At 71.7% G+C, this 55303-nt stretch carries 43 protein-coding genes (1 of these 43 running past the window's edge); 22 read left to right on the forward strand and 21 right to left on the reverse strand.

The genetic code is table 11. The features are described from left to right. Positions 1-241: the start of a TetR family transcriptional regulator gene (locus ACWFR3_RS18615; RefSeq protein WP_453735666.1), read on the reverse strand. Its footprint begins 362 nt before the window's first position; only the first 241 of its 603 coding nucleotides appear in the window; the start codon lies at positions 239-241; its stop codon lies off the left edge, out of view. Between the two features lie 85 nt (positions 242-326). On the opposite strand from ACWFR3_RS18615, the gene ACWFR3_RS18620 reads away from it, so the two are divergent. Then, positions 327-1214 carry an SDR family NAD(P)-dependent oxidoreductase gene (locus ACWFR3_RS18620; RefSeq protein WP_453735667.1) on the forward strand — a complete coding sequence of 296 codons (888 nt, stop codon included), beginning with the start codon at positions 327-329 and terminating at the stop codon, positions 1212-1214. Positions 1215-1267: 53 nt separating this feature from the next. Here the strand turns inward: ACWFR3_RS18620 and ACWFR3_RS18625 are convergent, their stop codons facing one another. Together ACWFR3_RS18625 and ACWFR3_RS18630 are read right to left on the reverse strand one after the other, a co-directional pair. Next, the gene (locus ACWFR3_RS18625; RefSeq protein WP_453735668.1) at positions 1268-2104 is read right to left on the reverse strand and encodes an alpha/beta hydrolase; all 837 of its coding nucleotides are present in this window, start codon (positions 2102-2104) and stop codon (positions 1268-1270) included. A gap of 155 nt (positions 2105-2259) precedes the next feature. After that, positions 2260-3453, reverse strand: a complete 1194-nt coding sequence (locus tag ACWFR3_RS18630; protein ID WP_453735669.1) for an ROK family protein — start codon at positions 3451-3453, stop codon at positions 2260-2262. A 191-nt stretch (positions 3454-3644) separates the two neighbouring features. On the opposite strand from ACWFR3_RS18630, the gene ACWFR3_RS18635 reads away from it, so the two are divergent. The 6 genes from ACWFR3_RS18635 to ACWFR3_RS18660 all read left to right on the forward strand — a co-directional run bounded on the left by ACWFR3_RS18635 (position 3645) and on the right by ACWFR3_RS18660 (position 12565). Then, entirely contained in the window at positions 3645-5195 is a 1551-nt protein-coding gene (locus ACWFR3_RS18635; RefSeq protein WP_453735709.1) for a sugar ABC transporter ATP-binding protein, read from the forward strand. A 32-nt stretch (positions 5196-5227) separates the two neighbouring features. Further along, the gene (locus tag ACWFR3_RS18640) at positions 5228-6196 is read left to right on the forward strand and encodes an ABC transporter permease (protein ID WP_453735710.1); all 969 of its coding nucleotides are present in this window, start codon (positions 5228-5230) and stop codon (positions 6194-6196) included. Next, positions 6193-7239 (forward strand): ABC transporter permease, encoded by a 1047-nt coding sequence (locus ACWFR3_RS18645; protein WP_453735670.1) that lies wholly within the window; start codon positions 6193-6195, stop codon positions 7237-7239. Before ACWFR3_RS18640 ends, ACWFR3_RS18645 begins: the two co-directional genes overlap by 4 nt. Positions 7240-7286: 47 nt before the next feature. Continuing rightward, on the forward strand, positions 7287-8483 hold the full coding sequence (locus tag ACWFR3_RS18650; protein WP_453735711.1) for a substrate-binding domain-containing protein: 1197 nt from the start codon (positions 7287-7289) through the stop codon (positions 8481-8483). Continuing rightward, positions 8480-9352, forward strand: a complete 873-nt coding sequence (locus ACWFR3_RS18655) for a sugar phosphate isomerase/epimerase family protein (RefSeq protein ID WP_453735671.1) — start codon at positions 8480-8482, stop codon at positions 9350-9352. Before ACWFR3_RS18650 ends, ACWFR3_RS18655 begins: the two co-directional genes overlap by 4 nt. An 81-nt stretch (positions 9353-9433) precedes the next feature. Beyond that, positions 9434-12565: a ThuA domain-containing protein gene (locus ACWFR3_RS18660; protein ID WP_453735672.1), complete on the forward strand. Its 3132-nt coding sequence runs from the start codon at positions 9434-9436 to the stop codon at positions 12563-12565. 85 nt (positions 12566-12650) lie between these two features. Here the strand turns inward: ACWFR3_RS18660 and ACWFR3_RS18665 are convergent, their stop codons facing one another. Continuing rightward, positions 12651-13790, reverse strand: coding sequence for an aminoglycoside phosphotransferase family protein (locus tag ACWFR3_RS18665; protein WP_453735673.1), 1140 nt, complete (start codon positions 13788-13790; stop codon positions 12651-12653). A gap of 237 nt (positions 13791-14027) precedes the next feature. On the opposite strand from ACWFR3_RS18665, the gene ACWFR3_RS18670 reads away from it, so the two are divergent. After that, positions 14028-15527, forward strand: coding sequence for a DNA-binding protein NsdB (locus ACWFR3_RS18670; RefSeq protein WP_453735674.1), 1500 nt, complete (start codon positions 14028-14030; stop codon positions 15525-15527). 46 nt (positions 15528-15573) lie between these two features. On the opposite strand, the gene ACWFR3_RS18675 is transcribed toward ACWFR3_RS18670, so the two are convergent. The 3 genes from ACWFR3_RS18675 to ACWFR3_RS18685 all read right to left on the reverse strand — a co-directional run bounded on the left by ACWFR3_RS18675 (position 15574) and on the right by ACWFR3_RS18685 (position 19267). Next, complete coding sequence (locus tag ACWFR3_RS18675; RefSeq protein ID WP_453735675.1) at positions 15574-16998, reverse strand: PP2C family protein-serine/threonine phosphatase; 1425 nt, start codon at positions 16996-16998, stop codon at positions 15574-15576. A gap of 169 nt (positions 16999-17167) precedes the next feature. Then, positions 17168-17812 carry a response regulator gene (locus tag ACWFR3_RS18680; protein ID WP_453735676.1) on the reverse strand — a complete coding sequence of 215 codons (645 nt, stop codon included), beginning with the start codon at positions 17810-17812 and terminating at the stop codon, positions 17168-17170. Between the two features lie 12 nt (positions 17813-17824). After that, entirely contained in the window at positions 17825-19267 is a 1443-nt protein-coding gene (locus ACWFR3_RS18685) for a sensor histidine kinase (RefSeq protein WP_453735677.1), read from the reverse strand. Between the two features lie 249 nt (positions 19268-19516). On the opposite strand from ACWFR3_RS18685, the gene ACWFR3_RS18690 reads away from it, so the two are divergent. The 3 genes from ACWFR3_RS18690 (at position 19517) to ACWFR3_RS18700 (ending at position 23495) form a co-directional block, all read left to right on the forward strand. Further along, positions 19517-20941, forward strand: a complete 1425-nt coding sequence (locus ACWFR3_RS18690) for an SMI1/KNR4 family protein (protein WP_453735678.1) — start codon at positions 19517-19519, stop codon at positions 20939-20941. A 273-nt stretch (positions 20942-21214) separates the two neighbouring features. Next, a complete protein-coding gene (locus ACWFR3_RS18695; protein WP_453735679.1) occupies positions 21215-22726 on the forward strand; it encodes a hypothetical protein in 1512 nt (503 codons plus the stop codon). A gap of 28 nt (positions 22727-22754) precedes the next feature. Further along, positions 22755-23495, forward strand: coding sequence for a bestrophin-like domain (locus ACWFR3_RS18700; RefSeq protein ID WP_453735680.1), 741 nt, complete (start codon positions 22755-22757; stop codon positions 23493-23495). Between the two features lie 36 nt (positions 23496-23531). On the opposite strand, the gene ACWFR3_RS18705 is transcribed toward ACWFR3_RS18700, so the two are convergent. Next, a complete protein-coding gene (locus ACWFR3_RS18705) occupies positions 23532-24002 on the reverse strand; it encodes an MSMEG_6728 family protein (RefSeq protein ID WP_453735681.1) in 471 nt (156 codons plus the stop codon). Positions 24003-24331: 329 nt separating this feature from the next. Between ACWFR3_RS18705 and ACWFR3_RS18710 the strand changes: the two genes are divergently transcribed. The 3 genes from ACWFR3_RS18710 to ACWFR3_RS18720 are packed head-to-tail and all read left to right on the forward strand — an operon-like array spanning position 24332 to position 31740. Further along, positions 24332-26947, forward strand: coding sequence for a hypothetical protein (locus ACWFR3_RS18710; protein WP_453735682.1), 2616 nt, complete (start codon positions 24332-24334; stop codon positions 26945-26947). Between the two features lie 15 nt (positions 26948-26962). Then, a complete protein-coding gene (locus tag ACWFR3_RS18715) occupies positions 26963-30532 on the forward strand; it encodes an Hsp70 family protein (RefSeq protein ID WP_453735683.1) in 3570 nt (1189 codons plus the stop codon). A gap of 5 nt (positions 30533-30537) precedes the next feature. Next, a complete protein-coding gene (locus ACWFR3_RS18720) occupies positions 30538-31740 on the forward strand; it encodes a hypothetical protein (RefSeq protein WP_453735684.1) in 1203 nt (400 codons plus the stop codon). 79 nt (positions 31741-31819) lie between these two features. On the opposite strand, the gene ACWFR3_RS18725 is transcribed toward ACWFR3_RS18720, so the two are convergent. The 9 genes from ACWFR3_RS18725 to ACWFR3_RS18765 form a co-directional block, all read right to left on the reverse strand. Then, positions 31820-32434, reverse strand: coding sequence for a hypothetical protein (locus tag ACWFR3_RS18725; protein ID WP_453735685.1), 615 nt, complete (start codon positions 32432-32434; stop codon positions 31820-31822). Between the two features lie 162 nt (positions 32435-32596). Continuing rightward, the gene (locus ACWFR3_RS18730) at positions 32597-33181 is read right to left on the reverse strand and encodes a hypothetical protein (protein WP_453735686.1); all 585 of its coding nucleotides are present in this window, start codon (positions 33179-33181) and stop codon (positions 32597-32599) included. A gap of 176 nt (positions 33182-33357) precedes the next feature. After that, the gene (locus ACWFR3_RS18735) at positions 33358-34215 is read right to left on the reverse strand and encodes an endo alpha-1,4 polygalactosaminidase (RefSeq protein ID WP_453735687.1); all 858 of its coding nucleotides are present in this window, start codon (positions 34213-34215) and stop codon (positions 33358-33360) included. A gap of 360 nt (positions 34216-34575) precedes the next feature. Further along, complete coding sequence (gene melA / locus ACWFR3_RS18740; protein WP_453735688.1) at positions 34576-35886, reverse strand: alpha-galactosidase; 1311 nt, start codon at positions 35884-35886, stop codon at positions 34576-34578. Then, positions 35883-36839, reverse strand: coding sequence for a carbohydrate kinase family protein (locus ACWFR3_RS18745; protein ID WP_453735689.1), 957 nt, complete (start codon positions 36837-36839; stop codon positions 35883-35885). Before ACWFR3_RS18745 ends, melA begins: the two co-directional genes overlap by 4 nt. A gap of 42 nt (positions 36840-36881) precedes the next feature. Further along, positions 36882-37772 carry a carbohydrate ABC transporter permease gene (locus ACWFR3_RS18750; RefSeq protein ID WP_453735690.1) on the reverse strand — a complete coding sequence of 297 codons (891 nt, stop codon included), beginning with the start codon at positions 37770-37772 and terminating at the stop codon, positions 36882-36884. Beyond that, complete coding sequence (locus ACWFR3_RS18755; RefSeq protein ID WP_453735691.1) at positions 37772-38722, reverse strand: carbohydrate ABC transporter permease; 951 nt, start codon at positions 38720-38722, stop codon at positions 37772-37774. Before ACWFR3_RS18755 ends, ACWFR3_RS18750 begins: the two co-directional genes overlap by 1 nt. Before the next feature lie 29 nt (positions 38723-38751). Next, on the reverse strand, positions 38752-40083 hold the full coding sequence (locus ACWFR3_RS18760) for an ABC transporter substrate-binding protein (RefSeq protein WP_453735692.1): 1332 nt from the start codon (positions 40081-40083) through the stop codon (positions 38752-38754). Positions 40084-40233: 150 nt separating this feature from the next. Beyond that, positions 40234-41055 (reverse strand): endo alpha-1,4 polygalactosaminidase, encoded by an 822-nt coding sequence (locus ACWFR3_RS18765; RefSeq protein ID WP_453735693.1) that lies wholly within the window; start codon positions 41053-41055, stop codon positions 40234-40236. A 270-nt stretch (positions 41056-41325) separates the two neighbouring features. Here ACWFR3_RS18765 and ACWFR3_RS18770 point away from each other — a divergent pair, with 270 nt between their 5' ends. After that, positions 41326-42084 carry a DeoR/GlpR family DNA-binding transcription regulator gene (locus ACWFR3_RS18770; RefSeq protein WP_453735694.1) on the forward strand — a complete coding sequence of 253 codons (759 nt, stop codon included), beginning with the start codon at positions 41326-41328 and terminating at the stop codon, positions 42082-42084. Positions 42085-42123: 39 nt separating this feature from the next. Here ACWFR3_RS18770 and hemC read toward each other — a convergent pair whose 3' ends face one another. Then, positions 42124-43059, reverse strand: a complete 936-nt coding sequence (gene hemC, locus ACWFR3_RS18775; protein ID WP_453735695.1) for a hydroxymethylbilane synthase — start codon at positions 43057-43059, stop codon at positions 42124-42126. Positions 43060-43237: 178 nt separating this feature from the next. On the opposite strand from hemC, the gene ACWFR3_RS18780 reads away from it, so the two are divergent. Further along, positions 43238-43717: a GNAT family N-acetyltransferase gene (locus tag ACWFR3_RS18780; RefSeq protein ID WP_453735696.1), complete on the forward strand. Its 480-nt coding sequence runs from the start codon at positions 43238-43240 to the stop codon at positions 43715-43717. On the opposite strand, the gene ACWFR3_RS18785 is transcribed toward ACWFR3_RS18780, so the two are convergent. The 3 genes from ACWFR3_RS18785 to ACWFR3_RS18795 form a co-directional block, all read right to left on the reverse strand. Beyond that, complete coding sequence (locus ACWFR3_RS18785; protein ID WP_453735697.1) at positions 43677-45251, reverse strand: MFS transporter; 1575 nt, start codon at positions 45249-45251, stop codon at positions 43677-43679. The two genes, ACWFR3_RS18780 and ACWFR3_RS18785, sit on opposite strands and share 41 nt — an antisense overlap. 33 nt (positions 45252-45284) lie before the next feature. Further along, positions 45285-46817, reverse strand: a complete 1533-nt coding sequence (locus tag ACWFR3_RS18790) for a DHA2 family efflux MFS transporter permease subunit (protein ID WP_453735698.1) — start codon at positions 46815-46817, stop codon at positions 45285-45287. An 89-nt stretch (positions 46818-46906) separates the two neighbouring features. After that, positions 46907-47320, reverse strand: coding sequence for a VOC family protein (locus ACWFR3_RS18795; protein ID WP_453735699.1), 414 nt, complete (start codon positions 47318-47320; stop codon positions 46907-46909). Positions 47321-47647: 327 nt separating this feature from the next. Here ACWFR3_RS18795 and ACWFR3_RS18800 point away from each other — a divergent pair, with 327 nt between their 5' ends. The 6 genes from ACWFR3_RS18800 (at position 47648) to ACWFR3_RS18825 (ending at position 55175) form a co-directional block, all read left to right on the forward strand. Beyond that, entirely contained in the window at positions 47648-49258 is a 1611-nt protein-coding gene (locus tag ACWFR3_RS18800; RefSeq protein WP_453735700.1) for an ABC transporter substrate-binding protein, read from the forward strand. A gap of 71 nt (positions 49259-49329) precedes the next feature. After that, positions 49330-50283 (forward strand): ABC transporter permease, encoded by a 954-nt coding sequence (locus tag ACWFR3_RS18805; protein WP_453735712.1) that lies wholly within the window; start codon positions 49330-49332, stop codon positions 50281-50283. A gap of 20 nt (positions 50284-50303) precedes the next feature. Further along, on the forward strand, positions 50304-51164 hold the full coding sequence (locus ACWFR3_RS18810; RefSeq protein ID WP_453735713.1) for an ABC transporter permease: 861 nt from the start codon (positions 50304-50306) through the stop codon (positions 51162-51164). Continuing rightward, entirely contained in the window at positions 51161-52231 is a 1071-nt protein-coding gene (locus ACWFR3_RS18815; protein ID WP_453735701.1) for an ABC transporter ATP-binding protein, read from the forward strand. The genes ACWFR3_RS18810 and ACWFR3_RS18815 overlap by 4 nt, the downstream gene beginning before the upstream one ends. Then, complete coding sequence (locus tag ACWFR3_RS18820; protein WP_453735702.1) at positions 52228-53307, forward strand: ABC transporter ATP-binding protein; 1080 nt, start codon at positions 52228-52230, stop codon at positions 53305-53307. The genes ACWFR3_RS18815 and ACWFR3_RS18820 overlap by 4 nt, the downstream gene beginning before the upstream one ends. An 11-nt stretch (positions 53308-53318) precedes the next feature. After that, positions 53319-55175 carry a gamma-glutamyltransferase family protein gene (locus ACWFR3_RS18825; protein WP_453735703.1) on the forward strand — a complete coding sequence of 619 codons (1857 nt, stop codon included), beginning with the start codon at positions 53319-53321 and terminating at the stop codon, positions 55173-55175. Positions 55176-55303 lie beyond the last annotated feature (128 nt).

Consider the following 55303-nt stretch of genomic DNA (forward strand, 5'->3'; position numbering starts at 1 on the left):
CTTCGTCCGCCATCGACTCCACGGTGCCGAAGACGACGTCCTCCTTGGACGGGAAGTACCGGAAGAAGCTCCGCTTCGACAGGCCCGCCGCGTGCGCGATGTCCTCCACGGTCGTCTCGTCGAACCCTCGCTCGGCAAACAACTCCAATGCCAGCGTGGCCAGTTCGGCCCGCATGGCGCGCCGGGCCCGCGCGCGGAGCCCACCGCTCTCCGGTCGCTCTGCACTCTCACGGCTTCCCATGCACCGGAGTTTACTTTGCTTCATCGAGTGCCTAACGTGTCACCGGGTGACACATTTGTGGGGTCACCTCATCCAGGAGGCGGGCATGACGTCCTTACGCGGCAAGACGGCACTGGTCACCGGAAGTACGGGAGGGATCGGCAAGGAGACGGCCCGCGGCCTCGCCCGGCGCGGTGCCCGCGTGATCCTCGTCGGGCGTGACCCCGGGCGGGCAGCCGAGGCGGCCTGCGAGCTCGGCAGCGAGGCCGGATGCGGTCCCGTGGACGCGGTGGCGGCGGACCTGACGCTGCGCGAAGGGCTGCACCGGGTCGCGGATGCGGTGGGCGAGGGCTGCGACCGACTCGACGTGCTCATCAACAACTTCGGCATGAACCCGCCCGATCGTCGCCTGACCGCCGACGGCGTGGAGACCGCCTTCGCCGCGAACGTCCTGGCGCCCTTCGCTCTCACCCGACTCCTCATGCCCCGCCTCGAGAAGTCACCCGCCGCGCGGGTCGTCAACCTCACGGGCGGCATCCCGCGCGGCCCCGTCGACCCCGACAACCTCCAGGCGCAGAAAGCCTTCATCGGCTGGACCTTCGGCCAGTACAACCACACCAAGGCCGCGCTCATGGCGATGAGTTACGAGTACGCCCAGCGGATCGGGGACGGAACGGTCACGATCAACGTGGCCTATCCCGGACATGCCTACACGCCCGGCAACAAGGCCACCCCGATGCGCGCGTTCCCCCGGGCGTACCGCCCTGCCGCGCCCCTCGTCCGGCTGCTAGGTCCGATCCTCCTCGCGGATCTCGCCAAGCCCGCGAGGTCCAGCATCCACCTGGCGGCCAGCCCGGAAGTCGCGCACGTCACCGGCGCCTACTTCGACGCCAAGTGCCGCCGGATCCCGTGGCCGGCCTTCGCGTCGGAGCCCCGTACCCGCGAAGCGGTCTGGTCGCTGTGCGAGGAGCTCGCCGGGGACGACAGGTCCTGACGGGTACGGCGGCGGAGGCGGGCGCGGCGCCGGTGACGGGCGGGCGGCGGCGCTCAGACGAAGCGGCGGACGAAGGCCAGGGCCGTGTCTGCGACCTCCTGCCAGCGGTTGTCGATCGTCAGGGCGTGGTCGCGGCCCGCCATTTCTGTGATCTCGGTGATGCCGGAGTTCTCCCGCTGCTTCTTGTACGCGCCGTTGGCCAGGGCCCAGGGCACGGCGTTGTCCTTCTCGCCGGAGATGATCAGGAGCGGGCCGCGGCGGGGGTTGCGGTAGTCGACCTTCATTTCCGTGCGGGGATTGAGGTTGGCCATGGCTGCCTGGAAGGGCGGTGCGCACGGGGCCGGGACCGCGTGCTTCTCGTAGAGTTCCCTGGCCTCCTTCTCGCTGACGGCGTTGGCGTACGCGTAGCGGAATTGTTCGAAGGTCAGGGGCAGGGCGCGCTTGCGGTTGGCGGGGTTGCCGATGATGGGGCGCAGCGAGCGCAGCGTCGACAGGGGGAGCGCCAGGACGCCGCGGAAGGGGACGGGGTCGATCGCCACCGAGGCGGCGGAGAGGCCGCGGCCCGCGAGGATCTGGGTGAGCAGCCCTCCGACGGAGTGCCCGATGATCGCCGGCTTGCGCTCCAGGCCGTCGATCAGGGCGGCGAGGTGATCGGCGATCCGCCCCACCGTCTTGCCCGCGAGGGCCTCGGGTCGCTGCCGCGCCTCGGTGACCGTCTCCGGGTCGCCGGGCCACGAAAGGGCGACAGGCACATATCCGGCGTCCTCGAAGTGGGCCGTCCACAGGTCCCAGCTGCTGGGCAGCATCCACAGACCATGAACGAACACGACCGGAACACGCTCGGTGGCGGCGTTGGCGCGGTCGATCTGCTGGGCGTCATTGAGGGACATAGCCTGAAGTTATGGGCGCAAGTGACCTGACGATAGCGGGTACTTGGCGGTATGGCCGGTGTTGCATGGAGCTTGTCCGGTCTCCGTGGACCGGGGTGGGGGAGCTGTGTGCGGCGTGGCTGGTGCGGCTTGGCGTCATGCCTCAAACCGGTCACTCAGCGCGCCGCGCCCGCCAGTGCCCGGTCCACCTGTTGCGGGGACAGGGCGTGCTCGACGGCCAGGATGCCGGCGCCGATCGCCGCCGCGTTCTCGCCGGTGCGGCTGGGCTCGATCCGGAGCACATGGGTGGCCAGGGGGTGCGAGCGGCGGTACACCGCTTCCCGTACGCCCGCCAGAAGTTGGTCGTGGACCGCGGCCAGCGCCCCGCCGACCACCACCGTGTCCGGGTTGAAGAAGTTCACCAGGCCCGCCAGCACCTCGCCCACCGCGCGGCCCGCCTCGCGCACCATCCGTACGGCATCGCGGTTGCCGGACTTCACCAGGCGTACGACATCGCTGCCCGAGGTCGCCTGCAGGCCGAGCCCGGACAGCTTCCGGGCGATCGCCGCGCCGCCCGCCACCGCCTCCAGGCAGCCGGAGTTGCCGCAGCGGCAGGGGTCTTCGATGTCGCCGACCCGGATGTGCCCGATGTCGCCCGCGCTGCCCTGCGCACCCCGGTGCAGCCTGCCGTCCGCGACGATGCCGCAGCCGATGCCCGTGCCCACCTTGATGTAGAGCAGATAGCGCGTGTCGGGGAAGGCGCGGCGCTGCTCGGCGAGCGCCATCACGTTCACGTCGTTGTCGACGAGGGCCCGCGGGCCGAACCGCTCGGCGAAGAACTCCGGGATGGGGAACTGATGCCAGCCCGGCATGATCGGCGGATCCACCGGGCGGCCCGTCGAGAACTCCACGGGCCCCGGCACCCCGACCCCGATCGACTGCAGTGACACGGGATCGCGCCCGGCCTCGTCGAGCAGCGTGTGCAGGGTGCGCTCGACGTGGCCGAGCACCTCCCGCGGGCCGTCCGCGATGGAGATCGGGTCCTCGCGCAGGGCGAGCACCTCGCCGCCGATGTCGAGCAGGGCTACCCGGCAGTGCGAGGCCCCCAAGTCGACTCCCGCGACGGCGTGTTCACGGGTCCGCAGCCGAAGCCGGCGCGGTGGCCGGCCGCCCGTCGACCCGCCGTCCGCCTCCTCGGTGACGAAGCCGTGCGCGATGAGCGCGTCCACCCGCTGCGACACCGTCGACCGCGCGAGCCCCGTCACGCGGGCTATGTCGGCGCGGGTTTCCACCGCCCCCGTGCGGAGCAGGGCGAGGACTTCGCCGGGTGACGTCGGCAGGGAAACGGGGTGATCCGGCGCTCCAGGCATGGCAGTCACCTTAGGGACGAGTTTCGCTGCTCACAAGGCCGATGGTGTTCGACGATCGACCTAAGTCACCGTCAACTCGCTTATGGACAAAGCTGCTTGGGCTCTTGACAGGTCAAAGCTCTCTCATCACATTGCTCTGCAGACCGCTGCCGAAGGAGCCGAGGGTGCAGGCGATGCAGGCGACGCAAATGATGTTGGCGATGCAGGGGGTGTCCAAGAGCTTTCTCGGAGTGCGCGTGCTGCACGGCGTATCGCTCGACCTCGCCGCGGGCGAGGTGCACGCGCTCGTCGGCGAGAACGGCGCCGGCAAGTCCACGTTGATGAAGGTCCTGGCGGGCGAACACGTCCCGGACGAGGGCAGCATCGTGCTCGACGGAACGGAGCATGCCTTCAGCCATCCCGCGCAGGCCCAGGCCGCCGGGATCGGCATCATCCACCAGGAGTTCGCGCTGCTCGCGCACCGCACGGTCGCCGAGAACGTCTTCCTCGGCCGCGAACCGACCCGCTACGGCCTCGTCGACCGCCGCGCCATGGAGGCCCGTACCGCCGAACTCCTCGCCGAAGTCGGTGTATCGGGCATCACGCCGCGCACGTACATCCGGGATCTGTCCGTCGCACGGCAGCAGACCGTCGAGATCGTCAAGGCGCTCGCGTCCGACGTCCGCGTCCTGGTCATGGACGAGCCGACCGCGCCGCTCGCCGACCACGAGGCGGGCCTCCTGCACGACCTCGTACGCCGCCTCGCGGCCCGCGGCCTCGGCGTCCTGTACATCTCGCACCGCCTGCGCGAGGTCTTCGAGCTCTCGCAGCGGATCACGGTCCTCAAGGACGGCCGCCACGTCACGACGGTGCGCACCGCCGACACCGACACCGACCAGGTCGTACGCGCCATGGTCGGCCGGGAACTGAGCGCCTACTATCCGCCGCGCGCCCGCCCCGAGGACATCGGCGAGGTACGCCTCACGGTCACCGGCGGCGGCAACGACCGGCTGAGCGGCATCGACCTGACCCTGCGCGCCGGCGAGATCACCGGCATCGCGGGCCTGGAGGGCTCCGGCCGTACGTCCCTGGCGCGGGCCCTGTTCGGAGCGGCGCCGTTCACCGGCGGGGCCATGACGGTCGGCGGCGACGCCCTGCGGCCCACCAGTCCGCGGCAGGCCATCCGCGCCGGGATCGCCCTGGTCACCGAGGACCGCAAGGCCGAAGGGCTCGCCCTGCGCCAGTCCGTGCGCGACAACGCCCTGCTCGTCACCCGCGCCGTCCCGGCCCGCGGGGAGCCGCCCGCCGCCCGCGAGCTCACCGCCCTCCTGGAGCGGGTGCGCCTCCAGGCGCGCGGCGAGGACCAGGAGGCCCGCTACCTCTCCGGCGGCAACCAGCAGAAGGTCGTCATCGCCAAGTGGCTGGCCGCCCGCCCCCGCGTCCTGCTCTTCGACGAGCCGACCCGGGGCGTCGACGTGGGCGCCAAGGCCGCCATCCACACCCTCGTCCGCGAACTGGCCCGCGAGGGCATCGCCGTCCTGATCGTCTCCTCCGAACTGCCCGAACTCATCGGCATGAGCGACCGGATCCTCGTCATGGCCGAAGGCCGCATCGCCGGTGAACTGCCGGCGGGGGCGGCCGAGGAGGACGTGATGCGGCTCGCCACGACCAACCCGTCCGGTGACCCGATCACCCCGTCCGGAGACCCGAGCGCCCCGTCCGGAGACCCGAGCGCCCCGTCCGGAAAGGATTCCTTCGCGTGAGCGGTACCACCGTCGCCCCACCGCCCGCTTCCCTGAAGACCCGCGCCCCCACCCGCAGCAGGCTCACCGACCCCGCCGTCGGCGTCTGGCTCGCGGCGGCTGCCGTCACCGCGCTCGGCTGGATCGTGGTCGCCGCACGAGGCGGCGACTTCCTGACGCTCTCGAACGTCGTCGGCATCCTGCAGAACTGCGTCGCCCTGGGCCTGGTCGCCGTGGGCCAGACCGCCGTCATCCTCACCGGCTCCCTCGACCTGTCGGTGGCCTACCTGATCAGCCTCGGCACGCTCGTCGCCGCCACCACCATGGAGGACGGCAGCGTCGTCACCGCGGTGCTCGCCGTCCTCGCCCTGTCGGCGGCCGTCGGACTCGCCAACGGCCTCATCGTCACCGGGCTCAAGGTCAACGCGTTCATCGCGACGCTCGGCACCGCGTTCATCCTGCGCGGCTGGATCGAGGACAACTACACGGGCCCGGCGGGCAAGGTCCCCGCCTCCTTCCAACACCTGGGCTACGACCGCATCGGCCCGATCCCCGTCTCGCTGTTCCTGCTCGCCGCCGTCGCCGCCGCGATGTGGCTGATCACCCGCCGCACCCGCTTCGGGCACCACCTGTACGCGACCGGCGGCGACGAACACGCCGCCAGGCTCTCCGGCGTCCGCACCCGGCGCACGATCATTGCCGCCCATGTCCTGTGCTCGCTCTGCGTGGGCGCAGCCGCCCTCTTCCTGGCCTCACGGCTCGGCGCGGGCGCGCCCTGGGCGGGCACCGAGGCGCGCTACGACCTGGAGTCGATCGCCGCCGTCGTCCTCGGCGGCACCGTCCTCGCGGGCGGGCGCGGAGGAGTGGCGGGCACCCTCGGCGGGGTCCTGGTGCTCGCCGTGCTCGACTCCGTCTTCAATCAGCTCAGCGTCGACCCGTTCTTCAAGAACGTCGTACGCGGCGTCGTCATCATCGCCGCCGTCGCCCTCTACGCCCGGCGCGGCAGCAGGAGGTCCGCATGAGCAGCCGGACGGCTCCCACGGCACCTACGACCCCTACGGACAAGGCGGCAACGGAACCCCCGTACAAGCGAGTTGTCCGCTCACTCGGCACCGGGGCGCCGGTCTACGCCCTCCTCGTGGTGCTGCTCGTGGCGCTCGCCGCCACCGACCCCGGCTTCTACGAACCCGACCGCTTCCTGGCCTTCGTCAAGCGCGCCGCGCCCCTGGTGATCCTGGCCGCCGGGCAGTACCTGGTCATCGTCTGCGGCGAGTTCGACCTGTCCGTCGGGGCGATCGTCACCGCGGGCGTCGTCGCGGCGGCCGAGGTGTACGGCTCGTTCCCGGACGCGCCCTGGCCGCTCATCACGGCAGGCCTGCTGCTCGCGGGAGCGGTCACCGGCCTCGTCAGCGGGCTGATCACCACACGCCTGAGAGTGCCCTCGTTCATCACCACGCTCGGCATGATGCTGATCCTGGAGGGCGCCGTCTTCTTCTGGACGGGCGGCTCCCCGCACGGACAACTCTCCGAAGGATTCCGCCAGATGGGGCGCGGCACCGCCATGGGCTGGCTGCCCTGGGCGGTCCTCGCCTGTCTCGTCGCGGGCATCGTCGCCGTCCTGCTCATGCGCTCCGACTTCGGCCGTACGTTGATCGCCACCGGGGACAGCGAACGCGCCGCCGCCCTGGCAGGAGTCCGCGTGCACCGCGCTCGCGTCATCGCCTTCGTCCTCTCCGGCGCGGCGGCGGCGCTCGCCGCGGTCCTCGTCGGCGGCTTCTCCGGAGTCTCCGCACAGGCCGGGCGTGGCTACGAGTTCGAGGCGATCACCGCCGTGGTCCTCGGCGGAGTGGTGCTCGGCGGCGGCCGGGGCGGCGTGGTCGCCGCCATGGCCGGCGCCTTCTCGCTGCAGGCCCTGTTCACGCTGCTCAACCTGCAGGGCGTATCGGGCGCCCTGGAGTCCACCGTCCAGGGCGTCATCGTCATCGCCGCGGTCGGGCTCGGGGCCGCCGACTGGTCCCGGCTGCGCCGCCGTCGTACCCACTCCTCGGGAGGCAGACCCACGTGATGCACATCAAGCCGAACCACGGACGCGCACCGCAGCGGCGCAGCCGCATGCTCGCGCCGGCTGCCGCCGCGCTCCTCGCGGGCGCGCTGCTCACCTCCTGTTCCAGTGACACCCCGCCCGACTCGCCCGCGGGCGCGTCGCAGTCCACCGGGTCCGACGAGGGCGGGGACAAGCCCTCCAAGTTCTTCGAACAGGCCGAGTACGACCGCCAGTTGAAGCTCGGAGAGGAGACCCCGCAGGGCCCGGAAGCCAAACCCTGGGAGCAGATGCTCGAACCGGAGATGACCGACACGGCCCGGTACAAGAAGAAGGGCTCGGGCGGCACCCACCTCTGCTTCTCCAACGCCGGAGTCTTCAACCCCTGGCGTCAGGTCGGCCTGAAGAACATGAAGGCCGAGGTGAAGCTCCACAAGGAGATCAGCGATTTCACCGTCCTGGACGCCCAGGGCAAGGACGACAAGCAGATCTCCGACATCCAGGAGCTCGCGGGCAACAAGGACTGCGACGCGCTCATCGTCTCGCCGAACACCACCGCCACCCTCACCCCCGCCGTGAAGGAGGCCTGCGGCAAGCTCCCCGTGATCGTCTTCGACCGGGGCGTGGAGAGCGACTGCGCGGTCACCTTCGTCAACCCCATCGGCGGCTACGGCTACGGCGCGGTCGCCGCCGACTTCCTCGTCGACAAGGTCAAGCCCAAGGGCAAGATCCTCGCCCTGCGCATCTCGCCCGGCGTGGACGTCCTGGAGACCCGCTGGTCCGCGGCGAAGCTGGCCTTCGACAAGAGTGAACTCGATGTCGTGGACGCCAAGTTCACCGACGGCGATCCCGCCAAGACCAAGTCGATCGTCTCCGATGCGATCTCCCGGCACGGCTCGATCGACGGCGTGTGGATGGACTCCGGCGCCACGGCCGTCGCCGCCGTCGAGGCCTTCGAGGACGCGGGCGTCGACGTCCCGCCGATCACCGGCGAGGACCAGCAGGACTTCCTCCAGGCGTGGAAGGACAAGAAGCTCACCGCGATCGCGCCGACCTACCCGACCTTCCAGTGGCGCACGCCGGTCATCGCCGCCCTGCGCATCCTGGACGGCAAGGAGGTGCCCAAGGAGTGGAAGCTTCCGCAGCCCACGGTCACGCAGGCCAACCTCGACCAGTACCTCCAGGAGGGCATGCCGCCGCTGCACTACGCGATGTGCGGCTGCCAGAAGATGCCGGGCTTCCCTGGGGACTGGGGAGGCAAGAAGTGACGTACAAAGCCTGGCAGTTGGGCGCGAACCCCTGGATCTGGCACTCGCCGGTCACCACCGAGGTGCTCGGCGAGACGCTGCCGCGCCTGGCGGGCTGGGGCTTCGACGGCGTGGAACTGCCCCTGGAGCAGCCCGACGACTGGGAGCCCGCGGCGGCGGTCAAACTCCTCGACGCCACGGGTCTGACACCCGCGGCCGTCGTCGCCGTCATGGCCGACGGGCGCGACCTGGTCCGCGCGGACCAGGGCACACTGCGCGCCACGCAGGACTACCTCCGCCGCTGCGTCGACGCGGCCCACGCGATCGGCGCCCCCGTGGTCGCGGGTCCCGTGTACGCGGCGGTCGGCCGGACCTGGCGGATGGACGCGGCCGCGCGGGCGGCGGCGTACGAGGAGTGGCGCGAGCACATCGCCCCGGTTGTCGCGTACGCCGCGCGCGCCGGCGTCCGCATCGCCGTCGAGCCGCTCAACCGCTACGAGACGAGCCTGTTCAACACCGTCGCCCAGACCCTCGACGGCCTCACGGGCCTGCCCGGGGAGTCGATCGGCATCGCCCTGGACACGTACCACCAGAACATCGAGGAACGCTCGCTGCCCGAGGCGGTCCGTACGGCGGCGGGCCGTATCGCCCACGTCCAGGTGTGCGCCAACGACCGCGGCGCCCCCGGCGCCGACCACCTGGACTGGCCCGGCTTCCTGCGCGCCCTGGGCGAATCCGGCTACCGGGGGCCGCTCTGCATCGAGTCGTTCACGGCCCACAACGACGCCATCGCCGTGGCCGCCTCGGTCTGGCGGTCCCTCGCGCCCACCCAGGACGCGCTCGCGACCGACGGGCTCGGCTTCCTGCGCCGGACCGTGGCCGCCCTCTGACATCCGGCAATCCCGCACGTCCGTCCGTCCTTCCCACCAAGAGAGGACCAGCCCATGGGCTGTCATGAACGTGACACCAGAGTGCGTGACGCGAGACTGCGCGACGCGAGAGGCGTACGAAGAGCCGCGCTCGCCCTGCTGACGGCGTTACTGCTCGCGGTCGGGTTCCTGCCCGCCACGTCCAGCGCCGCCGACAAGGCGCCCGCCTTCCGCGCGCTGCTCTTCACCAAGGCCGTCGGCTACGTCCACGACTCCATCCCGGCCGGCGTGCAGATGGTCAAGGAGCAGGCCGCGGCGAACAACTTCGAGGTCGTCGAGACCGCCGACGCGACGGTCTTCGACGACGCGAAGCTCAAGGATTTCGACGTCATCATCATGCTGCAGAACTCCGGCATGGTCTGGGACACCGAGGCCCAGCGCGACGCCATGAAGGCGTACGTGAAGAGCGGCAAGGGCGTCGTCGCCCTGCACAACACCATGGACATGGGCGTCGAGGACTCCTTCCCCTGGTGGGACGACCTCATCAACGCCGGTGCCCACATGCCCGCCCACTCACCGGGCGTCCTGAAGGGCACTGCCAAGGTCGCCGACCGCGTGCACCCCTCCACCAAGGGCCTTCCCGAGCGCTGGGAGCGCCCGGAGGAGTGGTACAACTTCGACAAGAACCCCCGCGGCGACGTGCACGTCCTGGTCACCGCCGACGAGACCACGTACGACCCGGGCGGCTCCAAGATGGGCGCCGACCACCCCATCTCCTGGTGCCGCAACGCCGAGGGCGGCAAGGTCTGGGCCACCGCCATGGGCCACGACAAGGCCTCCTACACCGAGCCCGCCTTCCGTGAGCACGTGCTCGGCGGCATCAAGTGGGCCGCGGGCAACCAGGCAGGCGACTGCGGCGGCACCGTCTGGTCCGGCTACGAGAAGACCGCCCTGGACGACAACACCGCCGACCCGATGGAACTGGACGTCGCCAAGGACGGCCAGGTCTTCTACGTCCAGCGCAGCGGCGAGGTGAAGATCTTCGACCCGAAGAGCCACTCCACCTCCACCGCCGGCAAGCTCGACGTCTACACCGGCGGCGAGGACGGCCTCATCGGCATGGAACTCGACCCGAAGTTCGCCACCAACCGCTGGATCTACCTCTACTACGCGCCCGCCAAGGCCACCGACGACGTCAACCGGCTCTCCCGCTTCACGGTCAAGAAGGACAACACCCTCGACCTCGCCAGCGAGAAGAAGCTCCTGGACGTCCCCGCGTACCGCGACCGCACCTTCCCCGAGCCCGGCCACACCGGCGGCGCCGTCGAGTTCGGCCCGAACGGCACCCTCTACCTCGGGGTCGGCGACGACGTCCCGCCCAACCTCGACCCGAACTGGCAGGGCTACGCCCCGCTCGACTGGCGCCCCGGCAAGCAGATGCTGGACGCCGCCCGCACCGCGGGCAACACCAACGACCTGCGCGGCAAGATCCTGCGCATCAAGCCCACGGACAAGGGCGGCTACACCATCCCCAAGGGCAACCTCTTCGCCAAGGGCACCGCGAAGACCCGCCCCGAGATCTACGCGATGGGCTTCCGCAACCCCTTCCGCTTCACCGTCGACCCCAAGACGGGCTTCGTCCACGCCTCCGACTACGGCCCCGACCGCGGCGCCCCCGAGACCAACCGCGGTCCCGAAGGTCTCGTCGAGTACAACGTCATCAAGAAGGCGGGCAACTTCGGCTGGCCCTTCTGCCACGGCAACAACCAGGCGTACGCCCCCTACAACCCCGACACCCAGGAAGTCGGCGCCAAGTTCGACTGCGCCAAGCCCACCAACCCCTCCCCGAACAACACCGGCCTCAAGGACCTGCCGACGCTCTCGCAGCCCGAGATCTGGTACGGCTACGGCGAGTCCAAGGAGTTCCCGGAGATGGGCGCGGGCGGCTCGGCGCCGATGAGCGGCCCCGTCTACCACTACGACGCCAAGAACCCCTCCAAGACGAAGTTCCCCGCCTACTTCGAGGGCGCCAGCTTCTTCTACGAGTGGGCCCGCAACTCGGTCAAGGAGATCCGCTTCGACAAGAGCGGAAAGCTCCTGAAGATCAACGACTTCCTGAAGTCGGCGAAGTTCGCCAAGCCGATGGACATGACGTTCGGGCCCGACGGCTCGCTGTACGTCCTGGAGTGGGGCAGCGAGTTCGGCGGCGGCAACAACGACTCCGGGCTCTACCGCATCGACTACGCCCAGGGCCAGCGGACCCCGCTCGCCAAGGCCAAGGCGTCCGCCACGAACGGCCCGACCCCGCTGAAGGTCGACTTCTCCAGCGAGGGCAGCAAGGACCCGGACGGCGACCCACTCACCTTCGCCTGGGACTTCGACGGCAACGGCACCTATGACTCCACCGAGGCCAGCCCCTCCCACACGTACGAGACCAAGGGAGACTTCAACGCCCAGCTGAAGGTCACCGACTCCACCGGCAAGTCCGGCTACGCCAACGTGCCCGTCACGGCGGGCAACACGGCACCCAAGGTGAAGGTCGAGACCCCCGTCGACGGCAAGCTCATCGAGTTCGGCGACAAGATCCCCTACAAGGTCACGGTCACCGACCCCGAGGACGGCACGATCGACTGCTCCAAGGTCACCGTCAACCCGGCCCTGGGCCACGACGACCACGAGCACCCCACCACCGACATCCCCGGCTGCGAAGGCACCGTGGACACCGGTGACCTGGGCGGCCACCCCGAGGGCGCGGACCTCACCTACGTCCTCAACGCGAAGTACACCGACAAGGGGGGCGACGGCGTCAGCGCCCTCACCGGCTACGGCCGATCCGTCATGCACCCCAAGCACAAGCAGGCCGAATACCACGACGACCAGTCAGGAACCCGCATCGTCTCCCAGGAGGGCGCCGAGAACGGCAAGCGCATCGGCGACATCAGCAACGGCGACTGGATCGCGTACAGCCCGATGAGCGTCGAGGGCGTCAGCAAGGTCAGCTACAAGCTGTCCTCGCCGTACGGCGTCGGCTCGGTCGAATTGCGCGCGGACGCGCCGGACGGCAAGCTGCTCGCCACGACACCCGTCCCCAACACCGGGGGCTGGGACACCTATCAGGCCACACCCGACGTGCCGGTCGAAGCCCTGGCCGGGACGCACAAGCTGTACGTGGTCTTCAAGTCGACGCAGGACAATTCCTTCGACCTGGACGCGGTGCAGTTCACCACGTCATAGTCACCCGGTAGTCGCCGGGGGCATACGAAGGTCCGCAGTGCGCCGCTGTCCAAAGCGCACTGCGGACCCTTCCCCCCGACCCCCGTCAGCGAGTGCCGACCGCCGCGCGCACGGCCCGGCGGGCCAGCTGGCAGTCGTCGTGCAGCCGCCGCAGTAGCAGCCGCTGTTCCTCACCGGACGGCGCGGCGCCGTGATGGGCCGGGCCGGGTGCCGCCGGGGCCGCGTCGTGCATCGAGCGCTGCACGGCCATCTCGTACGTCCGGATCTCCCGGGTGAGGACGAGCATCAGGTTGACCAGGAACGCGTCGCGCGCCGCCGGTCCCTGCTCCTGCGCGAGCTGGCTGATCTCGCGCCGCGCCACCGGTGCGTCACCGAGCACCGACCAGAGCGTCGCCAGGTCATAGCCCGGCAGATACCAGCCCGCGTGCTCCCAGTCCACGAACACCGGGCCCGGAGGGGAGAGCAGGATGTTCGAGAGGAGCGCGTCGCCGTGGCAGAACTGCCACGTGGCGTGCTGTCCCGCCGAGTGCGCGATGCCGTGCAGAAGCTTCTGCAGGTCGCCCATGTCCCGGTCGGTGAGCAGACCCAGTTCATGGAAGCGGGAGATCCGCTTGCCGTAGTCCATGGGCCTGCCGAACAGCTCCTGCGGCGGTCGCCACCGGTTGAGATGGCGGATCGCGTTCAGGGCCAGGCGCACGTCGGCGCGCGGGGGCGCCTCGACGGGATGGCGGGACAGCGCGGCGACGCGTCCCTGCATGCGCTCGATCACCAGCGTGCAGTCCTCGGGGTCCGCGGCGATCAGCCGCGGTGCCCGCACCGGAGGACGGTGCCGGACGAACGAGCGATAGGCCGCTATTTCGTGCTGGATCCGCTCGGTCCACACGGGCGAGTGGTCGAGTAAACACTTGGCGATCGCGGTGCTGCGTCCTGTCGTTCCCACGATCAGTACGGTGCGTCCGCTGCGGCGGAGCACCTGTACGGGATTGAACTCCGGGCAGATGCGGTGCACCGAGGCGATCGCTGTGCGCAGTTGCGCCCCCTGGGGGCCTGACAAGTCGAGTCTCCCGCTGAGCGGTTGCGTGCCGGGCCCCGGAACGCGTCGCGTTCGGCCGGCGCCGAGCGACCCGGCCGCGGGGCGCGCGGGCTCCAGATACGGGCCGCTGCCTGCCTGTCGGCTGTGCAGCGGCCGGGGCGGGGCGGACACGGAGGACGATGCTGTGTACATGGGCGATACAGATCCCTTCGTGTGCCAGCGAATTGCGGCGCCTCCCGCCCCGGCCCCCTTTTGGGAGCACCCTGGGGAATGTCCCGCGGTGGGGCCGGGTCGGGGTGGCGCTTTCCTACCTGACACCCGGCGTCCCGTGGCACACCACGTAGCGCACCCTGGCGAACCCTGGCGAATAGTCGCCCAGCAACTGACAGAGGGTTACTGTCAACTCAGCCGAGAACCTGGGGGCTTGACGTGAACGGACAACCCAACACCCGACTGTCGGACCTGTTCGGCCTGGCGGGCTGGTCCAAAGGGGAACTCGCGAGACTGGTGAACCGGCAGGCGGCGGCCATGGGCCACCCGCAGCTGGCCACCGATACTTCGCGGGTCCGGCGTTGGATCGACATGGGGGAAATCCCCAGAGATCCCGTGCCCCGGGTTCTGGCGGCTCTGTTCACCGAGCGTCTCGGCCGTGTCGTGACCATTGAGGATCTTGGTCTGGTCCGGCACGGGCGCGTGGGGAAACGGCGTGGCGACGGGAGTGCGGAGCACCCCGACGGCATTCCGTGGGCGCCCGAACGGACAGCCGCGGTCCTCACCGAATTCACGGGAATGGACCTCATGCTCAACCGACGCGGCTTGGTGGGCGCGGGTGCCGCGCTCGCCGCCGGCTCCGCACTGACCGGCGCCATGCACGACTGGCTGCACACCGATCCGGCCCTTGCTGCCGACGCTCCCCGTACCGACCATCCCCTGCACGCCGACCCCGCTGGGTTCGACCGCTATGAGGCCGCCCCCATCGGGTCGCAGGAGATCGAGGAACTGGAGACCTCCGTCGAGGTCTTCCGGGCCTGGGACGCGTCCCGCGGCGGCGGGCTGCAGCGCAAGGCTGTGGTGGGGCAGCTCAACGAAGTGGGCGGCATGCTCGCCTACCGACACCCCGACCATCTCCAGCGCCGCCTGTGGGGCGTCGCTGCCAATCTCGCCGTCCTCGCGGGCTGGATGTCGCACGACGTCGGCCTGGAGCCCACGGCACAGAAGTACTTCGTGATCGCCGCGCACGCTGCCCGCGAGGGCGGTGACCGGCCGCGCGCCGGTGAGGCCCTGTCGCGGGCGGCGCGCCAGATGGTGCATCTGGGACGGCCCGACGACGCCCTCGACCTGATGAAGCTCGCCAAGTCGGGCTCGGGCGAGGAGGTCCTGCCGCGCACGCAGGCCATGCTCTACACCATCGAGGCCTGGGCGCAGGCGTCGATGGGCAAGGGCCAGGCGATGCGCCGCACCCTCGGCATCGCCGAGGACCTGTTCGTCTCCGACAGCGGCGACGTGCCGCCGCCCAGTTGGATGCAGATGTTCGACGAGGCGGACATGCACGGCATGCAGGCCCTGGCCTACCGCACCCTCGCCGACCATGACGCGGCCGCGGCCAACACCGCCCAGCGCCATGCGAAGGAGGCGATCGACCTGCGGTCCAAGGGCCGCGACCGCTCGCAGATCTTCGACTACATCTCACTGGCCTCGGCCTGCTTCATCGGCGACGACCCCGAACAGGCCGATCGGTACGCACGGTTGGCGCTGGTCTCGATGGGGGCGAACTCTTCGCACCGCACCTGGGACCGGCTGCGCGAGATGTACCGCCTGACGGCGCAGTACTCGGGCTATCCGAAGATCGAGGACCTGCGTGAGGAGATCAAGCTGGCCCTGCCCAAGGCAGCGGCCAAGACCGGAGGTGGCAGCCGGGTCAAGGCGTAGGGCCGGCCAGGCCCGGAGCCACAGCCCGGCAGGGTCCGGGCGCGGATCAGAAGGTGATCCGCGCGATCAACAGGCAGGCGTCGTCCTCGCGCGGGGCCACGCCGAACTCTTCGACGACCGTACGCACACAGTCCTGCGCACCCCGCGTGTCCGTGAAGCGCGGCGCGAGCGCGAGCAGCCGGCTCGTGGCCGCGTCCCTGGCGCGCCGGGGGACAAGCCCGTCGGTGTGCAGCAGCAACAGGTCGCCTGGTTCGAGGTGCTCTTCGGCCTGCTCGTACGAGGCTCCGGAGGTTGCCCCGAGGATCACTCCACCCGGTGGCGTCAGCGCGCGCCCCGTCCCGTCGCGGAACAGCAGCGGGGCGGGGTGTCCCGCCTGCGCCCAGGTGAGGGTGCGGGTGGCGGGGGCGTACTGGCAGCAGACGGCGCTGCCGAGGGCCGGTTGGGTGGTGGTGTCCAGTAACTGGTTGAGCCAGCCCATCAGTTGAGCCGGGCGCACTCCGGCGACCGCCATGCCGCGCACCGCGCCCAGGAGCATCGCCATGCCCGACGTGACGGTGACGCCGTGGCCCGTCAGGTCGCCGACGCTGAGGAGGAACCGGCCGTCGGGCAGCTCCATGGCGTCGTACCAGTCGCCGCCGATCAGTGAGCTGTTCGAGGAAGGGAGGTAGTGCGCGGCGAGGTCGAGGGCCGCGGGTCCGCCGTGCGGGAACCGCAGGGAGCCGCGCCACGGCGGCAGCACGGCCTCCTGCAGTTCGACCGCGAGCCGGTGCTCTGTCTGCGCGATGTGCCGCTGGCGCTGCAGCGAGTCACGGGTCTCGCGCACCACTCGCTGGCTGCGGCGCAGCTCGCTGACGTCCCGCAAGACCGCCCACATCGAGGCGGTGCTGCCGTCAGCGGCGAGCACGGGCTCGCCCATCATGTGCACCTGTCGTACGACGCCGTCGGGGCGCACGATACGGAACTCGCCGTCGATCGGTTTACCGTCGATCAGACAGTCCGTGACCATGGCCGTCAGCATCGGCTGGTCGTCGACGTGCACCAGGGAGGGCAGTTCGTCGAGGGAGAGCGGGGGAGCGCCGGGGTCCCGCCCGAGGATCTGGTACAGCTCGCCCGACCAACTCGCCTCGTCGTTCAGGAGGTTCCACTCCGCGCTGCCGACCCGGCTGAGCAGTGAGCCGCGCTGCGGGTCGAGCGGTGCGGGCACGGCCGGAGCGGCGGGCTCCACGGCCGGTTGCACGGGTCCGTCCCGTAACTGCGCGAGGTGGTCGTCCAGGTCGTTGAGCTGGTGGACCGCCAGGTCGCACAGGGCGCGCTGCCAGCGCCCCTGCGGGTCGCCGCGGTCGGCGCCGGTATCCCGGCGCACGGCGTCGACCTGGCCGCGGAGCCGGCGCGTCTGCGTGATCAGCGCTTCGACCGAGCCGCGCTCGGGCGGCTGGGCGGAAGGGCGGTCCGCGAAGACATGGGACGGCATGAGGTGCTCCGTTGAGGATGCGGTGCGACCAAACGGGCGGGATGGACCGCTAATGACTTTCGCACAGCCGGGGGTGGCCCGTAAGGGATTTGGCAACACACGACAGGGTCTTGCTTCTGGCATATGTCTATGTCCTCCGGAGCAGTGCCTTCCGGAAGTACGGTCCCGATCATCCCCGCAAGTAGCGGATCACTGCCAGGACGCGGCGGTTGTGGTCATGTGACGCGGGCAGCCCGAGCTTGTCGAAGACGGCGGCGACATGCTTCTCGACGGTGCCCGCGGAGACGACCAGGCTCTGCGCGATCGCCGCGTTGGACCGGCCCTCGGCCATCAGCGAGAGCACCTCGCGCTCGCGGTGGGTGAGGGGCGCGAGCTCCTGTGCACGGCGGCCGGCCCCGGCCAGCTGGGTGACGACCTCGGGGTCGAGCGCGGTACCGCCCGCGGCGACCCGCTCCAGGGCGTCGGTGAACTCCGCGATGTTCGCGACCCGGTCCTTGAGGAGATAGCCCACACCCGCCGAACCCGCGGCCAGCAGCCGCGTGGCGTACTTCGTCTCCACGTACTGGGAGAAGAGCAGCACTCCCGTGCCGGGGTGGTCGCGGCGGATGTCGATGGCCGCGCGAAGCCCCTCGTCCGTGTGCGTCGGCGGCATCCGGATGTCGGTCACCGTGACGTCCGGACGGTGCTCGGCGACCGCGGTGCGCAAGGCGTCCGCGTCATTCACGGACGCACAGATTTCATGGCCGCGCTCCTCGAGCATCTGGCCCAGCAACTCCCGCAGTACGGCGGCATCCTCGGCGATCACGACGCGCATGGCGGCATGCTCTCACGCGTGCAGCGGCAGCTCGACGGTGACCGCCGTCGGCCCGCCTTCGGGACTCTCGACATTCATCCTCCCGTCCACCGTGCGTACGCGTTGCATCAGTCCCGTCAGTCCGCTTCCCGCACCGGCGTCCGCGCCACCGCGCCCGTCGTCACCGACCTGGAGGAGAAGCCGCCCGTCCAGCTGCGCCACCGTGATGGCGGCCCGCCCGGCATCGCTGTGCTTGATGACGTTCGCGAGCAGTTCCGCCGCGCAGAAGTACGCGATGGTCTCGATCGCCGGGGTCGGACGCTCGGTTATGTCCGTCACCAGGTCGACGGGGATGCTGCTGCGCGCGGTGAGCGTGGCGAGCGCGTCCGGCAGACCGTCGTCGAGGACCGGGGGATGGATGCCGCGGGCCAGATCGCGCAGCTCGGTGAGGGCCAGGGTGGCGTTGTGATGCGCCGCGTCGACGAGTTGACGGAGCCGGACGATGTCCAGTGGCTCGGCCCCCGGGCCGCCGTCGTTGCTCTCGCTGCTCTCGCTCTCGACGAGCCGCTGCCTGATCATTTCGAGGCTCATCGCCACCGCGACGAGGCGGACCTGGGCCCCGTCGTGCAGATCACGCTCGACGCGCCGCAGCAACGCCACCGAGTCATCCACGGCCAGCGCCCGCGTCTCCTCCAAGTCCCTTACCCGAACGGCCATTTGGCCGGGCCCGAGCAGGGTGCCGATCAGCCACCGGTCGGCCCCGGTCACCAGACGGGTCACCCAGGGCGCGCACAGCAGGGTGCAGAGACCGATGGCGACCGCGAGGAACGTACCGGCAAAGCTGTCCGCGTCCGGTCCGCCGAAGAAGAGCGGCGTGAGCACCGGCATGCCCTCCGGGGAACCGGGCTCGGGCTGCTGCCCGAACACCGCCCACCGCAGCGGCGCGGTGAGATTGATCAGCCCCGCGAGCCACCAGAGCACGGCATACGCCCCGAGACAGCCGACCGGCAACTTCGCCAGGACGTAGGCCGCCGAGCGCCAGCCGACCCCGTCCCGCAGCCGGGCATCGAGGCGGCCGACGAACCCTCCCTCCGGACGCAGCGGCGGCGGCGCGGGCGTCTCGTCCCCCAAGAGCCGGGCGGCGAGGCGACGATGGACGGCTCCCAGCGTGCGGGCCAGTTGGAGCCCCGTGATGAACAGGAGCGCGCCGAGCACGGCGAACACCACCGACACGGTGAAGCCCGCGCCCAGAGCCAGCACCACCGCAAGAAGCAGGCCACCCGCGAGCCCCAACGGGAACCCGGTCAAGCAGTACGCGACCTCGGCCCACGCCCACCGGGCGAACGGGGCGCGCCCCACGGCTCGTACGAGGGCGCGTGCCCCGCGCCGGCCGGTCGGTTTCCCGGCGTGCTCCGGCGCGATCGCGATGGTGGTGGGGGAGGCTGCGACGCCATCCTTCGGGCGTGTGACGTGCATGGCGTTCAGTGTCCTGTCTGTCCTGCCTGTCCTGTCAGGCGTCCCGGCGAGCCAGCGTGCGCCATCCCGCGCCGAGGTCGAGAACCGCGTACTCACGTTAGATCTCCGTCAGGGCACGCCGGAACGCGGATTTCCTCCGTCTGGTCTGGGGGTTTTCCCCCAGACGCCCGGAGCGTCGGTCCGGCCGGCCCGCGCCCGGCTGTAATCGGTATCAGTAATAACAAGCCCTTTGGCCTGTACGCTCCGCCCATGGCTGATCAGAATTTCTCGCCGCGCGCACTGTGCGACTTCGCGACGTGGAAGCCCGTTGTGCGGCTGCTGCGGGAAGGGCGGGCGGACGAGTTGGAGTCCGGGACCGTTCGTGTCGCGGGTCGGATCGGGCGGCGGAGTTGGAGTCTGCCCCTGCGGCGGCAGCCGGTGGAGGGTCGGGAAATCGGGGGCGGGGGACTCCGCGACGAGACGGAGACGGAGACGGAGGCAGTGGAGCGGGTGCGGCGGGCGCTCGTGGACGCCGGTGTCGACGGCGTCTCGTTCAACGTGAAGATAGCGCCCGACGGGAGGAGCACACTCCGTCTGCTCGGGCCGAGCCCTGCCGTGGACTCCGGTGCCGGTTCCGCGCACCCGGGGATGCTCCTTCTGGTCGAGGGCGCCGTTCCTGAGCCCTGGCGCCGTCTTCCCGATGCCGTGCCCGGTGCGGTTGCGGCGCCTTCGGCCGATCCGGCGTTGCTGGAGCGGACATTGCGGGAGCGGCTGCCCGATGCGGTCGGTGTGACGGACGCGGAGATCGCCGCTGCCGAAGCGCGGATCGGCGTCTGTCTGCCGGAGGAACTCAAGGTGCTCTATCGAGTGGCGGGGGCGCGGTGGGAGGAGTCGGACGAGGGCTCCGAGGGCTACGAGGCCGCGGAACGTGCGGCGATGGCGGTCGGCTGTGAGCTCTTCGCGCTGGACGAGGTGTACGTCGCCGACGCCGCGTCCCGCCCGTGTTCCTGGGAGTTCGCGGCGAAGGAGGCGGTCGTCACCCCGCCGGGCGCCGCGGTGCAGGGCCTGGTCGGCTCGCCCGGCTGGATCGCTTTCGGGGACAACGGCGGCGGCGACCGCCTTGCGGTCGATCTGACGCCCGGCCCGCGCGGACACGCAGGCCAGATCATCATCCTCGGTCACGAGGAGAACATTGGCGCCGGGCTGGTCGCCGACTCGCTCACCGCCCTGGTCACGGACCGGCTCAGCGAGCGGCGTGACAGCTCGTGCGGGGATCAGGCGCCGGCCGTCGCGCACGTCAACATGCGCAACTGGCCGAGTCTCGAGGCGGCCGCACACCCCGAGTTGGAGGTCCTGTCCATCGGCGTCCGGGAGGCGGAGCCGCTGAGCCTTGCCCCGGTCCTCGGTCTGCCCCGCCTTCGGACCCTCGCCGCCTACCCCGGCACGCTCGCCGATCCGCTGGAGATCGCCGGGCTCACCACGCTGGAGTTCCTGGAACTCGGCCCCGGGGAATGGCGCATCCTCCTTGACGCGGGAGCGGTTCCGCGTAGCCTCCTTGCCGCCGCGGTCGTCGTGCACGGCGACCGGGATCCGCGGCCCAGCGTGGCCATCGGCAACGAACTCCTGGCCCTCTGGGACCGGCCCCAGGTCATCCAGGCCGCACTCGAAGGCGATCTCGGCCCTCTGCCCCGGTAGAGCGGAGGGCTCAGGCCGGCGTGTTCGCGATGCGGTCGGCGGCCTGCGGTACGGCGATCATCGGGACGTCCGCCAGCAGTCCTTCGCCGCAGCTGCCCATGCCGGCGTGCCGCGCGGACCGTGTGGTGGCGCGCGGCGCCGGGCCTGTTGGTCTCGGCAGTGGAACCGCCGTGGTGCCGTTCGGCGGGGCGCTGCCACCGCTTGGGTGAAAGACCGGGCGTGTAGGCGTGCCGGGGTCGACTGCGGGCGCGTTCTCATGCGCAGCTTTCTGGTGTGATCATCGGGCGAAAGGGCGCGACACCCCCGCGGTCGGCGCGGTGGCTGCTGGTCGGTCTTCTCCTGGCCGCGGGCTGCTGGTCGGCCGCCGGGCCCTCCGTCGCCGATGGTGCCGGGCCGAACGGGCTCGCCCTCCAGGTCACGGTGAACACCCGGCCCGGCCTCGGCGCCTTGCGCCCCGGCATCCGTACCGGCGCCCCCGTCGTCAAGTCGTACCGCCTGATCAATCGCAGTGGCGCCGACCTGCACCAGGTACGGGTGCGGGACCCCGGTATGCCGGGGGCCGCGATCCGCTGCCCGGGTGGCCGGGACCGGGTGCCGATGCTGACCGGACTGCGCTCGGTGCGCTGCACGGCGACCGGGGCCGCGCGCCCCGGCGTCTGGATCAGTCAGGTCCGGGCGGTCGCGGAGCAGCCTTATCTGCGCGGCGGCGGCATGCGGGTGGCCGTGGCCGCCAGTTCCCTGGGTACGGGCGGCATGGCGGCGACCGCGCATTCTTTGCGTGCCGGTGGTGTACAGGCGACCGCGCGGTCCGGGTACGCCGGGGTCGGCGCCGCGTTGGCGCTGACGGAGACGGCGCGCGTCACCGGCCCGCGGCAGGCGCAGGTGCGCTATGTGGTGGCCAACCGGGGCAACCGGCCCGTCCACGGCGTGCGGATCACGGACCCGGTGCTCGCGCCGGACCGGATCGCCTGTGCGGGCGGGCAGCCGGTCGTCGCCCATCTCGCCGCAGGGGCACGGGCCGCGTGCACCGCCGTCGTGCGGCGCGGGCCCGGCACGTATGTGAGCAGGGGGCGCGCCGAAGGCAGCGACCTGCTCCGCACTCTCGGTCCACGCGGTCAGGCGGTGATACCCCCGCGACTGACGGCACGGGCGCTGGCACGCTTCACGCTCCGGGCTGCGGCGTCCCTCACTCCTGTGGCGCCGGGGCCCCGGACACCCGTGGTGGATCCCGGACAGCGGCCGCGCGCCGGCCCACCGGCCGGCGTGCCTCGCCTCGCTTCACAGCTTCCCGCAGTACCTCTTCCGCCGGGCATCGCGGCACCCGGCGCCGGGCTTCCTGGTGTCGGGCCTCCTGGTTTCGGACCGCCGGGGGCCGGACCTCTCCAGGCCGGGCCTCCTGGTGTCGGGCCACCCGGTGTCGGGCCACCCGGTGTCGGGCCACCGGGCCTCGGACTGGCGGGCGTCGGTCCACCGGGCGCCGCGCCACCCGGACCCGCTGCACCCGCCGTACCCGCCGTACCCGACGCGGCGGGACAAGCTCCGGCAGGGATTCAACCGGCGGTCCCGCCGGCAGTGCCACCGCCGGCAGTGCCACCGCCAGCGGTCCCGCCCCCGCAAGTACCACCGGTCGCGGTGCCGGAGGAGGAACGGCCGCAGCGCACGCTGCTCAGCCGTTTCGTCCGGCCGGATCACACCCCCACCGGTATGGGCATGCTGGCCGCTCTGTTCCTCGTCCTGCTGCCCGCAGCCATCGCGGCCGCCGTGTTCGGCTCCCGCAGACTCTGACCGCGCCGCCACGGAACGGGACCCACCGATGATCGAAAGCCTTGCCATCGTCCTGGGCGTCGCCCTGCTTGCCGGGGCGGTCGTCCTGATCAAGCACCGTTTCTGGCCCATGGGCCCGGAGGAGGAACCCCGCGAGGACGTCGCCGAGTACATCTCGATGATGGTCGGTGTGCTGTACGCCCTGGTCCTGGGGCTGGCCCTCGTGTCGGTCTGGGACACCAACTCCGGGGCCGAGGACCATGCCGCCACCGAGGCCAGCGCCGCGCACCAGATCCATCTGCTCGCCGCGGGGCTGCCCTCGGGGCAGGACGCGCAAATGCGCGGCGAGATCGAGACGTACATCCGGCATGTCACCGATACGGAGTGGCCCGCCATGGCCGAGGGCACCCCGCTGGGGCCGACCGGCTGGCGCCTGCTGAACGACGTGCGCGCCACCGGTCAGGTCCCCGCGGGTGCCACACCGGCCCAACAGGCCACGGGGCAGGAGATCTTGGCCCAGCTGAGCACGCTGGACGAGGCGCGCCGCGGCCGGGAGGCCGACTCCACGGAGCGGCTGTCACCGGTGATCTGGTTCGGCCTGATCGTCGGCGGCGGTCTCACCATCGCCTTCATGTTCATGTTCGGCGTCCAGCGCAGCTTCACCCATGTCGTGATGGTGATGGGTCTGTCCGCCCTGATCACCTTCACCGTGCTCCTGATCTACCAACTGGACAGCCCCTTCCAGGGCCTGTTCGCCGTGGACCCGACCCCGTTCACCCGCTATTTCTGAACCGGATGAAAGGGGGAGGGCGCCGGGGCGAGGGCGCTAGGAGGGGTCCCGGTCGGAGGCCGGCCAGAGGTAGGGCAGGTCGTCGGGTACGCCGGGGAAGAGTTCGCCGTAGAACTCCGGGGCCTTGCGCAGCAGTGCCGACTGGTGGCTGCGGTGGAAGGCCGGGTCGCCCAGCCAGGGGGGCAGTTCGCCGTCGGCGGCGAGCTGTTGTCCGGTGCGTACCGGGGTGTCGGGGCGGTGGCGGGTGAAGTCGGTGACGAGCGTGGTGGCGCAGGTGTCGGCGTGTCCCGCGGACGTCCATGTCGCGCAGACGTCGAGCCCGTAGCGGACCAGGGCCTCCTCGTAGCCGATCCACATACGGACCGCGGGATGGTTGCGCCATCCGTAGCCGGGCACGGTCAGGCCGCGCAGCACCTGCAGGGCCTCGACCCGCTGCTTGCCCAGGCGTGCCTGGTCGAGGACCGCGGCGGACCGCGTGAAGTCGGCGTAGGGGAGAAAGGTCTGCACGCAGCATCCTTACCGCGGTCTGATCGTTCTCAGACGCCCGGGTCACCCGGGGTTCGGGGGGCCTGCTCGGTCGGGGTTTGCGGGGGCATCGTCGGTCTCTTCGGTCGCGGGGCCGTGCAGGGGGCCGCGGGCCCGGCGCGGCCATGGGGTCGGGAGTGCCCGGGATGCGCACAGGTGCATACAAGTACGAGCGAATTCCGGCAATCTGGCACAGACGGTTGTCGCGTGGCCGTGGGGGCGGCACATTGCCCTCAGCGTCGTGTGCCAGGGATTGATGCGGTTCCTCTCGTGACCGGACGATCCTTGTCGGGGGTGGCGCGGGGGGAACGATGGGCAAGGCAGGCATGGGCGGCAGCGGTATGGACGGCTATGTCCAGTGGGCGGTCAAGATGCTGGAGGCCCTGGACAGGTCGCCGTCGAACGACACCGCACAGGATCCCGAACTGCACGCCGGGCGGGAGGAGTTCAGGTCGGCGGTGGCCGGGCTGCTGCGGGAGGCGCGCGGACCGCTCTCGATCGGTGTGGTGGGGGAGTTCAGCGCGGGGAAGTCGCTCCTGATCGAGGCGTTGCTCGGGTTGCCCGGGCTGCTGTCGGTGAGCGACGTGGCGACCACGGGGAACGTCACCGCCATCCACGTGGGCCAGGCCGCGGGCGGCGAGCGCGAGTCGAGTCTCAAGGGCCGGGCGGTCGTGTACTGCACGCGCGCCGAGGTCACCGAGCTGATGACTCACCTGCACCACAGGCTGGTGGAGTTGGCCACGCTGGAGGGGTCGCCCGATCAGCGGTCGGCCGCGCTCGGAGCCGCCCGGCCCGGCCCGGGTGACTGGGAGCCGCTGGTCGAGTGGTGCGGGAGGTATGGCTCCGGTCTCGGTACGAAGATGAGCGCGGTCGCCGCCGAAGTGGGCCTGCTGCACACGGCGTACGAGGCCGGGGCGCCGATGCTCGGGCGGCGTTATGACCTCTCGGAGGCCCAGGCCAAGCGCGCCATGTCGCTGCCGGACGTGAAACTGGAGGAGGGCGGCGAGAGCCTGGCCCGCCCGGCCGGGGAGGAGGGGCACGGCATCCCGGACGACATCCTGGCCGTCTGCGTACCGCTGATCAGGCGGGTCGAGCTGCGGGTGCAGGTGCCGCCCGGCATCTGGGACCTGGCGGGGGCCGGAGCGCTGACCCTGATGGACTTTCCCGGCCTCAACAGCCCCGAGTCCGGCGAGCGCGACAGGTTCCTGAGCCGTCGTGAGCTGCGGGACATCCACACGGTTCTGGTCCTCATGAACGGCCAGCGCGGACCGGTCGCCAACGAGCAGGACTTCTTCGACATGCTGCGCGAACCGACGGCCGACGGCCGGGAGCGCAAGTCGGACAAGGTGCTGCGGGAGAGCCTGCTCGTCGCGGGCGGCCGTTTCGACCAGATGCCCGTGGACCCTCCGGTCCTGAAGGCGGCGCTGCTCGATTCGCCCGAGCGTCTCAAGGAGCAGCGGCTGCGGGGGCGGCCGGACACGGCCGTCCTCGACAAGATCGTCAAAGGTGCGCACCGGCTGCTTCCCGCGGGCCAGAGCAAACAGCTCATGCTGGTCTCGGCCATGGTGGGGCTCGATCAGCTCTCCCGTACGTCGAGTGTGCGGCTGGACGAGTCGCTGCGGGCGCGGCTGCGAGCGGGTGCGGAGGCGCGTTCGCAGATCACCGAGCTGTGGGCGAAGGTGGCCGCCCGGCTGGAGGCGGACGATCCGGGATCGCCGCTGAGCAAGGCTCTGGGCGAGTTCGCCGATGACGGGGGCCTTGGCCTTCTGCGCCGGCAACTGACCGGGCACGCGGAGGAGTACGGCGGGCTCATCCGGTCGGAGGCCGTGCGGCGGCGGGCCGGGGCCGTGGACCGGATGCGCGTGGCGCTGGTCGCCAGGGAGAAGGAGGCCCACCCCGAGGAGAAGTACCCGCCCGAGTACCGCGAGATCCAGCGGACCCTGGACGAGACGCGCAGGTCGCTGGGGGATCTGCGGGACAGCCTGGTCGTGGGCATGGGGCCCGGCAATGTCTGGGCCGACGAGGAGTTCCGCCGTTACATCGACGGCGAGGCGGCGACGATGGTCGCGGGCTGGCCGCTGTGGAAGGAGCTGTTCGCCGCCGTCGACCGCGACAAGCAGTTGATCTCGGTGCGGCGTGCCGACCGGTCCGCGGCGGGCGAGGCGTTGCGGCGCCGGGTGCGCGAACGGGCGAAGGCGCAGAACTTCGTGATCGCCGACTCCTCTCGCACCGATGTGCGGGGCCCGGCGGCGGCATCCGAGCCAGAGGCGCTGCTGCCGTCGTTCCAGCAGTGCTACGGCCAGCTCCTGGCGCTGGTGGGGGACTGGGTCCGTGCCGCGCACGAGGACCGCCTCGAAGAGCACAGGGGCTCCCTGGACGAGCTGTCGGGCATGTGGGACAAGGTCAGCGAGCGGGAGAGGGAACGGGGAGCACTGCAACAGGAGCACGTCGACCTTCTGATGGCGCTGCAGGTGATGACCGACATCGAGGCGTGGCGCGACGTGCTGCGGGAGACGGCCTCACCCGATCCGGACCTGGCCGAAGCGGACGCCGCCTACCCGCTGCGCCTGGACCGCGGCTTTCCCTGGCATCCGGAGGCGCCCGAGGGCCGTGACCCGTGGGAACGGCACATCGTGCACGCGGTGCGCATCCGGCGCGAGCTGGTCACCGCACTCCTGAGTCTGGTCTACAAGCAACTGGCCACGGAACACATGACGTTGGCCTCCGCGGCCAAGAGCGTCATCGACGAGTACGACGAGGCTGTCGGCGCCCCGCACACCCTGGACCTTCTGGTGTCCGGCATGAGGGGGGAGGGCGACGCGCCCGAGGCCGCTGTCCTGGACCTGGCCGGCCGCCTGGACGTCCTGCCCGTGCCGGGCCCCGCCCACCGCGCCCCGCACGCCCACGACCCGCGCCCACAGCACTGACCGGGGGAGACCGCCATGGGACTGCACGCCTACTTCGTCGCGTCGGGGCCCTACTGTGTGGCCGATCCCGAGGGGGACGGCTTCACCCTGACCGGGGCGACGGACGCACTTCAACCGCCCGCACTGGAACCGCCCGCACTGCGGCTGGTGCCGTCACCGGGCAGCGCCGCCCTGATCCGGGTCCTGGACGTCGTCGCGCCCGCCGACCTGTCCGGGGAGCAGCTCACCGCCGTGCGGGAGTTGTGGAGCGAGGCCAGGGGCCAGGTCGTCGAGGAATCCGTCGTCGTGCGCGGCGCCGGCTCCGTCGCCCTGCACGCTCCGCCGGGCCCGGTCGACCTGTCCCTCGTGCTGCGCATCACCTACCACGAGGTGAACACGGTCACCGGACGCCCCGTGGGCGCCGACCACCGCACGGTCGAGCTTGCCACCACGCTTCATCTCACCCCGGCCGAGCCGCCCGCGGAACCCCGCCAGTGGTACGACCCCGGCCAGTGGTCCGAGCCGGTGACCGAACGCACCGCGGAGCCCGCCCCGGAGCGCACGGCGCCTGCCGCCTCCGAGAGCGCCGGAGCCCGGCGGGACACCGGCACCGCGCGTGTCCCGGCCGGCAGCGTGCGCCATCTCGGCTTCGCGGCCGTCGACTTCGGCACGACCAATTCCACGGTCACGATCCACGACATGCAGCAGCTCGCGGTGCGCGCCATGTCCCGCAACCAGGAGGCGCGGCTGCGCGCCGAACTCGTCGCACTGCTCTCGGACCCCGCCACCGCGGGTCCCGAGCAAGACCAGTGGCGGGAACTGCTCGACGACGTCGTGCGCCAGCTGCTGCAGGGCGCCGGCACGGCCCGCACGGCCGGGCCCGGCGCCGATCCGGTGCGCGCCCTGGTCGACGCCCTGGAGGGCGGACACGGCGGCGAGAGCTGGCTGCACGCCCTCTACACCGCGCTCGAAGTGCGGCTCGCGGCCCGCGACGCACGGTTGCGCCGTGCCGTCGCCCCCCGGCTCCACACCTGCTACGACCGGGCCTTTTGCGAGGTGCCGCTGGATGTCCTGCGCCTCTTCCCCGCCGATCTCGACCAGTCCGGCGGCACCGAGCTGGCCAGCCGGATCGAAGTGGTCGACACCTTCCCCGCACTGCGGGTGCGGATGGGCGAGGAGCGTGTCGCGGTGGGCACGCAGCCCGGCAGCGCGCCGCGTTCGTACCGGGGCCTGAAGCAGTATCTCGCCCGCAACCACGCACTGGCGGAACTGCCGGCGCGTGCGGACGGTTCCCCGACCACCGCCGACGACCTCATCCGGGAAGGGCTGCGCTACCTGCTCGACCAGGGGGACGAGTACATCGGCGCCAACCCCAGGGAGCTGCACCAAGGCAAGATCGACCACGTCGTCATGACCTATCCCACCGTCGCCCCGCCCGGCGTGCGCCGCAGGCTGCGTGAACTGGTCGGCGCGGGAGCCGAGGGAGTCGACGGTCTCGGTGTCACGGTCGTGGACACCCGGTTCGACGAGGCGGTCGCCGCGGCCCTCTTCTTCATCATGCGGGACTTCGGCGGGGACTTCGCGGCGGGCGTCGAGGCGTTCCGGGCCCGTTGCCGTCCGCTGCCCGGCACGGACCGCCTGGGGCAGAACATCCTGGTGGTCGACATCGGCGGCGGCACCACCGATCTCGCCGTGATCAACCTGCAGTTGCGCGACGGCACCCCGGACGCCCAGCCGGGCCAGGACACCCGCTTCACCGGCCGGCTCTACGTCCTGACCCCCACGCTGCTCGGCTCGACGGGGAATTTGCAGCTCGGCGGCGACCTCATGACGCTGCACCTCTTCCGCTGGTACAAGGCGGCCTTCGCGGACCATCTGCTGACCCGGTGGCCCGACCGCTACGAACTGATCCTGGCCACCACCCAGAAGGCGAAGGGCTACGTCGAGGAGGACGGGCGCTACGTGGCGGGATCGCTGCTGGGTGGCAGCTCCGACGAGGAGAAGTATCCGCACGACCTCGTGGAGCAGGTCGTGCCCACGCGCTGGGCGGGCGATCGCGTACTGGGCGGGCCGCGCGAGGCGTCCGAGCAGACGTTCTGGCTGCTGTGGCGGATCGCGGAGGAGGCCAAGATCCGGCTGGGCTCGGGAGACGCCGCGTATCTGCCGCTTCCCGAAACCCTCGACGCCGTCCTGGCCGGCATCGGCGCGGGCGAGGCGACGGGGGAGGGGGAGGACGGGCACAGGGAGTGGGCGCCGCGGATGGACACGGAGACCTTCGAGGATTTGATGCAGCCCCCCTTGGAGGACATCACGACTCTCGTCGCCTCGCTCGCGAAGAACGCCCTGAAGGGAAACCAGGAGCTCGACCGCATCTTCCTCACCGGCAAGAGCAGCCGGATGCCCCTGGTCCGCCGGTCCCTGGAACGCAGGCTGCGCCAGGAGACGGAGGTGCGCTGGAATCCCGCGGGCATCGAGGTGGAGGAGGAGTACGGGAAACTCGCCACGTCGATCGGGGCATGCTGGGGCTATCACATCCGCCGTTTCGCCCACGCCGAGCAGGCCGCGCACGGAGTACTGGGCCGGGGCCGCTACGTCCTGCGCATCGAGGTCGCCAACCTCAGCTACTACCTGCCGTGCGACTTCGGTCCCACCTTCCAGCTGGAGGCGGGCGATCCGACCGATTCCCTCCTGACGATGAGCACGGAGCTCAGTCCGATCGGCCCCGACGGCGCCTGGGCGGTGCGCAGCGAGTGGTGCAACCTGACCGAGAGTCTGCGCATCCACCGCAACACCGGTCCCCGGTGGGTGGGTTGGGGTTCCTTCGACCCCGATGTCTGGGTGTCCAGAGAGGAGCCGGGTTTTGTGCTGAACATGGAGGAGTGGGTCAACCAGGCCAAGTTCCAGCTGGAGGTCGACGCCGACCTGAACCTCTACGTCCATCTGGCGCGCGGCGGCCCTCAGTACGAGGTGGGCGGTGAGACGTCCGTGCGGGTGGACCTCGGCGCCGGGAAGGACGCGCCGTGGACGCCGCTGGAGATCGTCGCCGACAACCGGGTGGCCGGAGACCGGCCGGACGCGGGCACGGTCGTCTTCCGGCTCACCGAGAATCCCTGGCAGCAGGCGCCCGATCCCTCACCGGGCCCGGACGGCGCCCCGGCCGATGCCGATGCCCCTGACGGTGCCCCGCGGGGCGACCGGTTCGACAAGTGGTTCCGGGGGACGGGAGCTGCCCGGCAGAGTGTCGTACGGGGCATGGAGAGCAAGCCGCTGGAGCCGCCCGGGCACGACGGCTGGATCTTCTATCTGCGCCGGCCCGGCGAACCGGACCGGGAGATGGAACGCATCGACGCCGTCCCGGCCCCGCACCAGGGCCTGGCGCCGATGGAGGGAGGCAACGGGCCGGAGGCGGCGCAGGCAGGAGCCAAGTACGTGGCCACGCTCGACGAGTACGGCGCTCTGCGGGTGCACCGGATGCCGGTGCCGTACTGGCGGGCGGATTCCCTCGGCCAGATGTGGACCAACCCGGGGTCGGTGTTCCGCGTGGTCATGGACGACGCCACGACCGAGCACATCGCCGAGCGCGATCCGTTCAACGGCCGGCATTGAACGCCGTGGACGCGCTGCGTGCGCTGTGCGCGCTCCCCGGCTCGCGCCTTGGCACCGCGGCCCGGGCCCAGCTGGCCGGGGTGCACACCACCTTGAGCGAGCTGCTGCGGGCCTGGCCCGATGACCAGGGTGCCGAGCAGTGCCGGGCGGCCCTGCGGGAGGTGGAGCACCTGCTGGCGCCGGCCGCGGACGAACCGGCGCCGCCGCAGGAACGTGCCGGTGCCCGGCCGGCCCGAGGACCCGCTCCGGTGCCTGCCGCGGCGCGGGCGCCCGCCAGAGGCGCCGCTCCGGAGGCGGAACTGGCGGCCCTGGTAGAGGAGTTGGCCGCCAGCACGGAGGCCGCCGACTACCTCGGCCCGCTCCGGCTGCCCGACCCGGCCGACCCCGCCGGGACCCCCGGCCGCTGGCTCTGGTTGCACACCACCCTGCTGCGGCTGCCCGGCACCTCCGCGGCGAAGTGGCGGGAGCGGGCACGGTCGGCGGCGCCGGCCGCGAAGAGCCCGGCCGGCGAGCAGTGGATCGAGTGGTGGGCGCACGAGCGCGAACAGGTCCTTGTCCCCCCGCTGCCGCACCTCGGGGCCCCCGGCATCCGGCTGACCGCCGCGGGCGCCAGGCCCGACTGGGCGCTGGACGCCACCGATGCCGCGGCGGCGCACCTGGTGAGGGGCGCGGAGAACGGCACGCCGCTGGGCGTGTGGGTCCAGCTCGCCGGCTGGGTGAGCGGCCTTGCCCAACTCGACGGCCAGTTGCACCACTGCCTGGAAAGCCTCACCCACCGCGGCACGCTCGCCCTGCACAGCCCGGAACACCGTGACGCCTACCAGCACGAGATCTCCCAGCGCCTGACCCGCTTCGCCCGCGCCCCGGAGGACTCCCCGGCGGCGCTGCGGGCGGCGCTGGCCGTTGACGAGGCGCTGTGTTCCGTGATCCATCTGCCACCCGCCGCCGCCGGCAGCTGGTGGGCCGAGGTGGCGGAGACATCCCAGCGCACCGTACTGGCGCTGCGCCGCAGCGTGCAGGGCCGCGGCGCGGACGTCGACGTGAAGGCCCTGGCCCCGTCCGCCTATCGCGATGCCCGCCAGCGCACCGGCGGCAACGACATCCCCTTGGACGCCGGAGGGCGCAAGGGCCAGGTCCTGGCCGGACTGCGGCTGTGGGCGCGCATCGACGGCCGGGAGCTGCCGGGCAGGGTGGTCTACCGGGGGTGAGCGGGCCCTTGGCGGCACCCCGCGCACGCGACGCCCCGCCCTCTCCCGGCCCGTGGCCGGGAGAGGGCGGGATGCGGCCTCAGCCGCAGTGCTCGGACTTCTCCTGCTCCGTCATCGGGCGGGTGTGCTGCGTCTTGGTGCTCGGCGCGTCCGGCTTGGGGCCCGTGGCGTCGAAGGGGGCGTACCAGATGTAGTGGCCGTGGAACTTGTCCTCGAAGTGCAGCTCATAGGTGCCCTTGACGCGCTGCATCTGGGATTCGCGGGTGACCCAGCCGACCTCGCCGGGGCGGACGTCGACGTTGGTGGTGTCGGTCTCGGTGTGCGAGCTCTCCCAGGTGTGTCCGTAGGAGGTCTCGATGCTCACCTTGAAGACCTCGGCGAAGCCGTACTCCGCGCTGAGCGAGACGCCGACGCTATTGGACTCACCCGTCGTGTCGGCCCAGGAGATGCTGGAACGCTGCAGGTCCTGCGTGCAGTTGTAGGCGCTGTCGCCCACCTGGTGCGCCTCGCCCATCGAGTCGGTGCCGGGTCCGTCGGGGTGGAAGACGCAGGAGTCGGTGCCGTTGTCGCACTTGTCGAGCAACTCGCGGATGGTGGGGGGCTCTTCGTCGGCCTGCGCGGCGGGCGCGAGGGCCAGGCCGCCCGCGGTGGCCATGGCGGCCATCAGGACGGTCAGTCGGGTACGGGTGATCATGTGTGATCTCCAGTGGGGGGATGGTGGAGCCTGTGGGGGGTAGGGCGTGCGACGCGCGAGCGCGCCGGCCCCGGGGCTTGCGCCGCCGGACGCGGCAGCGTTCCAGCCGAAGCCGAAGCCGAAGCCGAAGCCGAAGCCGGAGCCGCTGTATGCGGCGGCGTTCTAGCTGAAGCCGATGGACTGGGTGCGGTCGTTCATCATCTGGCCGACGTCGGCGGTGTTCTCGTCGAACGGTCCGTCGCGGTCGCCGCCGAGACCGGGCTCGGGGTAGAGCCAGATCGCGCAGTTGCCCCAGGGCTGGACCGAGGAGATGCGGTTCTTCCAGTCGTCGCCGAGGTCGTACTGCCAGTTGACCCAGCCGTCCTTCTCGCACAGCGAGGGGCCGCTGATGGTGAGCGTGTCGCCCGAGAAGCCGGGGTCGCTGAAGAACGTTCCCTGGACGACGTCCCCGGCGGCCGAGGAGTCCTCCCGCACGGCCGCGCGGAACGCGGACGAGGTGACGGCGGCCCGTGGGGTGGCCGGGGCGTCGCTGACGCGTCCGTCGGTGGCGCGCTCGATGGCTTCGTCGAACGTGCCGAAGCAGCGCTGTTCTCCGGTGGACGCGTCCAGGGTGCAGTGGCGCGCGGCCGGTTCAGCGGCCGGTTCGTCCGCGCCGGCCGGCTGCGCGGACAGGGTGCAGATCAGTCCGGTGGTGACGGCGACCGCGGCCCCGGCCGACCGGGTGCGGTGCGTGGTCCGTATCGCCATACGGATCCCTCCATTTCTGGCGTGGGCACATCACCTCCCTGGATAGTGGCTCCGGTCCGTGCCGTGCGAGTGGAATCCCGAATTCCTTTGCCCGCGGCGGGGGTTGGGGCAACTCGGGCGCCGGAAAAACCCCCTTCGGGCACGGGGAAGGGGGAAACGGGCAGAATCGGCGCGCATCAGCACTGCGCGAAGACGTAGCCCTTCGTGCCCTCTGGGGTGACGTCGCGGTCGCGGAGTGTGATGGACAGACGGGAGCCGTAGGCGTCGCAGGCGGTGCGGTAGTCCTTGCGGGTGTACTCGACGGCGAAGACCTTGTCGTCATAGGCGTCGGCGAAGTCGCCGCACTCCTTGTACGCGGCGCACTCCTCGACGACGGCGAAGTCGAAGCCGATGCGGCCCCGGTCGGGCAGGAGGTCGGTGGTGTTCTTCTGCGCGATGGCCAGGCCCCGGTCGTGGGCGCGCTCGGCGAGCAACTCGGCGAAGGCCGCGGCGTGTTCGGTGGTCAGCAGGTCGTCGGAGCGCTCGTAGGAGTCCAGGTTGTCGGGCTCGACGGCGTCGTAGCCCGACGTGGCGCAGCCGTCGATCCACGGCCCGACGACGTTCATCAGCTTCTCGCGCTTGCCGGACGTGGAGATGTCCAGGAGCGGCTCGTCCCAGTCCTCGTCGACCACCAGGGAGCCGTCGTCGTCCTTCAGGAGCAGGTCGGGGTGGGTCTTCTTCCACCAGGCGATGGCGTCGCCCGGCTGGGTCTGGAAGGCGTTGACGTAGCAGACGTTGTACAGGCCCTTGGCCGGCTTTGCCGACCGGTCGCGGGAGAGGGCCTGTACGGCGTCGTCGGGCGCGTAGGGGCCGCCGAGTTGGTAGTCGAAGACGGCGTCGGCCTCGGGCTGGCGCACGGACTTGGCCCGGTCCGTGGATGTGTCCGGGGTGTCCTTGCCGTCGTCGGTGGAGCAGGCGGCGGCCAGGAGGAGGGCGGCGGCACAGGCGGCGAGGCGGCCGGGGCGCGAGCGGTGCGGGCGGTACGGGCGGGGCATGGAGGGCTTTCGTCCGGGGTGGCAGCGGCAGGGCTGCCGCCCTTGGGCACGGTGCGCGCGGCCCCGGAGGAGCAGACCGTGCGCAAATGTGTGGCGATGTCGATCTTACGTTGTATGTCGGGCACGCCGGAGGCCGGGCCCGCGACAGCCGGCCGGGGGAGACCGGCCGCCGCGGGTGGCCGCTCGCGCGGTCACGGGCCGAGGAGGTCGGGCCAGGACGACGGAGCGGGTCAGGTGGCCGGGGCGGTTCGCTCGCCCTTGGCGGGCAGCATCCGCGCGTAGGCGGGCCGTTGCCCCAGCGCGCACTCCCGGCACTGCGGGAGAGGCGTGGGGTGCCGGGTCGGTCGCCCGGCAGGGCGGTCAGTCGCCGAGGACCTGGCGCAGGGAGGGCTGGAGGCGGTCCGCGTGGGCGCGGACCATGTCGTCGCACAGCCGCCAGATCTGCTCCACGGTCAGGGCCGCGGCGGTGGCCGGGTCGGTCATGGCCGCGTGCCGGATGTGGCGGGGCTCGTCCTCGACGGCGGCGCGCACGACCAGGTCGTTCATGCTGAGGTAGGTGCGGTTGAGCGCGGCGAGCTGCGGGGGCAGGGAGCCCGCGCGGGTGGGCTGGATGCCGGAGGCGTCCACGAGGCAGGGGACTTCGACCACTCCGTGGTCCGGCAGGTTGTCGATCAGGCCGTGGTTGGGGACGTTGCCGTACACGGTGCGCGGGGTGCCGGTGACGATGCTGTGGATGATCTGCGGGGCGTACTCCATGGTGCCCTCGACGGTGAGCGGCTCGCCCGCGGCCAGGGCGTCGCGGGTCTGGTGGTAGGCGGCGACGTTCTCGTCGACGATGCCCAGGTAGGCGCCGACCGGCAGGCGCAGGCGCTCGATCTCGCTGTCGTGGTGCAGGTACCAGGGGACGTACTCGGAGGAGTGCTCGCTGGTCTCGGTGGGGTAGTAGCCCAGGCGCCGGTACATGTCCACGCGCACCCGGCGCCTCAGCTGCTCGTCCTTGGCGATGAGTTCGTCCAGGCGGGGGTAGAGGTCGGTGCCCTGGTGCTCGAAGCGCAGGACCCACGCCTGGTGGTTGACGCCCGCGGCCCGGTAGGTGACCTCCTCGTAGGGGACGCCGACCAGGTCGGCGAGGTCGCGCATGGTCCAGTACACGGAGTGGCACAGGCCCACCACTTTGGTCAGGCCGGTGGCCTCGGTGAGGTACTGGATGTTCATGGCCATGGGGTTGGTGTAGTTCAGGAGCCAGGCGTCGGGGCACAGTTCGGCGATGTCTTCGCCCAGGGCCTTCAGGAGCGGGAAGGTGCGCAGTGCGCGGAAGATGCCGCCGATGCCCAGGGTGTCGCCGATGGTCTGGCGCACCCCGTGGGCGGCGGGGACGTCGAAGTCGGTGCGGGTGGCCTCGCCCATGCCGACCTGCACGATGTTGATGACGAAGTCCGAGCCCGCCAGGGCCTCGCGGCGGTCGGCGTGGCTGGAGACGGTGGCGTGCGCGCCCAGGTGGTCGGCGATGTATTCGGCCGCGGCCTGCGCGGTGGCCAGGCGCTCGGAGTCGATGTCGTGCAGGGCGATGTGGGCGCCCTTGAGCTCGGGGAAGGCGAAGAGGTCGGCGAGCAGGCCCTGGGTGAAGACGACGCTGCCCGCGCCGATGAAGGTGATCTTGGGGTGGTTCATGAGGCGTGCGCTCCGCTCGGAGTGGTGTGGGCGAGGACTTCGTCCCGCGTGGGCTGGGCTCGGGTGCCGCCGTGGGCGCGGGTCGAAAGAGATCCGCAGGCGACGGCGAAGCGCAGGGCTTCATGCGGGGGAAGGCCGTCGAGGAGGGCGGTGACGAAGCCGGCGTCGAAGCTGTCTCCGGCGCCGACGGTGTCCTTGGGGGTCAGGGGCAGGCCCGGTGCGCTGTGCAGCGTGCGGCCGTCGTGGCACAGGGCGCCCGCGGCGCCGTTCTTGACGACGGCGAGGGGGACGCGGGCGGCCAGGAGTTCGGCCGCCTGTTCCGGGCTGCCGGAGGGCAGTCCGGCCAGCCGCAGGGCCTCTTGGGCGTTGGGCAGCAGGACGTCGGTGTGGGCCAGGACGGCGCCCGGGGCGGCCGGGTCCCACTGCCCCGAGGGGTCGTCCTGGGTGTCCAGGGAGGTCCGCGCGCCGTGTTCGCGGGCGGTGCGGAACAGCCGGGGAAGGTCGGCGGCGAGGCGGGGCTGCAGGAAGTAGGAGGCGGCGTGCACGTGCCGGGCGGCGGCCAGGAGTTCGCCGGGGACGTCGGCGCCGCTGACGGCGGTCAATGTGCCCGGCGAGGTGAGGACGGCCCGGTCCTCGCCGCGGGTGAGCACAACGGTCAGCGGGGTGGGCCGGGAGGCGTCCAGGTGCAGGGCCCGGGTGTCGACGCCGCGCTCGGTGAGCGTGTCGCGCATGTAGCGTCCGGCGTCGTCGTCGCCGACCCGTCCGGCGAAGGCCACCTTCAGGCCCAGGCGCGCGGCCCCGCACGCCATGATCGCGGCCGAGCCGCCGAGGGTGAGGGACCCCTCGTCGACGAGTTGTTCGTGCTGGCCGAAGGCGAGCGGCCCATCCAGCGGGCCCAGGATCACATCGGGGTTGGCGTCCCCGATGACGAGCAGGTCGTACGTGTGTGGCATCGCGTTCCTTCGGATCGTGCGGGGCGGTGGTGCGGGGGCGGGTCAGCCCTTGAGGCCGCTGGAGGTGACCGAGCGGATGAAGGCCTTCTGCGCGAAGAGGAACGCGATCAGGACCGGCAGGACGGTGAGCACGTTGCCCGCCATCACCGCGGACCAGCGGGTGTGGTGCTGGCCCTGGAAGGTGGTCAGGCCCAGCTGCAGCGTGTACTGGGTGTCGTGGTTGATGGCGATCAGCGGCCAGGTCAGGTCGTTCCACGTGGTCAGGAAGGTCAGCACGGCCACCGTGGCGAGCGCGGGCCGGGCAAGGGGCAGCACGATCGAGCACAGGACCCGCAGCCGGGAGCAGCCGTCGATCCAGGCGGCCTCCTCCAGCTCCCGGGGCAGGGAGAGGAAGAACTGGCGCAGCAGGAACACCGCGAACGGGGTGACCAGGGAGGGCACGATCAGTGCGCCCAGGGTGTCGATGAGGCCCAGCTTCTTCATCACCAGGAAGGTGGGGATCATCGTCAGCTGGAAGGGCACCGCCATCGTCGCCAGCATCAGCACGAGCAGCGCGCGGGAGCCGCGAAAGCGCATCCGCGCGAACGCGTAGCCGCCCAGGGCGCCGAAGACGAGGTTGGAGGTGACCGCGACGGCCGAGACGATCGCGGAGTTGAGCAGCCAGCGCGGGAACATGGCGTTGCCCAGGACATAGCGGTAGCCGCCCAGGTCGATGCCCGAGGGCCACAGCGCCGGCGGGAACCGGTTGATCTCCGCGTTGGTCATCACCGAGCTGAGCAGCAGCCAGATCAGCGGCACGGCGAAGAGCAGCGCCAGCGGGGCGAGCAGTGCGTGCCAGCCGCTGAAGGGCAGGCGCGGGCGGCGGCGGGGCAGCGCGGCGGGTTGGGTGGTCCGGCGTGCGGTGGCCTCGGGCGCGGTGGTGGTCGCGGTCATCAGGCGGCTGCTTTCGTACGAGGGGTACGGCCGCGGGCCAGGCGCAGCACGGCGCCCACGACGAACAGGGCCAGCGCCAGGACGTAGGCGGCCGCGGCTCCGTACCCGGCGGTGAAGTTCTTGAAGGCCTGCTCCCAGATGAAGTAGACGATCACCGTGGTCGAGCCGAGAGGTCCGCCCTTGGTGGTCACATAGACCAGGTCGAAGACCTGCAGGGACTGGATGGTCTGCCACAGGAGCAGAAAGACGCTGACCGGGGTGAGCGCGGGCAGGGTGACGTGCCGCAGCAGGTGCCGGCGCCCCGCGCCGTCCAGGCGGGCCGCCTCGATCAGCGACTGCTCGACGTCCTGGAGCGCGGCCAGGTAGATGACGGTGCACAGGCCGGTGCCGCTCCACAGCGTGATGGCGACGAGCACGAACAGGGCCTGCGAGGAGTCGGTGAGGAAGCCCTGGGGCGAGATCCCCAGGTGGTGCAGGACGGAGTTGGCCGCCCCGAAGTCGGGATCCAGGATGAAGGAGAACAGCACGCCCTGGGCGGTGGCCGAGATGACGAACGGCACGAAGAACAGGGTGCGGTACAGACCCACGAAGCGGATGCGCCGGTTCAGCGCCAGGGCGAGGGCGAGCCCGATGACGATGCTCAGCGGCACGTACAGGAGGGTGTAGAGCAGGGTGTTGCGCACGGCCTGGCTGAAGTTGGGGTCCTGGGACAGTGCCCGGTAGTTGTCGAGGCCCACCCAGCGGCTGGGTGTGACCAGGTCGTTGGCCTGGAAGGACAGCAGCAGCGACCAGATGACCGGCAGGACGCTCAGGCCCAGGATGACGAGCACCGCGGGGGAGACGAACGCCCAGGCGGTGGCGGTCTCGCTGCGGCGCCGGCGGCGCAGGGCGCGGCGGCCGGAGGAGGCGGGGTCCGGGGGCAGGGTCAGGGGGCGGGGAAGTGATGGCATGACGGGTGTCCTCGGTGTCCTTGGCGTCCTCAACGCGGTATCAGCAGGGCGGCGTTGGCCTCTTCGGCGCACGAGCGCACGGCGTCGGCGGGGCTCTTGCGGCCGAGCAGCACGGAGACGACCGCCTGCCCGAGCGACTGGGAGATGCGGGGGTAGGCCGGGTGCACGGGCCGCACCCGCGACGAGGTGAGGGCCTTGGTGAACACCGGGAGGCCGGGCATCTGCTCGCTGTGCTCGCGCCAGGCCGGGCGGTCCTGGCTGCGGCGGCTCAGCGGCAGGCTGCCCGCCTCGACGGCCCACCTGCTGTCCTGGACGGGCTGGTTGAGCCAGGTCACGAAGGTACGAGCGGCCTCGGCGCGGGCCGGGCCGTTGTCGAAGACCGTCCAGGTGTCGGGGCCCGAGATGGTCACCGGACGCCGGCTGAAGCTGGGCATGGGCACCACGTGGTAGTCGACCTTGGCCTGGGTGATGTCCGGCAGCTGCCAGGGACCGGTCGGCACCATGCCCATCCGGTTGGACAGGAAGACCTGGTACATCTGCTCGCTGCCCGGCTTGGGGTCGATGTAGACGCTCTTGTCGCGCGCCAGGTCCCGTACGACCTCAAGGGCGCGCACGCCCTCCTTGGCGAAGCCGATGCTGTGCCCGTCCTCGCCGATCACGTCGCCGCCCAGGTCCCACACCATCGGCCACATCCGCCACACGGTGTCCTCGTCGCCGGTGCCGGGCCACCCGGTGCCGAAGCGTCCCTTGGAGGCATCGGTCAGGCGCCGCGCGGTGTCGGTGAACTCCTGCCAGGTCCAGCCCGCCTCGGGCAGATCGACCCCGGCCTCGGCGAACAGCTTCTTGTTGCAGACCACGGCGAGACAGTCCAGGACCGCGGGCACCGCACGGACCTTGCCGTTGATGGTGACGGCCTCCCGGGCGGGCGCCCACAAATTGCGCCAGGGCGTCGGCGCGTCCCGCACGTGCGCGGTCAGGTCGACGACCTCGGGGCTGCGGGCCACGCTGGCCAGGTCGGAGCCGAAGACGTAGGCGATGTCGGGGTAGGAGCCCGCGGCGAGCGCCGCGGTGACCTTCTGGAGCATGGCGTCGGCCAGCACGCCGCCGCCCATGTCGACGCGGATGTCGGGATGGGCCCGGTGGAACCGCTCCACCAGGCCTTTGATGACCTTGGCCGCGGAGTCCGTCTGGCCGTGCCACAGCTGGATGGTCACCCGCCCGTCGGGGCCGACCCCGTCGGCGGGCCCCGTGCCGCAGCCCGCCAGGGCGCCCCCGCCCGCCACCATCGCCGCCGCGCCGCCCGCGCCGCGCAGCACACCGCGCCGCGAGGGACCTCCCGGTGCTCGGGGTCCTGCAGCCATCACTACCTCCAGGGGATCGGGGTGCGCCCGCGGCGCGTGAGGGCCATGGGACGGAAACGTCGCACGGCGGCGGGGAGGTGGAGCGGGGGGCCGCTGCGCGGGCGAGGCGCGTGGCGGACAGCGACGCGCCCGGCCCGCGACGGCCGGGGGTCAGCAGGTCTTGCGTACGTATCCGCTGCTGCCCGCGGGGGACACGTCGACGTCGCGGCGCACGATGCTCAACTCATCGCCCCAGCCCGCGCAGGACTTGCGCAGACCGTCGGCCGAGTACTCGATGACCACGACGTCGTCGCCGAACGCGGCGGTGTAGTCCCCGCACTCGTCGTACACGCCGCACTCCTCGGCGACGGCGAAGTCGAGCCCGGTCTCCTCGCGCGCCTCGGCCAGCTGCGGGGTGTTCTTCTGCGCGGCGGCCAGGCCCTGCTCGTGGGCGCGCGCGGAGAGCAGCTTGACGAACGACTTGGCCTGGGAGGCCGTCAGCAGGTCCGGGAAGCGGGTGAAGGTGTCGTAGTTGTCCGGCTCGATGGCCTGGAAGCCCTTGTCGGCGCAGCCGTCGATCCAGCCGCCGACCTTGGCGGCGATCCGCTTGCGCTTGTCGGCGGTGCGGATGTCCAGGACGGCCTCGCCCCAGTCGCCGTCGTAGACGACATCGCCGCCCGCGTCGCGCAGCAGCAGGTCGGCGTCCCAGTCCCCCTCGGCCCCCGGCTGGGCCTGGAAGGCGTTGAGGTAACAGATGTTGTAGAGGCCGGGCGCGGGGGCGGCCTCCCGGTCACGGCTGACGACCTTGACCCCGGCCGGCGGCGTGTACGCGCCGCCGATCTGGTAGTCGAACCCGGCATGAGCCGGTGGCAGCGCGACGTCGGACGGACCCGCGGACGCCGTGGAGGGGAGGGCGAGCAGGCAGGCGGCGGCGGTGGCAGTGAGGGCCGCCGACGCGGCGACACCCCTGCGCAGAACACGGTTGAGGCTCATCTCAGAGCTCCGAACAGCTGAGGGCACGTCCCCGCCTCGGACACGCGAAAGGGTCCTGGCGACTTAGTCCGGGCTCATGGCCGAAGCCAACTACCGGCTAGGCGTACCTCTGCGCCGAGTGCTCGACATCGGCGTGCCAGGGAGTTAATCGAGCAGCTTCAGTCATGTCAAGAGCAGGGGACTGCAGAGCACTTGGTGAAATCGCGCAGAAACGCGCAGTAATTCTGCGGGACTCTGCTCGGAACGGAGATTGCGGACTATGCTCGCCCAGTGCTGAGAAGCGACCGCCATGCGCGGATACTTGAGCACGTCTTAGCCCGGGGCAGCGCGGACGTGCGGCAGTTGGCCGGACTGCTCGGGGTCTCGCAGGCCACCGTGCGCCGCGACCTGGCCCGGCTGAGCGAGCAGCGGCTGCTCGAGCGCACGCACGGCGGCGCGGTCCTGGGCGGCCTGAGCATCGAGGTGCCGCTGAGGCACCGGGTCGACCAGCGCTCGCCACAGAAACAGGCCATCGCGCAGGCCGCCGCCGACCTGGTCCCCGCCGGTGCGGTGGTCGGTCTCACCGGCGGCAGTACCGCCACGGAGGTGGCCCGGCTGCTCGCCGACCGCGGCCCCGTCACGATCGTCACCAACGCCGTGAACATCGCCGCCGCCCTCGTGCTGCGCCCGGCCGTCACCCTGATCGTGGTCGGCGGCACCGCCCGCAGCGAGAGCTACGAACTGGTCGGCCCCATCGCCGAGAAGACCCTCGCCGACCACCACACGGACATCGCGTTCCTGGGCGTGGACGGCATCAGCGCCGTCCACGGGTGCACCACGCACGACCAGTTGGAGGCGGCCACCGACCGCGCCTTCGCCGGCCACAGCAGCCGCACCGTCGTGGTCGCCGACCACACGAAGATCGGCCGGGCGACGTTCGCCAGGATCTGCCCGGCGGCCGGGGTGCACACCCTGGTCACCGACGCCGGGGCGCGCGGCGGCGAACTCGACGCCATCGCCGCCCTCGGCGTGCAGGTCACCGTCGTATGAGCCCTTGTACGCATCGCTGCGGGAGCCCCGCGTGGGCCGTCAGTGCGCGATGGAGTCGATCAGTTCGCGGGCGCCCTGGCGCAGCAGCGTCACCGCCACCGACGTGCCCAGCGTCGCCGGGTCCAGCGGCCCGGCCCACTCGTGGGCGTTGAGGACCGTCTTGCCGTCCGGGGTGAAGACCCGGGCGCGCAGCGAGAGATCGCCGCCCCGCTCGCAGCGCGCGTACCCGGCGATGGGGGAGTTGCAGTGCCCCTGCAGGACGTGCAGGAACATCCGCTCGGCGGTGGCCTCCCGCCAGGCTTCCGGGTCCCCGAGCCCCGAGACGGCGTCGATGGTCCGCGTGTCGTCCTCGCGGCACTGCAGCGCCAGGATCCCGGCGCCGATCGGCGGGCACATCGCCTCCACCGACAGGACCTCGGTGACCACGTCCATGCGGTCGATGCGCTCCAGGCCCGACACCGCGAGCAGCAGCGCGTCCGCGTCGCCCGCGGCCAGCTTCTCCATCCGGCGCCCGGCATTGCCGCGCATCGGCACGCACTGAAGCTCCGGGTGGGAGGCGGCGAGTTGGGCGATGCGGCGCACCGAAGACGTGCCGATGCGGGTGCCCGCGGGCAGTTCGTCCAGGGTGCGGCCGCCGGGGTGGATGAGCGCGTCACGGATGTCGTCGCGCTTGAGGAACGCGGCGAAGGTGGTGCCCGCCGGCAGCGGCCGGTCCGCCGGTACGTCCTTGACGCAGTGCACCGCCAGGTCCGCCTCCCCGGCAAGCAGCGCCGCGTCGACCTCCTTGGTGAACGCACCCTTGCCGCCGAGCTTCGCGAGGTCCCCCATCCAGCGGTCCCCGGAGGTCGTGACCGGCACGACCTCGGTACGGATCCCCGGGTGCAGCACGGCGAGTTCGGCGCGGACGCGCTCCACCTGGGCCAGCGCCATGGGGGAGGAACGGGAGACGATGCGGATCAGCTCAGGAGCGGACATGCGCACCACGATATGGGCTTGCGGCAGAGGGCCGTTAAAGGACTCCTCGGTCCGGCCGGGACCCCGGCGGCGGCCGGTTCCGGGGTGCGCCGCGCGGCGAGCGCTCATAGCGTGAACAACAGTCGGTGCCCGTTGCCGCCTTCGTGCAGGTCCCGGCGTCAGTCCCCTGGGAGGTCCCATGTCCGCCCCCGCCGCTCACCGGCAGTCCCCGATCGTCCTCGAACGGATGGCTCCCACCCATCTGGCCGACGTCCTGGCCCTGGGCCACGAGCTGTACGACACCTCGGTCAAGCCCTACACGTCCTGGTCGCTCTCGGCGATCACCGGGCACATGGACGCCGACGCCTCCTCCTGCTGGGTGGCGCTGGACGGCGGCGTGCTCGCCGGGTTCGTCTGCGGCTCGATGGGCTTCGACCACCGTGCGGACTGGGGAAACCTGGAGTGGATCGCCAGCGCCCCCGCCTACCAGGGGCGGGGGGTCGCCAGCCATCTGGTGCAGGCCTGTTGCGCGACACTGACCGCCGCCGGTGCCGCCGCCGTGGTCACCGACGTCGAGTCGCGCAACACCGCCTCGGCCGCGCTGATGCGGCGCAACGGCTTCAAGGAGAGCGTCTCGGTCACTCTTTTCGTGCGCGACGCCCCCGACGCGATGGCCTGACGGGCCCCGGGCCGTCCCCCGCACAGCCCTTGCCCGGCTCCAACGGCGGTGCGGAAACGCCCAGATGGGACCGGCAGCGCGGTGTGTTGCCCGCGTCCTGGTGCCAGGCGGCCGGACGCGGGCGGATGAAGACCGCGGCCGTGGCCGCCGCCAGGACGAACAGGCCCGCGCAGCCCACGGCCGCCTTGCCGAACGCCGTGTTCAGCGCGTCCGGATTCGTGTACGCCGTCCCCGACAGGCCCACGGCCAGCGGCAGTGCGGCGACGACGAGCATCTGGGCGACCCGCGCCGCGGTGTTGTTGACGCCGCTGGCCAGGCCCGCGCGCCCCGCGTCGACCGAGGCGAGGACGGTGGCCGTCAGCGGCGCCACGAACACGCTCATCCCCAGGCCCAGGATCACCACCGCGGGCAGGACCTCGGTCACGTACGAGGCGCCGGGCTCGATCCGCAGCATCAGGAGCGCACCGGCGCCCGCGATCAGCGGCCCGGCGACCAGCGGCAGCGTGGGGCCCACCCGCCGCGACAGATCGCCCGCGGCGGCCGAGAGCAGCAGCATCAGGACCGTGATCGGCAGCGTCGCCGTGCCGGCCTGCAGCGCGTCGTAGCCCAGCGTCGTCTGCAACTGCACCGGCAGCATGAACAGGAGCCCGCCGATGGCCGCGTACAGGCACAGCGTCATGGCGTTGGCCGCGCTGAACAGGCGGGAGCGGAAGAGGGACAGCGGCAGCATCGGGTTGCGGCGGCGGTGCTCGACCACGACGAAGGCGACGCCCGCCGCGAGCCCGCCGAGCCCCGGCAGCAGGGCGGCGGCCTTCGACGCATCACCCGAGGCGCCGATCAGCGCGAAGCTGATGCCCGCCAGGAACAGCGCCGCCAGGCACGCACCCGTCACGTCGAACGGCTTGTCCGCGGCGCCCTCGGCCCGGCTCTCCGGCACATGACGGACCGCGAGGAGCACCAGCGCGGCCAGCGGCACATTGATCAGGAAGATCCACCGCCAGCCGGGCCCGTCGATCAGCCAGCCGCCCAGGAACGGCCCGATCGCGCCCGCGACGCCGCCGAGCCCCGACCAGGCGCCCACCGCGCGCGCCTGGTCCTGCGACCGGTACGACGTACGCACCAGGGCGAGCGAACCCGGCGTGAGCAGCGCACCGCCGATGCCCTGCAGCGCCCGCGCCGCGATGAGCATCCCCGCGTCCTGCGCGAGCCCGCACAGGGCGGAGGCCAGGGCGAACCACACGACGCCGATGACCAGGGTGCGCCGCCGCCCGATGCGGTCGCCCAGCGCCCCGCCGAGCAGCAGCAGCGCCGAGAGCGTGAGCATGTAGGCGCTGACGACCCACTGCAGGGCGCCGATCGAGGCGTCCAGGTCGCGGCCGAGCGTGGGCAGCGCGACGTTGACCACCGTGCCGTCCAGCATGGCCATGCCGGAGGCGAGCACGGCGCAGGCGAGCACCCAGCGGCCCCGCGCCGAGGCCAGCGCGACACCGCCGTCGGAGCTTTCCGTCGCCGAAGCCTCGGATGCGGTTGCCATCGGCCCTCCGTCCGTCCTGCAGGCGCTTGGTGCCTACATGTGCACCGCGCCGCCGCCCGCGTCCGAGTGGACCGGAGCTCCCCGGCGGTACAGCACGACCGTAACGAGCAGGCCGACCGCGAAGAAGACCGCCGACCACCAGTACGCGGTGGAGTAGCTCTCCATGGCCGACTGGGCCTGCACCTGCGGTGTGGGCTGCCTGCCCACGAGGTAGTTGGCCGCCGCGCTGGTGGCCAGGGAGTTGAGCAGGGCCGTGCCGATCGAACCGCCCACCTGCTGGCTGGTGTTGACCATCGCCGAGGCCACGCCCGCGTCGTGCGAGGCGACGCCCGCGGTGGCCATGCTCATCGCCGGGGCGAAGACCAGACCCAGGCCCAGACCGGCGACGAGCAGCGGCGGCAGGACGTGCGCCGCGTAGGTGCTGTGCACGTCGAGGGCGGTCAGCCAGGCCATCGCGGCCGCCGCAAGGCCCATGCCCAGGGGCACGATCGGCTTCGCGCCGAACCGCGGGACGAGCGAGTTGGTCGTGACGACGGAGATCACCACCATCACGGCGACCATCGGCAGGAACGCGAGGCCGGTCTTGACGGGCGTGTAGCCGAGGATCTGCTGGAGGTAGTACGTCAGGAACAGGAAGACGCCGAACATGCCGGCGCCGGAGATGAACATCGCCAGGAACGAGGCCGCGCGGTCCCGGTCGAGCACCACCCGCAGCGGAAGCAGCGGATGGGCGGCCCGCGTCTGCCACCAGGCGAAGGCGGCCACCAGGACGGCGCCGACCACCAGGAAGCCCCAGGTCTGGACGTCGCCCCAGGCGTGCGACTCGGCGTTCGAGAAGCCGTAGACGATGCAGAAGAGGCCCGCGGAGACAAGGACGGTGCCGGGGACGTCCAGCTTGGGCCGGTCCGCGGGCCTGCCGCCGTGCAGCAGCCGGGCGCCGCCGAGCATGGCGAACACCGCGAAGATCAGATTCACGTACAGGCACCAGCGCCAGTCCAGGTACTCGGTCAGTACGCCGCCCAGGAGCAGGCCGACCGCGCCGCCCGCGCCCGCGATGGCGCCGTAGATGCCGAACGCCTTCGCCCGTTCCTTGGGGTCGGTGAACGTCGTGGTGAGCAGGGAGAGCGCGGCGGGCGCGAGGAGGGCGCCGAAGAGGCCCTGCAGCGCCCGGGCCACCACCAGCATGGTGAAGCTGGTCGCCGCGCCGCCGAGGGCCGAGGCGAGCGCGAAGCCGCCGAGTCCGGCGAGGAAGACCAGTTTGCGGCCCACCAGGTCGGCGATCCGCCCGCCCAGGAGCAGCAGGCTGCCGAAGGCCAGGGCGTACGCGGTGACGATCCACTGGCGGTTGCCGTCGCTGAACCCCAGGTCCCGCTGGGCCGACGGCAGCGCGATGTTCACGATCGTGGCGTCCAGGACCACCATGAGCTGGGCGATCCCGACGACGCCGAGGATCAGCCAGCGGTGCTCGTGGCTGCCGCCGCTCTCGTGCGGGGCGGGTGAGGCGGTGGCTCCCGCGTCGTGCACCGCGTCGGAGGGCTCCGGCGCGGGTGAGGGCGAGCGGTCCATCGGTGCCTCCAGAGGCCCCCCTGTCACGCAGGACATCCCCGTAACACCGTAGATGCGCTGCTCAGAGCCCGCGACCGGGGCCCGGCCGGTCAGCCCTGCGGCTCGCTGATGTTGACCATCCAGGGGATGCCGAAGCGGTCCGTGCACATGCCGAAGACGTCGCCCCACATCTGCTTCTCCAGCGGCACCGCCACCGAGCCGCCGGCGGAGAGCTTCTCCCAGTAGCCGCGCAGCTCGGCCTCGTCGTCTCCGCTCAGGCTCACCGAGAAGTTGTTGCCCGGCGTGTGGTCCATGCCCGGCGGGGTGTCGGCGCCCATCAGGGTGAAGCCGTTCGGCGCCGCCAGCATGCCGTGCATGATGTTGTCCGCGATCGGCGTGCCCTGCTGACCGGCCTCGCCGAAGGTGTGGAGCGCGAGGTCGCCGCCGAAGACCTCCTTGTAGAACTCCAGCGCCTGCCGGGCGTCGCCGCCGAAGCTCAGATACGGGTTCAGTCGCGAGACCATGGAAACCTCCCGGAACGGGGTGAAAGGTCAGTTGCGCGGAGACTAGCGCGGCGCACTGACAACGGCCCGGCGAGAGCGGGCGGGAGGGCTGCGGCGCATCGCGCGAACGGCCTGCCACACGTCGTCCCCTGATGGACGGAAGTCGGCCGGAAAGTCCGCTGGATGTAGTGCCCATCCATTTGTCGCACCCGGTTATTCAATCTTCATCAAATCCGGTCCGGCATCCGGACGGACCTCTTGTGTGCGGACTGTATGCGAAATACGTTCTGCCGTATTCCTTGATCGTCCACGATCAGCCCGGAACCACCCTGGCGGAGGTACCTACCCGTGCGCCGAAAAGCGGTTGCCCCGGCGGCAGTTGCCCTGGTGATGTCCATGACGGCGGGCTGCGGATCCCTGCAGTCCTCGGCCACCGAGGTCGGCGGTGAGCGCATGACCGACGACCGCCCCGTGCGCGACGGGGGCACCCTCACCGTCGCCCTCAACGCCGACCCGGACAAGCTCGATCCGACCCTCGCGCAGACCCTGGTGGGCCGCACCGTCTTCGCCGGGATGTGCGAGAAGCTCTACGACATCGACGAGCACGGGACCGTGATCCCGCAGCTCGCCACCGCCCTGCCCAAGACCTCCGGGGACGGCCGCACCGTCACCTTCTCCCTGCGCAGGGGCCTGACGTTCAGCGACGGCACGAAGCTGGACGCGGCCGCCGCCGTCACCTCGCTGCTCCGGCACCGTGACCTCGCCGGCTCGGCGCGCGCCACCGAACTCGCCCCGCTCACCGGGGCGGAGGCGACCGGACCGTACACCGTGAAGCTCACGCTCAAGCAGGCCTACGTCCCCCTCACCGCCGTCCTCGCGGACCGCTCCGGCATGGTGATGTCGCCCGCCGCACTCAAGAAGTACGGCAAGAACTTCACCAACCACCCCTCCTGCGTGGGCCCGTTCAAGTACGTGGAGCGGGTCGGCGGCGACCGCATCGTGCTCGCCAAGGACCCCCGCTACTACGCGGCCGACAAGGTCCGCCTCGACAAGGTCATCTACAAGCCGATCCCCGACGGCAACGTCCGCCTGGCCAACCTGCGCTCCGGCGACATCCAGGTCGGCGACCAGATGACACCCGTCGACGTACGCAGCGCGCTGACCGAGCCCGGGCTCCAGCTCTTCAACTCCCCCTCGCTGGGCTACCAAGGCATCGGTTTCAACGTCGGCAACGTCAAGGGTCTCGGACAGAAACCGGGGCGCATCGACACGCCCCTCGCGAGCGACCCGCGGGTCCGTGAGGCCTTCGAGCTCGCCATCGACCGCGACCTCATCAACAAGGTCGTCTTCCAGGGCATGTACGAGCCCGCCTGCGGCCCCGTCTCGCCCGAATCGGCCATCGCACCCGGCGTCAAGGCGTCGGCCTGTCCCGAGCGCGATGTCGCCAGGGCCAGGCAGCTCCTGAAGGAGGCCGGGGTGAAGACCCCGGTGCGCATCGAGTTGAAGGTGTCCACGACGCCCGAGCACAGCCGCCTCGGGCAAGTCATCCAGGCCATGACCAAGGAGGCCGGGTTCGCCGTCACGCTGCGCCCCACCGAGTACGCCACGATGCTCGAGGAGACCGACTCCGGGCACTACGACGCCTTCACCAGCGGCTGGTCGGGGCGGCTCGACCCCGACGGCAACATCGCCAGCTTCCTGCAGACGCGCGGCGCGATGAACGCCTACGGACTCTCGGACCCGGCCATCGACCGGCTCGTCGAGCGCGGCCGGGCGGAGGCCGACCCGGAGGAACGCGCCGAGATCTACCGGGAGTTGACCCGAAAAGCCCGTGAACGGCGCGGGCTCATCTACCTCTACCGGCAGAAGAACTACATCGTCACCGGCAAGGACGTCGCCGGCGTCCGCGTCTACGGCGACGGCCTGGTCCGCCTCACGACTGCGGGGTACGCACGATGAGCCCGAACCCGCCCCGCACGAACCCACTGCGCCTGCGCACCGCCCGCCCGCGCCCCGTGCGCCTGAGCCCCATGACGTCCTATCTGCTCACCCGCGTCCGCCAGTCCCTCATCACCCTCGTCCTGGTCAGCATGGTCGTCTTCGCCGGTATCCGCGCGCTGCCCGGCGACCCGGCGCTCGCCCTCGCGGGCGAGGAACGCAGCCCCGAGGCGCTCGCCGCGATCCGCGCCGACTACGGCCTGGACGACAACATCGCCGTCCAGTACGGGCGGTTCATCGGCCACGCCGTCACCGGTGACCTGGGCACCTCGTCGCGCACCGGCCTGCCCGTCGCCGACGCCATCACCGCGGCCCTGCCCGTCACCCTCGAACTGGCCGCCCTCTCCCTGCTGCTCGCGGTCGTGGTCGGCATCGGCGCGGGCATCGTCGCCGCCGTGCGGCGCGGCAAGCCCGAGGAGTGGCTGGCCAACGCCCTGGCCCTGCTCGGACTCTCCGTGCCCACCTTCTGGCTCGGCATGGTCCTGGTCCTCGCCTTCGCCATCGCCCTGCCGGTCTTCTCGGCCTCCGGATACGTGCCCTTCGCCACCGACCCGCTGGACAACCTGCGCCGCATGGTCCTGCCCGCGATCGTCCTGGGCTCGGGGCTCGCGGCCGTCGTGATGCGCCAGACCCGGGCGGCGATGCTCGACTCGCTCTCCGCCGACTACGTGCGCACCGCGCGCGCCAAGGGCCTGTCCCGGCGCGAGGTCATCGGCGGGCACGCGCTGCGCAACTCCCTGGTCACCGTCGTGACCGTGCTCGGACTCCAGCTCGGCCACCTCATCTCCGGGGCCGTCGTCACCGAGCAGATCTTCGTCCTGCCCGGCTTCGGCAAACTCACCATCGACGCCGTCTTCACCCGCGACTACGCGACCCTGCAAGGCGTGGTGCTGTGCACCTCCGCCGCGTACATCCTCATCAACCTGCTGGTCGACGTGGCGTATTCGGTCATCGACCCGCGCATCCGGCTCGGAGGTGCCCGGTGACGACAGCGGTACTCACCACCCTGGGGCGGATACGCTCCGCGAGCGCGGGCAGCGGCAAGCTGCGCGCCCTGCGCAAGAACCGGCTCGCCATGACCGGCGCCGTCATCGCCGCCGTGTTCGTCCTCGTGGCGCTCTTCGCACCCCTGGTCGCGCCCTACGACCCCGCGCGCCCCGACTTCGCCAACGCCCTGGCCGCGCCCGGCTGGTCGCACTGGCTTGGCACCGACGACCTCGGCCGCGACCAGCTCTCCCGCGTCGTGTACGGGGCGCGGGCGTCCATGCAGGTCGGCGTGGTGGCGGTGGCGCTCGCCTTCGTCGTCGGCGTACCGCTCGGCCTGCTCGCGGGCTACTACGGCAAGCTCGCCGACAGCGTGGTCTCGCGGCTGACCGACACCATGCTCGCCTTCCCCTTCCTGGTGCTGGCCGTCGGGCTCGCCGCGGTGCTCGGCCCCTCGCTGACCAACGCGACCATCGCGATCGGCATCTCGCAGATCCCGGCCGTCATCCGCATCACCCGCGCGGAGACCCTGCGGCTGCGCCACGCCGACTACGTGGCCGCCGCCGTCGCCAACGGCGGCGGGGACGCCACCGTGCTCCTGCGGCACATCCTGCCCAACGCCACCTCCGCGCTGACCGTCCAGGCCACCGTCGGCATCCCCGCCGCGATCATCGGCGAGGCGCTGCTCAGCTTCCTGGGCCTCGGCGTGCAGCCCCCGGAGGCCTCGCTCGGCGTGATGCTCTCCGGCGCCCAGTCCTTCCTGGCGCCCGCCCCCTGGATGGCCGTCTTCCCCGGCCTCGCCGTCGTCGCCGCCACCCTGGCGTTCAACCTGCTCGGCGACGGCCTGCGGGACGTCCTGGACCCCCGAGGAGCCACCCGATGACCGAGCACCCGAAGGCCGAGCACCTGACGACCGAGCAGATGACGACCGAGCCGGTGCTGAGCGTGCGCGACCTGTCGGTCTCCTTCCGCTCCGACACCCGCACCGTGCACGCCGTCGACCACCTCTCCTACGACGTCGCACCGGGCGAAGTGCTCGCGGTGGTCGGCGAGTCGGGGTGCGGCAAATCCGTCACGGCGATGGCCGTGATGGGTCTCCTGCCGCCCACCGCGCGCATCGACGGGTCGATCAGACTCGGCGGGAGCGAGCTCGCCGGCGCGAGCGAGAAGGAACTCGGGAAGGTCCGCGGCAAGGACATCGCGATGATCTTCCAGGAGCCGATGACCTCCCTGAACCCCGTCCTGACCATCGGCCGGCAGATAGGCGAGGTGCTCCGGCGCCACCAGGGCCTGTCGAAGAAGCAGGCACGCGAGCGTGCCGTCGAACTCCTGGACCTGGTGGGCATCCCGGCCCCCGCCCAGCGCGTGGACGAATACCCCCACCAGCTCAGCGGCGGCATGCGCCAGCGCGTCATGATCGCCATCGCGGTCGCCTGCGACCCGTCCGTACTGATCGCCGACGAGTCGACCACCGCGCTCGACGTCACGGTCCAGGCGGGCATCCTCGAAGTCCTGCAGTCCCTGCGCGAACGGCTCGGCACCGCGATCGTGCTGATCACCCACGACCTGGGCGTGGTGGCCGACACCGCCGACCGAGTCCTGGTCATGTACGCGGGCCGCCCCGTCGAGCAGGCCCCGGTGGACGAGCTGTTCGCCCGGCCGCGCCATCCGTACACCCGCGGCCTGCTCGGCGCGGTCCTGCGGCCGGGCGGGCAGGGCAAGCGGCGCCTGCCCGAGATCCCCGGCCTGGTGCCCAGCCTCGACGCGCAGCCCGACGCCTGCACCTTCGCCCCGCGCTGCGCCCACGCCGACGACCGGTGCACGACGGGCAGGCCCGGCTTCAAGGCCGTCTCCCGCGACGCTGGGGCCGACGCCGCACACCGGGCGGCCTGCTGGCACCCGCAGGACGCCCCCGTGCTCACGCTCACCACCCGGGAGGCCGGACAGTGATCCCCGCGCAGTCACCGCACACGCCGGACGGCGCCGCCGTGCCCGTACTCGAACTGCAGGACCTGGAGCGGCACTTCGCCTCGCCCGGCGGCACCGTGCGCGCCGCCGACGGCGTCACGCTGAGCGTCGGCAAGGGCGAAGTCGTGGGGCTGGTGGGGGAGTCGGGCAGCGGCAAGTCGACCGTGGGGCGCTGCGCCGTACGGCTCGACGAACCCACCGGCGGCACCGTCCGCATCAACGGCACGGACGTCACCCGCCTCTCGCGGCGCGCGCTGCGGCCCCTGCGCAAGGACTTCCACCTGGTCTTCCAGGACCCTTCCTCCTCGCTGGACCCGCGCATGACCGTCGGGCAGATCATCGCCGAGCCCCTGCGCCTGCACGCCCTCGCCAAGGGCGACGCGGCACGCGCGCGCGTGGCCGAACTCCTGGCCCGGGTGGGCCTGCGCCCCGAGCACGCCGACCGGCATCCGCACGAACTCTCCGGCGGGCAGCGCCAGCGCATCTCCATCGCCCGCGCGCTCTCCGTCGACCCGGACCTGCTGGTGGCCGACGAGCCCACCTCCGCCCTGGACGTCTCGGTCCAGGCCTCGGTCCTCAACCTCCTCGCCGATCTGCAGCGCGACCGCGGCTTCGGGTGCCTGTTCATCACGCACGACCTGGCCGCCGTGGAATTCCTGGCCGACCGCATCGCCGTCATGTACCTGGGCCAGATCGTCGAACAGGCGCCGACCGCCGAGCTGTTCGCCGACCCCAAGCACCCCTACACCCAGGCGCTCCTGTCCGCCGCCCCCGTACCCGACCCGGCCCTCCAGCGCACCCGCGAGCGCATCGTCCTCAGCGGCGAACTGCCCAGCCCGCTCGCCCCGCCGCCGGGCTGCCGCTTCCACACGCGCTGCCCGCTGGCCGTGGACCGCTGCCGTACCGAGGTGCCCGCGCTGCGCGAGCTCCCCGGCGGCGACGGTGACGGCGGCCGGCGCGAGGTCTCCTGCCACCTGGTCGCCGACGACGGCACGGCTCCGGACGCGGCCGCCGCCCCGATCCTCCGTACGATCCCCAGTACCCGCACCGCACGCTAGGAGCAGAACTCTTGTTCACCACTAGGCCGACCCTCCAAGGCACCTTCGGCATGGTGTCCTCCACCCACTGGCTCGCCTCGCAGTCCGCGATGGCCGTCCTGGAGGACGGCGGCAACGCCTATGACGCGGCCGTCGCCGCCGGTTTCGTCCTGCACGTCGTCGAGCCGCACCTCAACGGCCCGGCGGGCGAGGTGCCGATCATCCTGGCGCCCGCCGGCGGGGAGGTTCGGGTCCTGTGCGGGCAGGGCGGTGCGCCCGCCGGGGCGACCGTGGAGCACTACCGCTCGCTCGGCCTGGAGCTGGTGCCGGGCACCGGGCCGCTCGCGGCCGCCGTGCCGGGCGCCTTCGACGCGTGGATGGTGCTCCTGCGCGACCACGGGACCAAGTCCCTCGCCGACGTCCTCAAGTACGCCATCGGGTACGCGCAGGACGGGCACGCGCCCGTGGAGCGCGTCGGCGAGACCGTCGAGACGGTGCGTGAACTCTTCGAGACCGAATGGCCCTCCTCGGCCGAGGTCTACCTGCCCGGCGGCAACTCTCCGCGCCCCGGCGAGCTCTTCCGCAACCCGGCGCTCGCGTCGACCTGGCGCCGCGTGGTCGAGGAGGCGGGCGACGGCTCGCGCGTCGAGCAGATCGAAGCCGCGCGCAAGATCTGGAGCGAAGGATTCATCGCCGAGGCGCTGATACGCCAGGCGGCCGTCCCCACGATGGACACCAGCGGCTCGCGGCACACCGGCACGCTGACCGCCGCCGACCTCGCCGGATGGGAGGCGGCCTACGAGGCTCCGGCGACGTACGACTGGAACGGCTGGACCCTGTGCAAGGCGGGCGGCTGGAGCCAGGGCCCGGCCTTCCTCCAGCAGCTCGCCGTGCTCCCCTCCGCGCTCGCGGACCTGCCCGCGTACGGCTCGGCCGACTACGTGCACCTGCTGATCGAGGGCTGCAAGCTCGCCATGGCCGACCGCGAGGCCTGGTACGGCGACGCGGAGGGCGACGGCACGGTCCCCGTCGCCGAGCTGCTCTCCCCGGCGTACAACGACGAGCGGCGCACCCTCATCGGCGAGAAGGCCTCGCACGAACTGCGCCCGGGCAGCCCCGGCGGGCGCACCGCGAGGATCTCCGCCCACGCGCGGGCGGTGGCCGACGGAGAGCCCGGCTTCGACGCGCTCGGCCTGCCCGGTGCGGGCGCCGGCGAGCCGACCGTCGCCAAGAGCGGCACCTCGCCGGTGCCCGGCGAACCGGCCGTCTCGGCGGACGGCGCCACCCGCGGCGACACCTGCCACCTGGACATCGTCGACCGCTGGGGCAACATGGTCGCGGCCACGCCCAGCGGCGGCTGGCTGCAGTCCAACCCGGTCGTGCCCGAACTGGGCTTCCCGCTCGGCACCCGCCTGCAGATGGCGTGGCTGGAGGAGGGTCTGCCCAACTCCCTCACGCCGGGCCGCCGTCCGCGCACCACCCTGACCCCGTCCGTCGCGCTCAAGGACGGCGTACCGGTGATGGCGTTCGGCACCCCCGGCGGGGACCAGCAGGACCAGTGGCAGGTGCACTTCTTCCTGGCGGTCGCCCTGCGCGAGACCGTACGCGGCGGCCTCGACCTCCAGGGCGCCATCGACGCCCCCAACTGGCACAACGACAGCTTTCCCGGCTCCTTCTACCCGCGCGGCATGCGCCCTGGCAGCGTCACGGTCGAGTCCCGCATGGACGAGGCCGTCATCGAGGAGCTGCGGCGGCGCGGGCACGACGTGACGGTCGGTGAGCCCTGGTCGGAGGGACGGCTGTGCGCGGTGGCGCGTGATCCGCGCACCGGAGTGCTCTCGGCCGCGGCCAACCCGCGCGGGATGCAGGGGTACGCGGTGGGGCGGTAAGAGAGCCCCGAAGGGGCGCGGGGAACTGCGCGAGGACGGACCACGATCCGCGGTCGGCGACGCCGCGAACCCGGCAGACGCACATCCGAAAAGACCGACCGCCGGTCGGGTACGCGGTACCGCGTACC

The organism is Streptomyces sp. NPDC055189 (assembly GCF_053606765.1).

Bases quoted from the DNA above. Each gene is read 5' to 3' on its own strand.
- ACWFR3_RS18650 (WP_453735711.1), top strand. From the start codon at position 7,287: ATGCTCGCGCCGGCTGCCGCCGCGCTCCTCGCGGGCGCGCTGCTCACC.
- ACWFR3_RS18635 (WP_453735709.1), top strand. From the start codon at position 3,645: ATGTTGGCGATGCAGGGGGTGTCCAAGAGCTTTCTCGGAGTGCGCGTG.
- ACWFR3_RS18625 (WP_453735668.1), bottom strand. From the start codon at position 2,104: ATGTCCCTCAATGACGCCCAGCAGATCGACCGCGCCAACGCCGCCACC.
- ACWFR3_RS18780 (WP_453735696.1), top strand. From the start codon at position 43,238: ATGTCCGCCCCCGCCGCTCACCGGCAGTCCCCGATCGTCCTCGAACGG.
- ACWFR3_RS18700 (WP_453735680.1), top strand. From the start codon at position 22,755: ATGATCGAAAGCCTTGCCATCGTCCTGGGCGTCGCCCTGCTTGCCGGG.
- ACWFR3_RS18725 (WP_453735685.1), bottom strand. From the start codon at position 32,434: ATGATCACCCGTACCCGACTGACCGTCCTGATGGCCGCCATGGCCACC.
- ACWFR3_RS18765 (WP_453735693.1), bottom strand. From the start codon at position 41,055: ATGAGCCTCAACCGTGTTCTGCGCAGGGGTGTCGCCGCGTCGGCGGCC.
- ACWFR3_RS18755 (WP_453735691.1), bottom strand. From the start codon at position 38,722: ATGCCATCACTTCCCCGCCCCCTGACCCTGCCCCCGGACCCCGCCTCC.
- ACWFR3_RS18665 (WP_453735673.1), bottom strand. From the start codon at position 13,790: ATGTACACAGCATCGTCCTCCGTGTCCGCCCCGCCCCGGCCGCTGCAC.
- ACWFR3_RS18730 (WP_453735686.1), bottom strand. From the start codon at position 33,181: ATGGCGATACGGACCACGCACCGCACCCGGTCGGCCGGGGCCGCGGTC.
- ACWFR3_RS18815 (WP_453735701.1), top strand. From the start codon at position 51,161: ATGACCGAGCACCCGAAGGCCGAGCACCTGACGACCGAGCAGATGACG.
- ACWFR3_RS18750 (WP_453735690.1), bottom strand. From the start codon at position 37,772: ATGACCGCGACCACCACCGCGCCCGAGGCCACCGCACGCCGGACCACC.
- ACWFR3_RS18690 (WP_453735678.1), top strand. From the start codon at position 19,517: ATGGCTGATCAGAATTTCTCGCCGCGCGCACTGTGCGACTTCGCGACG.
- hemC (WP_453735695.1), bottom strand. From the start codon at position 43,059: ATGTCCGCTCCTGAGCTGATCCGCATCGTCTCCCGTTCCTCCCCCATG.
- ACWFR3_RS18785 (WP_453735697.1), bottom strand. From the start codon at position 45,251: ATGGCAACCGCATCCGAGGCTTCGGCGACGGAAAGCTCCGACGGCGGT.
- ACWFR3_RS18675 (WP_453735675.1), bottom strand. From the start codon at position 16,998: ATGCCGTCCCATGTCTTCGCGGACCGCCCTTCCGCCCAGCCGCCCGAG.
- ACWFR3_RS18620 (WP_453735667.1), top strand. From the start codon at position 327: ATGACGTCCTTACGCGGCAAGACGGCACTGGTCACCGGAAGTACGGGA.
- ACWFR3_RS18645 (WP_453735670.1), top strand. From the start codon at position 6,193: ATGAGCAGCCGGACGGCTCCCACGGCACCTACGACCCCTACGGACAAG.
- ACWFR3_RS18630 (WP_453735669.1), bottom strand. From the start codon at position 3,453: ATGCCTGGAGCGCCGGATCACCCCGTTTCCCTGCCGACGTCACCCGGC.
- ACWFR3_RS18745 (WP_453735689.1), bottom strand. From the start codon at position 36,839: ATGCCACACACGTACGACCTGCTCGTCATCGGGGACGCCAACCCCGAT.
- ACWFR3_RS18715 (WP_453735683.1), top strand. From the start codon at position 26,963: ATGGGACTGCACGCCTACTTCGTCGCGTCGGGGCCCTACTGTGTGGCC.
- ACWFR3_RS18760 (WP_453735692.1), bottom strand. From the start codon at position 40,083: ATGGCTGCAGGACCCCGAGCACCGGGAGGTCCCTCGCGGCGCGGTGTG.
- melA (WP_453735688.1), bottom strand. From the start codon at position 35,886: ATGAACCACCCCAAGATCACCTTCATCGGCGCGGGCAGCGTCGTCTTC.
- ACWFR3_RS18795 (WP_453735699.1), bottom strand. From the start codon at position 47,320: ATGGTCTCGCGACTGAACCCGTATCTGAGCTTCGGCGGCGACGCCCGG.
- ACWFR3_RS18710 (WP_453735682.1), top strand. From the start codon at position 24,332: ATGGGCAAGGCAGGCATGGGCGGCAGCGGTATGGACGGCTATGTCCAG.
- ACWFR3_RS18790 (WP_453735698.1), bottom strand. From the start codon at position 46,817: ATGGACCGCTCGCCCTCACCCGCGCCGGAGCCCTCCGACGCGGTGCAC.
- ACWFR3_RS18685 (WP_453735677.1), bottom strand. From the start codon at position 19,267: ATGCACGTCACACGCCCGAAGGATGGCGTCGCAGCCTCCCCCACCACC.
- ACWFR3_RS18735 (WP_453735687.1), bottom strand. From the start codon at position 34,215: ATGCCCCGCCCGTACCGCCCGCACCGCTCGCGCCCCGGCCGCCTCGCC.
- ACWFR3_RS18805 (WP_453735712.1), top strand. From the start codon at position 49,330: ATGACGTCCTATCTGCTCACCCGCGTCCGCCAGTCCCTCATCACCCTC.
- ACWFR3_RS18680 (WP_453735676.1), bottom strand. From the start codon at position 17,812: ATGCGCGTCGTGATCGCCGAGGATGCCGCCGTACTGCGGGAGTTGCTG.